This window comes from Kitasatospora cinereorecta, assembly GCF_024172095.1.
GTDB lineage: Bacteria > Actinomycetota > Actinomycetes > Streptomycetales > Streptomycetaceae > Kitasatospora > Kitasatospora cinereorecta.
The window spans coordinates 508,103-554,371 of sequence record NZ_JAMZDX010000007.1; the positions used below are offsets into that span (position 1 = coordinate 508,103).

The window sequence follows — 46,269 nt, forward strand, 5'->3', positions numbered from 1 at the left end:
CGGTCTCCGGGTCCCAGGGCTCGGCCGGATCAGGTCGGCGGGTCTGCCACTCGAAGTCGTCGGCGGGCCCGGTGCCGTTGTGGAGCAGGTAGAACGCGCGCAGGTCGGGCGGCAGTCGGAGCCCGAACGCGCGCTCGGTGGCGAGGAGTTCCTGCTCGGTGGCCGGTGCCGGCAGCCGCCGGTGGCTGCGCGGGGCGTGCCGGGCGAGCCACTGCTCGATCCGTCCCCACGCGGCCACCGTCTGCTCGATCCGGAGCTGGTCGTCGGTCATGCCGGTCACCCTACGGCCGGGCGCCGACAGGCCGGGACGGGTCAGCCCGCGGGCACGGCCGCGGGGTCCGTGATGTGCAGGACCGCGTCGACCGCGGTGAGGGTGGCGGGTTCGAGCGGGAAGTAGCCCTGGCGAGGGATGGTGTCGGTGCGGGTCCGGCCGGGCGGGACGGCGGCGGCCAAGGTGAGGTGCCAGGGGGCGGACCGGTCCTGGAGCAGGAACTCGTGGGTGCCGGGCGCGGGTTCGCCGAGGCCGAGGGCCGGGCTGCTGCCGAGGCTTCCGGCGATGACGGTGCAGTGCTCGCCGAGCAGCGGTCCGAGGATGGCGCCGGCACAGGACCAGTCGGCGGTCAGCTCCGCGGAGCTCCAGTTGCTGGCGGACCGCTGGAGGTGGAGGTTGTGGGCGAAGACCAGGGTCGGGCCGCGGCGGGCCTCGATCTCCCGGATCTCCAGGAGGTTGCGGGCCATCAGGGTGTCCCGGACGGCGAGCAGGCCGGTGATCCGCGCGCTCGGTTCGAGCGGCTGGGACGCCTGGCGGTGGTAGCGCAGCAGGCCGAGGCCGGCGGTGAGGTGGGTCCTGGTCCGGTACCAGGCGTCGCGGGAGGTGGCGGCGATCCGTTCCGGCGCCCGCTGGTGGAGCAGGTTGAGCAGGTCATCGGCGATCACGCGCAGCCGGTCGGCCTCCGCGGTGTCGCCGATCGAGGCGGCCGCGTCGAGGATGGCCTCGGGCTGGTCCCAGCGCTCGTCCGCCCCGGCGAGGGCCGCGATGTCCAGGTCGAGGCCGAGGTAGTCGCGGGCGTGTTCGAGGTAGCGGCGCGGGCTCGGGGCGGTGGTGTTCTCGGTCGGGGCGTCGAAGCCGTGGAAGGCCAGGCGTTCGGCCGGCGGGCGGGTGCGGTTGTACGCGCGCATCCACGCGACCAGCCGCCGGTTGTGGTCGAGGTCGCCGAAGTCGTGGGTGAAGCCCTCGCGCAGCACGGTGTCGAGGGAGCCGGCGCCGCCGCGGACGTAGTCGTCCACGGCGAGTGCGGCGATCCGGTCGGTCTCCAGGGCGATCGACCGGAAGCCGAGCTCGGCCAGCCGGGGGAGGAGTGCGTTGCGGACGTAGCCGAAGGCCGGTTCCTGGTGGGTGGGTTCGCCGAGGGCGAGAAGTTCGCACGACGGGGTCACGAAGTCGCGAATGTCCTGAGTCATGAGCCTCAAGCGTATCCGTGATGACTCGGTTGAGACTTTGGAGCACTGCGGGCGCGTGGAAGCGCGGTAAAGTCTCAAACCCGTGAAACCCCTTCGACCGGCCGACCTCGCGCGCGAGCACGGCATCTCGACCCAGGCGGTCCGCAACTACGAGCGGGACGGGTTCCTTCCGCCCGCTGGCCGGACCGCCAGTGGCTACCGGATCTACACCGAGCGGCACGCGGCGGCGCTGCGCGCGTACCTGGCGCTGGTCCCGGCGTACGGGTACCCGGCCGCGGGACGGATCATGGCCGCGGTCAACCGCGGCGAGGCCGACGAGGCGCTGGCGGAGATCGACCGCGGGCACGCCCGGCTGCTGCGCGACCGCGACACCCTGGCATCGGTCCGGAGCGCCGTCGAGCACCTCACCGACGGCGATCCGGCGATCGATCCGGCGATCGATCCGGCGATCGATCCGGCGATCGAGTCGGCGATCGAGTCGGCGATCGAACGGGCCGGGGCCGCCGGGCGGTGGACGGTCGGGGAGGTGGCGCACCGGCTCGGGGTCACCCCGGCGACGCTGCGCGCCTGGGAGGCGGCGGGCATCCTCGGGCCCGAGCGCGACCCGGCGACCGGGTACCGGGTCTACCGGGCGGCCGACCTGCGCGACGCCGAACTCGCCCATCTGCTGCGGCGCGGCGGCTACCCGTTGGAGCAGATCGCGAGCGTGGTGCGGCAGATCCGTGCGGCCGGCGGCACCGAGCGGCTGTCGAGCGCGCTGGCGCAGTGGCGGCAGCGGCTGACGGCGCAGGGCCTGGCCATGCTGGACGCGGCGGCCCGGCTGGGTGAGCTGCTGAGCCTGCCGGGCGCTGCCGAGGGCTGAACGGCCGCCAGTCGTACGGTGACCGGAGCGACCGGGCCCGCCCGGAGGTCGGGGGCGGCGGGCCCGGACGGGCGGGTCAGGCCGGGACGGTGGTGCGGACCCGGCGGTAGAGGAAGACGCCGGAGGTGGTGGCGGACAGCAGCGACACGCCGACCAGGCCGAGCAGCGCGGCCGAGGTGTCCGTCCCGCCGGACGGCGTGGTGTACGCGGCCGGGCTGAGCGCCAGCGGCTCGGCGGCACCGGCACCGGCGGCGGCGCCGTGGTCGTGGTAGCTGACGGTGGACTTGGAGGCGTCGGCGGCCAGTTGCTGCTCGCTGGGGGTGCCCGGCGCGGAGAGCGGGGCGGCGGCCGCGGCGCCGCCGAAGTCCACGTCGGAGCAGCCGTAGAACGCCTCGGGGCTGTCGGTGCGCTGCCACAGCAGGTAGATCAGCTGGCGGCCGGTGCGCTGGGGCAGGGTGCCGGTGAAGGTGTAGTAGCCGTTGGTGGCGGTGCGGCCGGTGGCGTACTGGGCGACCGGGTGGGAGAGGTCGAGGTCGGACCACTTGAGCGGCTGGGTGGGGTTGTAGCCGCTGTTGGTGATGTAGAGGGTCATGACGCCCTGGTGGGGCGCGGTGACCCGGAAGTTGAAGGTGTTGCTGCCCGCGGTGACGCCGGTGGCCGGCCAGTCGGTGCGGGCCATGTCGAGCGCCTTGTACTTGTCGCGGTTGGCCGAGCAGAGCTTCCCGTCGGGGATGATCTGCCGGCTCTGGCCGTTGGCGTTGGCCTGGTTGACCTCGTTCCAGTCGTACAGCGGCTGGGTGCCGCTCATCGCGACCAGGTCCTTGCAGACCTGGGACTGGGGGTGCTCGGGGCCCTCGGCGTAGCAGGCCGCGATGCGGCTGGTCGGGCCGTACAGGGCGCCGTGGGCGCCGGCGGTGCCGGTGCTCGCGACCAGGGCGGCGGCGGTGACGGCGCCGGCGGCGAGCAGTCTGCGCTTCCAGGGCATGGGGGTTTCCTCCTGAGGAAGGTCGGGCCCGGGGTGTGGGGGTGGCCGAGGGCATGCCGCAGGGCGGGCACGCGTCCCGGACGGCCCGGCGCCGGCCCGGCGCGCCGTGGACCGCGGAGAGCGTACGATTGGCCTATACCAATTGACAAGAGGCCGCGTACCGGAGGAAGTTGACGGAGCGTCGGCCACCCGGGCCCGGAAAGCCGCGAGGCCCGCGGACGAGGTGTCCGCGGGCCCCGGGGGTCGGTGGAACGGTCAGCCGATCGCCCAGTGCTGGAGGGCGGAGCCGGTGTCCGCCTGCTGGGTGACCAGGGCGCCGTCGGTGGTGGACGCGGTGGTCAGCAGCAGGCCGCTCTTCTGCGAGGCGACGGTGTAACCGCCGGAGACGGCGCTGACGATCCAGTGCTGGTTGGTGCCGCCGGTGCAGGTCCACTGGATGATCTGGGCGCCGGCGGCGGTGGAGCCCCCGCTGACGTCCATGCACAGGCCGGACTCGCCGTTGACGATCTGGTAGCTGCCGTCGCTCTGCTGGGTGAAGACCCAGCTCTGGTTGGCGCCGCCGTTCGGGCTCCAGGTGACCAACTGGGTGCCGGCGCTGGTGGAGTGGCCCGGGTCGTCCAGCGCCTTACCGGAGGCGATCAGGGTGTGGCTGCCGTTCAGCGCCGGGTTGACCGCCCAGCTGAAGGTGGTGGAGCCGGTGGCCGTGCCGGAGGCGGCGGTGACGGTGACCGTCGAGGAACCGGCGGCGGTCGGGGTGCCGGTGATCAGACCGGTGGAGCCGATCGACAGGCCGGCCGGCAGACCGGTCGCCGACCAGGTCAGCGGCTTGCCCGCCGAGTCGCCCGCGCTGAGCTGCAGCGAGACGGCGGTGTTGACCTTGGTGGCCTGGTTGCCGGGGTTGGTGACGGTGACGGTCTCCGGCGCGGCGCCGGTCGAGGTCAGGGTCAGGGTCTGCTCGGCCGCGGTGCGGCCCCCGCCGACGGTGCTGCCGCTGGTGTCGGTCCAGGCCCGGCCCGGCGTGGTCTCGGCGAGCCGCCCGGCGGTGGAGGAGAGGCCGAGGACCAGCCCGCTGTAGCGGTTGACCAGCTTGAACGCGCCGGTGGTCGCGCCCGCGGAGGTGGTGACGGGCAGCACGAACCACTGCTGGCCGACGGTGGGTCCGCCCGCCGGTGTGGTGGTGGCGGTCGGAAGGGCGCCCCAGGCGCGGCCGGAGACGGCGCCGGAGTCGACCCCGAGCAGCTGCCCGGTCGAGGAGTTGGCGATCCGGTAGGAGCCGTCGCCGTTGGCGGCGAAGTTCCAGGACTCGAGGGCCGAGCCGGTGGCGGAGGCCGCCGAGGTGGTCGCGGAGCCGCCGGAGACCTGGGCCAGCACGCGGCCGTTCCCGGCGGCGATCCGGTACGACCTGGTCAGGTCGACCGGCGGCGCGGCCGGCGCGGAGGAGCCGATGGTGACGTTGACGTACTCGCCGGAGGCGTTGTTCGAGCAGCCGAAGGCGCAGTAGGTCCGGAAGGACTTGCCGACGATCTGGGAGCTGGTCCGGTTGGCGCCGTCCAGGAACCAGCGGTACCAGGAGGCGGTGTGGTAGCTGCCGGTGTCACCGATCGGGTACCACTTCTGGGTCGCCAGGTTGTCGGTGGCGTAGTACTGCTGCGGGGCGTTGCCGCTCTGGTCGACGGCCTGCGGCTCGCCGATCCACAGGCCCAGGTAGGCGTTCCAGGTGACGTCCATGACGAACAGCGGCGAGGTGGCCGGCATCGTCCCGGCCGCGATCTGCTGGGCGGAGGTGCCGGTGTTGGCCGGGCTGTACTCCTTGGCCGCCGGGGTGTAGCCGGTGGTGTTGGTGGAGTCGACCGGGACCATGTTGGACTCGCGGCCGCCGACGCCGGCCTCGGTCCAGGCGCCGTCGTACCACTTCTGCCAGGAGCCGGGCGCCATCTTGGACGCGATCGGGGCACGGGCGGCGTGCTCGTAGAACGCCGTCCAGCCGCCGGTCTTGTCGATCACCCGGGAGCCGTAGAAGACGTAGAAGTAGCCGGAGGCGGTGTCCACCAGCAGGCGCTGGTCGCCGTCGCCGTAGTAGTACGTCTGGTTGGGGAAGGCCGCGGTGTCGCCCCGGGTGGTGGAGTACGGCGAGGTGATGACGTGGTCCTTGACGGCCCAGGTCTTCCCCTGGTCGGTGGAGACCGCGTAGTCGATGGCGTCGAAGTGCAGGCCGTCGTTGAAGGGCTGCGGGGTGAACTCGTTGTGCACCAGCCCGTACCAGTTGCCGGTGTCCGGGTCGACCCAGACGCCGGACAGGTCGCAGTAGTTCTTCTGCGCGTAGCTGGTGCTGCCGGTGGCGAAGCTGGCGCTCTTGCCGGTCGGGCTGTTGTTGCAGCGCCAGGTGGTGTCGTTGTTCTTGTCGCTCGCGTTGGCCGGGTTGACGGAGTCGCTGACGGCGGCGGACCGGGCGGCGGTGTCGAAGTCGGTGCCGGTGAAGAAGTCCCAGTAGCGAGGGTCGTTCTTGCCGTAGAGCGCGGCGGACTGCTGGAACCAGAAGCTGCCGTCCTTGTCCAGGTACGGGACGGCCGGGGTGTCGGTCGGGTGGGCGTAGCCGACCGGCGCGGAGACGCCGACCGTGTAGGTCGCACCGGACGGTCCGGCGGCGTCGACCGCCGAGGCGGGCGAGGCGGGGGCGGCGACCAGCAGCAGGGCCGCCGCCGTGAGGGCGGTGGCGAGCTTGCGGGGTGGCGGCAGGGACACGGGTACTCCTTCTGCGGCGAACGCACCGGGGTGCGCGTGGGGGAGGCGTCGGCAGTGGCCGGTCGCGGCAGCGGGGGAGACCGAGGGGGTCGCGGTCGGCGGCGCGCGGGCGGCCCGCGGCTGACGCGCCGACGGGGCGGATGGCGGCCGGGCGTGCGGACCCGGAGCCGGCGGCCGGACGGGGCCGCCGTACAGGAGCCGCCCGCGCAGTCGGCGGGCGGAGCGTTGCGCGGTGCCGTCGGGTGCCCGAGCGAGCACCTTCGAAGCAGGTTCCGTGCAACTTCGAGCACACCGTGGCAGGGTGCGGGGGCGAAGTCAAGGGGGCGGAGCCCGGCGGATCCCGCATCCGCAGGGTCGGGCCCGGCAGGCCGGGGACACGCGACAAAAGTCCAAACCGCGGCGGCGAGTGTCCGTTGACCGGCCGTGATGCCGCTCAACAGACTGGCTGCGCGGGGCGGAAACGTCCCGCCGGTCGCGGATCCCGCCCGCCGGCCCGGGGTGCGAGCCCGGACCGACGGAGGCCCGCGACCGCCCACCACCCACCAGCCACCACCCATCGTCCATCGTCCGCGGGCGGGCGGACCGACCACGAGAGGCAGCCCCCGATGCCCCCACCCCACCTCCCCCCACGAGCCGCCCGACGACCGGGCCGCACGCAACCCGGGTGAGCCGGAGGGCGGACCGTCCTGCTCCGTCCGGGTGCGCCCGCCCCGTGTCGCGGAACGGCGCCCGCCCCCTGATGATGGCCTGACCCGGAAGGTGGGCCGCCGTGCGCGCTGCGGCCCGGACCGAACCCGGGGAAAGGCGGTCGCGCGGATGGCGAACGACACTGAGCGGTCGGGTACGCCGGGAGCGGCCCGCCGGGTGCTCGCCCCGCTGGCCCTGGCGCAGTTCATCTGCAGCTTCGCCGGTTCCAACATGAACGTGATGATCACCGACATCAGCACGGACCTCGACACCACGGTGCAGGGCGTCCAGGTGGCCATCACCGTCTTCCTGCTGGTGATGGCCGCCCTGATGATCCCGGGCGGCAAACTGACGGACCGCTACGGCCGCAAGCGCTGCTTCGTCGCCGGTCTCGCCGTGTACGGGGTCGGCGCCGTACTCAGCGCGGTCTCACCGGGCCTCGGGGTGCTGATCCTCGGCAACTCCATCCTGGAGGGCGTCGGGACGGCGCTGCTCATCCCGCCCGTCTACATCCTGGTGACCCTGCTGTTCACCGAGATGACCAGCCGGGCCCGGGCGTTCGGCGTGGTGATGGCGCTCGGCGGGGTCGGTGCCGCGGCCGGACCGCTGATCGGCGGCCTGATCACCTCGGCGATCAGCTGGCGGGCGGCCTTCGTGTTCCAGGCCCTGGTGATCCTGGTGATCATCGTGCTGGCCCGCCGCCTCGAGGACCCGCTCCCGGCCGACCCCACCCGGCACTTCGACACCGTCGGCGCCGTGCTCTCCTCCGCCGGCCTGGTCCTGGTGGTGATGGGCATTCTGGCGGCCGACAACAACCTGTGGCTGATGCTCGGCCTGATGGTGGCCGGGGCGGCCCTGCTGGCCTGGTTCTTCGGCTGGGTGCGCAAGGAGGAGCGGGAGGGCCGCGAACCCCTGCTGTCCACCAGCCTGTTCCGGGTCCGCACCTCCAACCTCGGCCTGGTCACCCAGAACGTGCAGTGGCTGCTGCTGATGGGCACCTCCTTCACGGTGGCCACCTATCTGCAGGTGGTCCGCGGCTACGACGCGATCGACACCGGCGTCATCTTCACCGCCGCCACCGTCGGGCTGCTGGCCTCCTCGCTGGCCGCCGAGCGGCTGGCGAAGCGCCGCTCGCAGCGCACCCTGGTGATGGCCGGCTTCGTGCTCTCCGTCGCCGGCGTCTGGGTGCTGATCGGGCTGGCCGGCGGCAACGACAGCGCCTGGGCGTTCGCCCCCGGCCTGCTGCTGATCGGTCTCGGACTCGGGGTGATGCTCACCCCCTCGGTCAACATCGTCCAGTCCAGCTTCCCGGAGGACCGGCAGGGCGAGATCTCCGGCCTCTCCCGCAGCGTCTCCAACCTCGGTTCGTCCTTCGGCACCGCCATCGCCGGCACCATCCTGGTCGCCGGGCTGACCGCCAACGCGTACGCGGCCGCGATGATCGCGCTGGCCATGCTCGCGCTGCTCGGCCTCGGCGCCGCGCTGATGCTGCCGCGCACCCCGGCGCCCGAGCCGGAACCGGTGCCGTGACGCACTGCGGGGACGCCGGACAGCCGGCGTCCCCGCAGCGGGTGGTGGCGGGGTCAGCCCGCCGTACGCGCGCGGCGGCGGCGCACCAGCGCGAACGCCGCGCCGACCGCGGCCAGGCCGACCGCACCGACGACGGCCGCGGGCCCGACCCGCTCCGCCGGAGCCGCGGCGGCCACCGCGGCGGCGGCCGGCCCGGCGGCGTCCTGGGCGGCGGCGTCCTGGGCGGGCCCGCCGTCCGCACCCGGGTCGGCGAGGCCGAACCCGCCGGCCAGACCCTTGCGGTCGTACGACGAGCCGGGCTGCTTGTCGCCGTACCGGGCCGCCACCAGCTTCTGGTACTCGGCCAGCGTGACGCTGCTGCGCCCGCCGAGCCCGGTGGTGGCCTCCTTGGTGAGCGCCTCCACCGTGCCGCTCTGGGTGAGCCGGTACCAGGCGTGGATCTGCGGCTCGCCGAAGGTGCGGGCGGCCGCCGTGCCGCCCTCGGCGAGCCCGACCTCGGTGTCGCCGTCGCGGATGCCCGCGAGCTGCCAGGACTGCCCGTCCGCCTGGGGCGCGAGCAGCACGGCCGCCTGGTGGCCGTCCCCGGCCGCGACCCGGGAGGTGAGGTACGACAGCCGGAGCGCGTTCTCGGGCGTCGCCTTGGCCTTGCCGGTCACGAAGTCCGGGTTGAGCTCGTACAGCGGCACCGGGTCCTTCAGTTCGAAGGCCGGGGGCGCGGCGGCCGCGTTCGGGGCGCTGCGCGGCGCACCGGACACCCCGCCGTCGGCCGCCGCCGCGGGCGCGGCGGACTGCTGGCGGGCGGCGACCAGGAAGCGCGAGACGGTGTCGTGCACCTGGCCGGAGCGCAGCACCTGCTGGGCGTTGCCGTAACCGGCCACCGGCTGGCCGTCCGCCGCCGCCGCACCGGCCGCGGCGAGGACGGTCAGCGCCGCCGCGGCGAGCACCGCGGCCGCCCGGGCAGCGGCGCGCTGGGGGTTCTTCGGGTTCTGCACGGTCGGTGGCCTCCTCAGCCGTGGATCCCGATGCGGGAGTGGGTCCACTGGAACGAGTTGTTGCTGGTGTAGGTCGAGTAGTTCCACCAGGTGTACGTCTGGGTGCTGGGCCACGGGTCGCCCACGGCGATCATGTTGCTGCTGCTGTCGTAGCCGTAGATGACGTTCATGTGGCCGCCGCCGCTGCGCCAGCCGATCCGGACCGCGAACGGGCGGCCGGCCGCTATCTCGGTGGTGGTCTCGGCGAACGAGGCGTTGCGGTTGAGGCTGGTGCCGCTGGTGCGGAAGCCCATCCTGGCCAGGCCGTTGGCCATGTCGTCCAGGGTGGCGGGCTTGTCGTTGCAGTCGACCCAGGTGCCCTGCGCGGCGAGCCGGCAGAAGTCGTACTGGGTGTAGCCGGTGCGGCCCCAGTAGGTGGCGATGGTCAGGCCCGAGGCGTCCCAGCACCACTGGTCCTGGACCTGCTTCTGCATGCTGATGTTGAGCGTGGTCCAGCCGGTCGGACGGACCGCGCCGCACACCGGCAGTGCGTTGGTGTTCTCCTGGATGAAGGCGTCGGCGATGTAGTACGCCCCGGACCAGATCCAGCGGTTGTCGCCCTCGACCTGGTCGCCGGTGGTCCGGCAGGCGGTCGGGATCCGGTCGCCGACCTGCGAGGTGCCGGACACCCGGGAGGACAGCGAGGGCAGGGACCGCTGGTTGATCGTGCTGTACCCGCCCTGGCCGGCGACGACCGTACCGGTCACCGTTCCGGCCATGGCGAGCGCCCCGATGCCGAAGAGCAGTGCGCCGGAGAGCGCCGCGGCGATCGCGGCCATCAGCGCCTTCCTCCGGCGGGACATGCGGAGTCTGTGCATGGTGCTCCAAGTTCTGCGGTGGTGTGGGGGGACGGGAGGCTCAGCTCCCGGCCGAGCGGCGCAGGACCACGACGCCGGCGGCCACGGCCGACACGCCGAGCGCGGTCACCGCGAGGACGCCGACCAGCAGCGGCCAGCCGTGCGAGCGCGGCCGTGCGGCGACGGGCACCGGGGTGGGCGCCGAACTCGCCGTCGTTGCCGTCGGCGCGGCGGTCGCCGCAGTGGTGGCGGTGACGGTCGACGTGGGGACGGTCGTGGGCACGGCCGGCCCTGCGGTGGCCGCCGGAGGGTCGGTCACCGGGACGTCGAGCACGCCCTCGTACCGGCCGAGGCCGGGGAAGGCGGTCTCGGCGGTGACCTGCCAGTGACCGGGCGTCAGCGCCCGGGCGGTGGTGACCGTCCCGGGTCGGCCCGGAACGGCCACCAGCGGCAGCGGGCCGAGAGCGGTGCCGTCGGCGGCGGTGGCGCTGAGGGTGCCGCCGATCGGGTCGGTCACCGGGTCGCGGTCGTTCTCCCAGACCGCGGTGAGGACCGGGTGACCCGCCTCGGTGCCGGTCACGGTGAGCGCGATGGTGTCGCCGTGGGCGCCGGCCGGTGCGGCCGCCCCCAGGGTGATCACCGCGGTGAGCAGGCCGGTCACCAGCCCGCCGGCCAGCCGGCGGAGGTGCGTCGAACGGTGGTGCATGGATGGCTCCGGTTTCGCGTGGGCGGTGGTGACCGCCCGGACGGTGGGCGCGGGGCCCGCTGGTGCCGGTCCGCCGCCGGCAGCAGCGGGCCCCGCGCCGTCCCGGGGTCGAGTCGGCCTCAGGAGGCCTTCTGGACGCTCCAGGTGTGGTAGCCGGCCGCCGCCGGATCCTCCAGGTCCAGCAGCCACGCGCCGTAGTACGGGCGGTTGCTGACCCCGAGGACCAGCGAGGAGCCCCGCGCGGTGACGCTCAGCCCGCCGCCCGCCGAGGCCAGCCGCCACTGCTGCGCGGCGTTCGAGGTGTCACAGGCCTGCTGCGCCACCCACTGGCCGGCCACCGGCGCGCCGCCGAGCTGGAGGCACTTGCCGGAGACCGCCGAACGGATCCGGGAGTAGCCGCCGCCCGCGTCGTCGAAGTACCAGCGCTGGCTGAGGTAGCCGGTGGGCGGGGAGCCGACCAGCACCGTGTTGTCGGCCGACTTGCCGCCCCAGATCTCGGCGGCCACCCCGGCGGCGCCGTTGGCCAGCGTGTACGCGGTCTGCGGGGTCGGCGTGGTGCTCCCGGAGCCCGGGGTGTGGAAGCGCGCGGTGCGGCCCGGCGCCGAGTCGCGGCCCGAGCGGTCGCGCACCGCCACGGCCACCGTGTAGTCGGTGTCGGGGCGCAGGTTGTAGATCCGCACCGAGGTCTGCCCCACCCAGGTGAGGAACGTGCCGTTCAGCTGCACCTGGTACCACTGCGCCGAGGCGACCGACGGCCAGCTGACCACCACCGAGTCGGCGGCGAGCTGCCCGACCGTCACGTCCGGCCCGGTGGACGGACCGCCGGTCGGCGTCGGGGTGGGCGTGGTCGGCCGGGTCGGGCTCGGCGTCGGGGTCGGCGTGGGCGTCGGCTGCGGGTCGGGCCCGGTGCCGTTGCCGGTCATCAGGAAGCGGTTGTTCGCCACGTTCCAGTGGGTGGCGAGGTAACTACCGGCCTTCGGACTGGTGTTGTAGTAGTCGTCGTGGTTGCAGTCGAGCCGCTCGTCGTGCCCGCGGTCCGGACAGATCGTCCGCATCGCCGGGTAGTACGGGGCGTCCGAGTAGCACATGATGTCCCACTCGTCCGTGCAGTGCGCCGCCTTGCTGCTGTTGGGCGCGCTGTTGTTCACCGCCCCGAGGTTGTGGCCCAGTTCGTGCGCCGCGGTCGCGCCGCTCCAGCAGCCCGAGTCGGTCCGGCCGTACGAGGGGCCGAAGTTGCTCAGGTTGTCCTGGCCCGGACGCTCGTCGCCGGCGAAGGTGCCGATGCCGCAGTACACGTTGGCATCCGCGAACATCATGTACTTGCGGTCGCGCCGGTCCAGGCCCTTGGCGGCCAGCGCCGAGTTCATCGCGCCGAACTCGGCCAGCGCCGAGTCCGGCACCTCCAGGTTGAGCACCACGGGCGTGCAGTCCGCGCCGGTGACGAACCGGATGTGCCGCACGCCGCCGGTCTCCTGCGCCGAGGCGAAGTAGATGGCGTCGGCGGCCGCGGCCCAGGTCCGGAAGGAGGACGCGTACTGCGCGTACCGGTCCTTGCCGGGCCCGTGGACGTACACCACCTGGACCCGGTTGCCGGTGCTGCCGTCACCGTCGCACGGGACGGTCTGGTCCGCCGGACCGGCGGCAGCGCGCTGCGTGGGCGCGGTCGAGGCGGCGGCGCTCGGCGGGGCAGCGGCGGCGGAGCCGGTCGGCGCCGCCTGGGCGTCCACGGCGGCGGGTCCGGACCCGGACGGCCCGGTGGCCGCCTGCCCAGCGGCCGGTGCCGCGGCGGTGCCGCTCACCGGTGCGGTCACCGCGGCGGGCGTCGCGCCGTCGGGCGCGTCGGTCTCCGGCTTCGCCACCGGGGCGGTGTCCTTGGCGATGTCGACGCCCTTCGGCGGGGCGTCCGGGCCGTGCGTGCAGGCGCCGGCGCCGGTGCGCAGCACGCCCGCGCAGCGGTCGCCCTTGGGCGCCGCCTGCAGGCCGGTGTAGACCAGCCCGCGCTTGCTGTCGTCGGCGGGTATCGCGGCCACCGGCTGCGGTGCCGCGTCATGGGCCGGCCCGGAGGCCGGCGCCGTGGGCGCGGCCACCTCCGCGGCCACCGGCCGCCCGTCCTCCAGGGCACCACCCAGGTAAGCGGTACCGGCGAAGACCCCCGTTGCGGCCAGCACGGCCGCGACCAGCACCACCCGGGTGCTGCGCCGCCGCTTGGCCACTCTTCTACGGCCAGGCAAAACACACCTCATTTCGAACAGAGGGTTGAGTGCCGGGAATCCTGCCAGAGCGGTGGGGGGCGATGGAGACCTGTGTTTCTACGCGCGAAGAAGTACGGCGTTCAACGAACCGTCATGTCAGACTGATGCAACGTCAAGAGGCCGGTTTGATAGCCGAGTTGCTCGAACGATCCGTCAATGGTCCACACCACTGCCGATATTGGTACGTGCACGAGTTCATCGAAACGTTATGGTTCGAGATCGGCTCTTAGACGGCCTGTGCAATAAGTGCAATTGCACAGCGTAGGTGCAATATTACTCTCCATCATTATCGAGAACCCTCGCTTGGGGGCAGTCGTAGGAGCCCTTATCGGTTGTCAACCCGGCGTCGCCGAACCGGACATCGAACCGGTGAACCTTGCGTGGCGGGCCGGCGGCACCCCCGCGCGTGCGCCGGGCGCGGGCCCCCGCACCACCAGCGGGAACGCCCCTCGGCGCCACGCCCCCGGCGCACGCTCAGGCCGTACGGGGCGATTCGCGCGCCGTTGCGGGCGGGCGCGGACGCTTCCTACCGTCCCCGGCATGACGATCCCCACCGAACCCATCGGCAGCATCCCCCGGTCGCCCGCCCTGCTCGCCGCCCTGGCCGACCACGCCGCAGGACGGCTCAGCGACGCGGACCTGAGGAAGCTCCAGGACGAGGCCACCGCCGAGACCCTGGCCCGGCTCGAGGCGCTGGGCTGCGCGGTGCTGGTCGACGGCGAGCAGGCCAAGCCCAGCTTCGCCACCTACCCCCTCGCCGGGATGACCGCCCTCGCCCCGGACGGCGCGGTGATCCCGTTCGCCGACGGCCACACCCGACAGCTGCCCCGGCTGACCGCCGGACCGTTCCGCTACGGCGTCCGCGCCGAGAACTACCTGCGCGACGCAATCCAGCGCACCGCCAAGCCGGTGAAGCAAGCGGTCATCGCCCCGTCCGCGCTCAGCCTGCTCTACCCCGCCGACGGGATCGACGGCTACTCCCGCGAGGCGTTCCTCGCCGATCTGGCCGACGAGGCCGAGGCCGACATCCGCGGCTGCCTGGACGCCGGCGCCCACCGCGTCCAACTGGACTTCACCGAAGGCCGGCTGGCCCTCAAGCTGGACCCGTCCGGCGGCCTGCTCGACGACTTCGTCGCCCTCAACAACCGGGTGCTGGAGCGTTTCACCGAGCAGGAGCGGGCCCGCCTCGGCGTCCACACCTGCCCCGGCGGCGACCAGGACTCCACCCACAGCCTGGACGTCGACTACGCCGGGCTGCTCCCCAAGCTGTTCCAGCTGAAGGTCGGCAACTTCTACGTCCAGCTGGCCAGCGAGCCCGACCAGGACCGGATCCTGCAGATCATCGCCGATCACCTGCCCGCGGGCGCCCGGGTGTTCGTCGGCGTGACCGACCCGATCGACCCGGTGGTGGAGACCGCCGAGCAGGTCCGCGACCGGGTGCTGGCGGCGGCCCGCCACATCCCCGTCGAGCGGCTGGGCACCTGCGACGACTGCGGCTTCGCGCCGTTCGCCGACGACACCTCCACCTCCCGGGAGACCGCCTTCGCGAAGATCGACGCCCGGGTCCGGGGCACCGCGATGGCGGCGGCCGAGCTCGGGCTCTGAGCGGGTCGGTCCGCGGGTCGGTCGGCGGGGTCGGTCGGCGAGGGCGATTCGGTGGGCTCGGTTCGGCGGGTTCGGCGGGGGAGTCTGTTCATCCGGGCATCACCCGGGACATGACAGCCGGTCGAGGAGCGTTCGGGCGGTGCTGTGAGGGTGCGTCAGCCCCCGCCGCACCCGCCCGGCGGGCCCGACCGTCCGGAGGAACCCCCGTGAAGCCCACCGCTCCCCTCGCCGCCGTCCTGGCCGCGACCGTGGCCGTCACCGTCCTGTCCGCCACGGGCACCGCCTCCGCGCAGGAGGCGGCCCGGGGCGGGCGGCACTTCTACGGCACCAAGACGCCGTACGCGCCGCAGGAGCGGCTGAAGGACTATCAGCCCGCGCCCCGCGGCTTCGTCCCGGTCTTCACCGAGAACGTCGCCCGGCACGGCTCGCGCGCCATGACCGACGGCGCGGACGGCGACACCGTCCTCGCCGTCCTGCGCCGCGCCGAGGAGCAGGACGCGCTCACCGGTCTCGGCCGGCGGCTCGGCCCCCAGGTGCAGAGCCTGCTCGACGCCGCCACCGCCCTCGGCTGGGGCAACCTCTCCGCCCGCGGCGCCCAGGAGCACCGGGACACCGCCCGGCGGCTGGAGCAGCGCCTGCCCGGCCTCTTCGACGCGATCGCCGCCGACCACCGGCCGATCGTGGTGGAGACCTCCGGCCAGGCCCGGGCGGTGGCCAGCGCCAACGCCTTCACCGGCGCCCTCGTCGCCGGGGACCCGGCACTGGCCGGCCTGGTCGGGGCCCCGGTCACCGACAAGGACCTGCTGTACTTCCACAAGCAGCCGCAGAACGCCGACTACCGCGCCTACCTCGCCGGCGACCCCGACCTGGCAGCCGTCCTCGCCTCGATCGACGCCGAGCCGCGCGCCGCCGAGGCTGCCCGGCACACCGTCGCGCGCCTGTTCCGCGCCGACTTCGCGGCCGGGCTGACCGGTGACGAGCAGGTCTCCTTCGCCCGCGCCCTGTACCAGCTCTACAGCGCGGCCCCCGACCTGCGGGCCGAGGCCCCCGGCGTCGACCTCGACCCCTTCCTCGCCCCGCCGGACGCCCAGTGGTTCGCCTACCTCGACGACGCCGAGGAGTTCTACCAGAAGGGCCCCGGCTTCAGCGGCCGCACCATCACCTACGCGATGGCGCAGGTCCTGCTGGACGACCTGTTCGCCCGCGCCGAGGCCGCGGCCGCCGGCACCACCGCCGACGGCGCCGTGCTGCGCTTCACCCACGCCGAGGAAGTCGAGCCGCTCGCCGTGCTGCTCGGCCTGCCCGGCAGCACCGAGCCCGCGCCGGCCGGCGACCCGTACGCGTACCGGAACAACCCCTGGCGCGGCGAGCGGGTCGCGCCGATGGCCGCCAATGTGCAGTGGGACGTGTTCGCCGGACCGTCCGGCCGCCCCGGCGAGCCGGTCGGCCACCTGGTGCGGATGCTCTACAACGAGCGGGAGACCGCCTTCCCGAGCACCTGCGTGCCGGTCTCGGCCGGCAGCCACTACTACGAGCTCAAGGAACTGGAGCGCTGTTTCGGACGGGGCCCGGCGGCGTAGCATCGACGGCATGGGGACCGAGGATCGGAGGGCCTCATGAAGCGCGAACCCGCGACGGAACGGGCCGCTTTCGGCGGCGAGCAGGACGGCCTCCCCGCCGAGGGCGCCGAACCGCGTCGGCCACGCCTGCGGCACGGCCGGGACGAGGCACCGTACAGCGGAAACGACGACCTGGTCGGGCGGGCTGCGGCGATCCACCCGGACGTGCTTGACGACGACGACTACCTGGACTGAGTTCCGGACCCGGCTCGCGTGACCGGGTGCGCGGCTGACGGGTGTGCGGCGCTCGCGGTCCCGGCGGCCGGGCCGTCACGCGCCGGGTGAACCTGCGTCCGGCAGGTGTCGTACGGCCTCGCGCAGGGTGACGCCGGACATCCGCTCCCGGTGCTCGGCCACCCACGCCGCCACGTACGACGGATCGCGGGTGGACAGCTCGCGCAGCATCCAGCCGAGCGCCTTGCGGACGAAGAACTCGCGCTCCTCGAGGGTGGCCGCGCCGTAGCGGTCGACCCGGTCGAGGTCCGGGGTACCCCGGCGGATGCCGGCGATCAGTGCCAGCAGCGCGCTGCGGCGGACCCAGAAGTCGCCGTCGGCCACCCACCGGTCGACCACCGGGTCCGCCGCCGCCGGGTCGGCGAGCTTCAGCACCCCGGCCACGTGCACGGCCAGCGTGTCCACCAGCGCCCACGTACCGGCTTCGCGGACCATCCGCTCGACCACGGCCAGGTCCCGCGCCTCCAGCCGGTCGGACGCCGTCCGCAGCAGTTCGACGGCCGCCCAGCGGTGCTCGTGGACGGGATCGCCCCAGAGCCGGGCGGCCAGCGCCAGGACCCGCTCCCGGTCGACCGGGCCGAGACCGCGGTACCAGGTGAGCAGGGCCTGCCGGAGCGCCGGGACGGGGACGCCCAGGTGGTCCAGCTCGCTGCGCAGGTACGCCCGCTCGCGCTCCGCCCGCTCCGGGCTGCCCAGGGCGGGCAGCGCCGCGAGCAGTGGAGCTGCGTCGGCGTCGGCATCGGGGGAGGGGCGGGTCATGCGCCGGTCTCCAGCACCGACTTGAGGGTGGCCAGCTCGGTGTCCACCAGGTCGGTCTGCCGGACGAAGAACTCCTCGTCGAAGCTGGGCGGGCGGAAGAACGTGATCATGAACTCGGCGCCGTCGCCGTTCGGCACCACCCGGGCCGGGACCGTCCACGCCGCGGTGTCGTCCACGAAGTCGTGGTCGAGGATGCCGTGCTCGGCATCGGCCCGCAGTCGCAGCCGGGCCTCGCCCACCGGCGTCGCCATCACCCACCACTGCGGATCGGCGGTCGGCGCGATCGACCGGACGTTGACCACCGCCCAGCGCGGCCAGTTCGCCGGATCGGCCAGGAAGGCGAACACCTCGGCGGGCGGACGGTCGATGCTGACGGTCTTGGTGACGGAACTGACGATCACGGCGGTACCTCAGTCGTTCTGCTCGGGGGCCTGCCGGGCACTCCGACCGGCGGCCTCGGGCCGGTCGTCGTCCGGATGGGGCTCGTCGACGAGCCGGCGGATCCACGTCTCCAGTTGCCGGCGCTGCCCGGTCTCCAGCGAGCCGAAGAAGTGCGCGTCGTTTCGGTCGGCGACCTCGGCCAGGACCGGGACCAGCTCCCGGCCGGCCTCGGTGAGGACCAGCAGCACGCTGCGCCGGCTCGCCGGATCGGGCTCGCGCCGCACCAGGTCCTTCGCCACCAGCCGGTCCACCAGCCGGGAGACCGCACCCGGATCGATGTCCAACTGCCGGGCCACCGCGCCGGTGGTGCGGTGGCCGTGCGCGACGCTCACCATCACGCCCCACTGCGAGGCGGTCACGCCGTGCGCGCCGAGCTCGGCCTCGAAGCGGCTGTGCACCTCGTCGGAGAGGCGGCGCAGCCAGTAGCCGAGATGGTCGTGGAGTCCGCTGGTGGGGGTCACGCCCTCCAGCCTTGTTGCCCCGGCAACCGTTGTCAAGGCAACGGTTGGATTCAGAGGAGCAGGCCGGTGGTCTCGTGGTAGGTGTACGGCGGATAGTCGCAGGTGGCACCCGGCGGGGGAGCGAAGACCGTCGGCGTCCGGGCGGCGATGCCCGCGCCGACGTGGTCGAGGGCGTCGGCGCCGGCGACCGCGAGCACCGCGATCGCCAGGTACACCAGCGGCGCGGTGGGCCGGGCCGGCGGGTCGGCGAGCAGGTGGACCACGCCGACCGCGGATCCCAGGCCGACCACCACGAACAGCGCGACGACGGCCCAGAAGACCACCCCGAGCGAGGCCGGCTCCTGGCAGAGGACGTGGACGTGGCGAGTCGTGCCCCGCGCGTGGAGCGCCGCGGCCCCCACCAGGAGCCCGCCGGTCGGCAGCAGGGCCCACAGCCGGGAGATCGTCCGGGTCGGGTCGGGGGCAGTGCGCAAGCGGGCTCCTCGGGTCGGGCGGCCCTGGCCGGCGCCGCCGCGATGCTCCGGGCGAGCGTAGCCGAGCCGTCCGGTGACGGATCGGGCGGCTGTCGCGCCGGTGTTCGGGGCGCCGATGGGGAGTTCACCCTGCCGCTGGGCTGACCGGGGTCACTCCGGGGGTCGGGTGACGAAGAGGCCGGCGCGGGCCGCGAGGGCGGCCGCGGCGGCGGCGCGGTCGGCGTCGGCGGGGGTGACGGGTTCGCCGGTGACGTACATGCGGAGGTAGAGCGGGGCGACGGTGGCCCGGATGACCTCGTGGGGGTCGGTGCCGGGTGGGACCTCGCCGCGGGTGACGGCGTGCCGGACGGCGACCGAGGTGAGGTCGCGGCGGTGGGCGAGCACGGAGGAGAGGGCTTCGCGCGCCTTGGGGGAGCGGACCGCGGCGGAGACCATGACCTGGAGCCAGGCCCGGTGGGCGGGGTCTTCGTTGAGGGTGAGCACGGCGCGGGCGACGGTGCGCAGGTTGTCCTCGAGGGTGTGGCTGTCGGGGAGTTCGATGCTGACGGCCAGGTCGTCGGCGAGGTCGACGACGATGTTCTCGAGGCTGCCCCAGCGCCGGTAGACGGTGGTGGCGGCGACGCCCGCGCGGGCGGCGATGCGGTCGATCCGGGCGTCGGCGTAGCCGGTCTCGACGAGTTCGGCGAGGGTCGCCTCGAGGACGGCGGCCCGGGTGCGGGCGGTGCGCCCACCGGGCCGCACGCTGCCGGGCGCGGGGGTGGACTGAGGGCCCTCGGGGGGCTCGGTGCGGTCCAAATGCCAATCCTCTTGCGTTTAGTGGGGCGGCTTTGCCAGGATCAAGGCTAATGCAGATCGACATGCATTAGCTCCCCACTCGGCCGACGAGCTGTCACCGGCCAGGAAAGGCAGCACCATGGACATGCCCCGCGTGAGCCACCGGTACGTCGAGGTGGACGGCGTCCGCGTCTTCTACCGCGAGGCCGGACCCCGGGACGCCCCCACCCTTCTGCTCCTGCACGGCTTCCCGACCGCCTCGCACCAGTTCCGCCGGCTCATTGACGCGCTCGGCACCCGCTACCACCTGCTCGCCCCGGACTATCCCGGCTTCGGGCACACCGAGGCCCCGGACGGCTTCCGGTACGACTTCGAGGCGCTCGCCGACATCGCGGAGGGCTTCGTCCGGGCGGTCGGGGCGACCCGGTTCGCCGTCTACGCCTTCGACTTCGGCGGCCCGGTGGGCTTCCGGCTGGCCGTCCGGCACCCGGAGTGGATCACCGGCCTGATCGTGCAGAACGCCAACGCGTACGAGGAGGGCCTGTCCGCGATGGCGCGGGCCGCGATCGCCCACCGCACGGGCGAGCCGGGCGCCGCCGAGGCCGTCCGGGAGCTCTTCACCCTGCCGGTCACCCGCGGCCAGTACGAGCAGGGCGCGGCGGACACGACCCTGATCGACCCCGACGCGTGGACCCTCGACCAGCACCACCTCGACCGTCCCGGCCGCATCGCGGCGCAGACCGCGCTGGCGCTGGACTACCACAGCAACGTCGCCCAGTACCCCGTGTGGCAGCGGTGGCTGCGCGAGCAGCGGCCGCCGACGCTGGTGCTGTGGGGACGCAACGACGGCTTCTTCCCGGAGGAGGGCGCCCGTGCCTACCTGCGCGACGTGCCGGACGCCGAACTGCACGTGTTCGACAGCGGCCACTTCGCCCTGGCGGAGCGGCTGCCCGAGATCGCGCCGCTCGTCGCCGGCTTCCTCGACCGCCTTGCTGGTCAGGGCCGCCCGGGCGGGCAACGGCGGTTGCGGATCGCCGTGCTCGGGGCGAGCGGCCACCTGGGCGGCGCGGTGGCGCGGGAGGCCGAGGCCCGCGGACACGCGGTGACCCCGCTCGGGCGCGCGGACGCGGACGCCGCCGACCCGGCGGCGCTCGCGGCGGTGCTGGGCGGCCACGACGCGGTGGTGGCCTCGCTGAAGGGCGGCGACCGGCTGGTGCCGCGGGCGGCGGCGGCCCTGCTGGAGGCGCTGCCGAAGGCGGGCGTGGAACGGCTGGTGTTCGTCGGCGGGGGCGGCAGCCTGGAGTACGCGCCGGGCCGGCGCTTCGTCGACTCACCCGACTTCCCGCCGCAGTACCTGGAGACCGCCCGCGACCAGGCGCAGGCCCTCGACCTCCTGCGCGCCGCCACCGACACACCGGTGGCCTGGTCGTACGCCAGCCCGCCGCCGATGCACCTGATGCCGGGCGAGCGGACCGGGAACCACCGGGCGGAGGCCCGGGACACCCCGCTCGTCGACGACGAGGGGGTCAGCCGGATCACGGTCGGCGACTTCGCGGCCGCGGTGGTCGACGCGATCGAGCGGGGCAGCTTCGTCCGCCGCCGCTTCACCGCCGCCTACTGACGCCCGCACGGCGCGGACGGACGGGCCGTGGGGAAACCCCGGCGGCCCGTCCGTCCGACGACTGCTGCGGCTACTCGGTCTTGATGTGCGGGAGGATGCGGTCCAGCCAGCGAGGGGTCCACCAGGCGGCGGGGCCGAGCAGGGTCATCACGGCGGGGACCATCAACAGCCGGACGACGCTGGCATCGATCAGGACGCTGACGGCCAGTCCGAGGCCCATCATCTTGATGACGATGTTGTCGCTGACGATGAAGGCGGCGAACACGCTGACCATGATGAGGGCGGCGCAGGTGATGACCCGGGCGGTGATCTCCAGCGCGTGCGCCACCGAGCCCTTGCTGTCGCCGGTCTTCAGCCAGGCCTCGTGGACGCGGGAGAGCAGGAAGATCTCGTAGTCCATGCTGAGGCCGAAGACGATGGCGAACATCATCATCGGCACGTAACTCTCGATCGGCACCTTGCCGTTGACGCCCAGTGCCTCACCGCCCCAGCCCCACTGGAAGACCGCCACCAGGACGCCGTACGAGGCGGCGATGGAGACCAGGTTGAGGATGGCGGCCTTCAGGGCGATCAGCGGGGCCCGGAAGACGATCAGGATGATGATGAAGGCCAGACCGACCACCACCGCGATGATGGGGATCAGCCGACTGGAGACGATGTCGAGGAAGTCGACCTGGGCGGCGGTGGTGCCGGTGACGTAGGTCGTGGCGCCGGTGCCGGCGACCGCGTTCGGCAGGACGGTGTCCGAGAGGTGGCCGACCAGGTCGGTGGTGGACTTGTCCTGCGGCTGCTGGTCGGGGGTGACGGTGGTGAACAGCACCGCGCCGTCGCTGCTGGTCTGCAGCGGGCCGACGCTCGCGGTGTCGGGCACGCCGGTGAGGGCCTGCTGCACATTGGCCTTGAGCGCGGCCTGGTTGGCCGCGGGCACGTTGCTCTGGTCCACCACGACGGTCAGCGGCCCGTTGGAGCCGGGGCCGAACGCCTGGGACATCAGGTCGAAGGCGCGGCGATCGGTGAACGAGGTCGGGTCGGCGCCGTCGCCGATGTGGCCGAGCTGGATGGAGAACAGCGGAATGGCCAGGATGACCACGATCGCCAGGCCGGCCGACAGGAACCACCACGGCCGCCGCTCCACCCGCTGGGCGTAGCGGTGCCACATGCCGGTGACCTCCTCGTTCTCCGAGAGGGTCTGCTCGGCGACGGGCTTGCGCACCGTGAAGCGGTCCATGTTGCGGCCGATCAGGCCCATCATGGCGGGCAGCAGGGTGAGCGCGCCGCAGACCGCGGTGACCACGGTGACGGCGGCGGCCAGGCCCAGCTTGGAGATGAAGCTGACGCCGGACACGCTGAGGCCGGCCAGCGCGATGATCACGGTGCAGCCCGAGATCAGGACGGCGCGGCCGCTGGTGGCGGCGGCGTGCCCGGCGGCGTCGGCCGGGTCCTTGCCGTCCATCAGGCTCTGTCGGTGACGGGTCAGCAGGAAGAGCGAGTAGTCGATGCCCACCCCGAGGCCGATCATCGTGGCCAGGGTGGGGGCGACGGTGGCGAAGGTGGACAGCGCCGCCAGCAGGCCGAGCAGGCCGAGGCCGACCACCACCGCGATCAGCGCGGTGACCAGCGGCAGGCCGGCGGCGATCACGCTGCCGAAGCCGACCAGCAGGACGACGATCGCCACTGCGAAGCCGATCAGCTCACTGGTCCGGTCGTCGGCGGCGGGCCGGGCCAGTTCGCCGAGCGGGCCGCCGTACTCGACCTCGACGCCGGCCTCGCGCAGCGGGGCGACCGCGGTGTCCACCTGGTTGAGGTAGGTGTCGCCGAGCGTGGTCGGGTTGGTGTCGAAGCGGACCGTGATGTACGCGGTGGTGCCGTCGCTGGACAACGGCCCGCCGGGCTGCGGGGGCTGACCGGCCGGCGGGAGCGGGTTCTGCGCGGACAGCACGTGCGGGAGCTGCCCCAGCGAGGAGACGGCCTGGTTGACCTGGCTCTGGAAGTCGGTCAGCGAGGAGGTGTCGTGCAGCACCACCTGCGCACTGGTGCCGCCGACGGCCGGCTCGTGCGCCTGAAGCACCTCCTTGCCGTCCTGGGACTGCGTCCCGGGCAGCGAGAAGTTGTCCGAGTACTCGCCGCCCGCCGCGCGGTTGGCGAGCTGGACGCCGAGCAGCGCGAGCAGCCAGATGACGATCACGAGGGTGAAGTGCCGGGCGCACCACCGTCCGATCCGCCAGAGCGTGCCCGGACGGGGCGGGCTCTCGGTGTGAGCGATGCTGTTCTGCCGAGGCACAGGCATGGGATCTCCCGGAGCCGGGCCGGCACCGGGCCGCGCCCGAGGGGCGGTTGCGTCCGCCACCGTACGGTGACTGATTGATCACCATATGTGCGCAATGCCCGGTTCCCGTCGCCGACACGGCGGCCGGCGCCCGGCTGCGCCCGCCGGCAGCAGCCGGCGGGCGCCCGGTTTCGTCCGAAAGGCTCAGCCGCCGACGTACGCCGCGAGGTGCTTGCCGGTCAGGGTGGACCCGGCGGCGACCAGGTCGGCCGGGGTGCCCTCGAAGACCACCCGGCCGCCGTCGTGGCCGGCGCCGGGGCCGAGGTCGACGATCCAGTCGGCGTGCGCCATGACCGCCTGGTGGTGCTCGATGACGACCACCGACTTGCCGGAGTCGACCAGCCGGTCCAGCAGGCCGAGCAGTTGCTCGACGTCGGCGAGGTGGAGGCCGGTGGTCGGCTCGTCCAGGACGTACACGCTGCCCTGCTCGGCCATCCGGGCGGCCAGCTTGAGCCGCTGCCGCTCGCCGCCGGAGAGCGTGGTCAGCGGCTGGCCGAGGCTGACGTAGCCGAGCCCGACGTCGGCGAGCCGCGCAAGGATGCGGTGCGCGGCCGGAATGCGGGCCTCACCGGTGTCGAAGAAGGCGAGCGCCTCGGCCACCGGCATCGCAAGCACCTCGCTGATGTTCAGGCCGCCGAGCCGGTACTCCAGCACCGAGGCCTGGAAGCGCCTGCCCTCGCACTCCTCGCAGACGCCGGCCACCGAGGCCATCATCGCCAGGTCGGTCCAGACGACACCGGCGCCGTTGCAGGTCGGGCAGGCACCCTCGGAGTTGGCGCTGAACAGGGCCGGCTTCACCCCGTTGGCCTTGGCGAAGGCCTTGCGGATCGGCTCCAGCAGCCCGGTGTAGGTCGCCGGGTTGCTGCGCCGGGAGCCGCGGATCGGGCTCTGGTCGACGGTGACCACGCCCTCGCCGTCCCCGCCGCCGTCCCCGCCGCCGCTCCCGCTCCCGACCAGCGAACCGTGGATCAGCGAGCTCTTGCCGGAGCCGGCGACCCCGGTCACCACGGCGAGCACCCCGAGGGGGATGTCCACGTCCACGTCACGCAGGTTGTTGGTGCTCGCCCCGCGGATCTCCAGCGCGCCGGTGGGCGTGCGGACGGCCTGCTTGAGCGCGGCCCGGTCGTCGAAGTGACGGCCGGTCACGGTGCCCGCCGAGCGCAGCTCCCCGACCGTGCCCTCGAAGCAGATCGTGCCGCCGGCCGTGCCGGCGCCCGGACCGAGGTCGACGACGTGGTCGGCGATCGCGATGGTCTCCGGCTTGTGCTCCACCACCAGCACCGTGTTGCCCTTGTCCCGCAGGCGCAGCAGCAGCTCGTTCATCCGCTGGATGTCGTGCGGGTGCAGGCCGACGGTCGGCTCGTCGAACACATAGGTGATGTCGGTCAGCGCGGAGCCGAGGTGACGGATCATCTTCACCCGCTGCGCCTCGCCGCCGGACAGGGTGCCGGCCGGCCGGTCGAGCGAGAGGTAGCCGAGGCCGATCTCCACGAAGGAGTCGAGGGTCTGACGCAGCGACTCCAGCAGCGGGGCCACCGACGGCTCGGCCAGGCCGCGGACCCACTCGGCCAGGTCGCTGATCTGCATCGCGCAGGCGTCGGCGATGCTGGTCCCGCCGATCTTCGAGGCACGGGCGCCCTCGGCGAGGCGGGTGCCGTCGCACTCGGGGCAGGTGGTGAAGGTGACCGCGCGGTCCACGAACTCCCGGATGTGCGGCTGCATCCCCTCCCGGTCCTTGGCCAGCATCGACTTCTGGATCCGCGGGACGAGCCCCTCGTAGGTCATGTTGATGCCGGCGATCTTCATCCGGACCGGCTCGTGGTGGAGGAAGTCGTGCAGTTCCCGCTTGGTGAACCTGCGGATCGGCTTCTCGGGGTCGTAGAAGCCCGACTCGCTGTAGAGCCGGTGGTTCCAGCCGCCCGGCTTGTAGCCGGGCACGGTCAGCGCGCCCTCGGCCAGCGACTTGGAGTCGTCGTACAGCTGGGTGAGGTCGATGTCGGAGACCGAGCCGCGGCCCTCGCAGCGCGGGCACATGCCGCCGGTGCGGTTGAAGGTGGCCTTCACCGCCTTGCGCTCGCCGCGCTCCACGGTGATCGCCCCGGTCGCCCGGACCGAGGGCACGTTGAAGGCGTACGCGCTCGGCGGGCCGATGTGCGGGGTGCCCAGCCGGCTGAACAGGATGCGCAGCATCGCGTTGGCGTCGGTGGCGGTGCCGACCGTCGAGCGCGGGTCGGCACCCATCCGCTGCTGGTCGACGGTGATCACGGTGGTCAGACCCTCGAGGACGTCCACCTCGGGGCGGGCCAGGGTCGGCATGAAGCCCTGCACGAAGGCGCTGTACGTCTCGTTGATCAGCCGCTGCGACTCGGCCGCGATGGTGTCGAAGACCAGCGAGCTCTTGCCCGAGCCGGACACCCCGGTGAACACCGTCAGCCGCCGCTTGGGGAGTTCGATGCTGACGTCCTTGAGATTGTTCTCGCGCGCACCGTGCACGCGGATCAGATCGTGGCTGTCGGCACCGTGCGGCGCACCCGATCGCGGGTTCGTCCGGGGGGCCCTGCTCATGGTCTCTCCCACTGTTGTGCGGCTCAGGCGGATTCGGCGACGGCGAGCTCGTTGATCCGGATCAGGTTGCCGGCCGGGTCGCGGAACGCGCAGTCCCGGACACCGTACTGCTGCTCGGTGGGCTCCTGGACGAGCTCGGCGCCGGTCGCCCGGATCCGCTCGAAGACGCCGTCGAGGTCGGTGGTGGCCAGGGTGAGCCGGGCGTACGTGCCCTTGGCCATCATCTCGGTGACGGTGCGGCGCTCCTCGTCGGTGATGCCGGGGCCGACGGCCGGCGGCTCCAGGACGACCGAGGTCTCCGGGCGGCCGGCCGGGCCGACGGTGATCCAGCGCATCGCGCCGGAGCCGACGTCCTGACGCACCTCGAAACCGAGGGCGTCGCGGTAGAAGGCCAGCGAGGCCTGAGGGTCGTCGTGCGGAAGAAAGGTCCAGTGAATGCTGATGTCCATGGCCCCCACGCTAGGTGCGGGCCATGGACACCGGCTTCTTCGATCCTGATCGGTTCCCCGGCGCGGCCGGGGCCGGGCGTCAGCCCTGCTCGGCCTCGGCGGCCAGGCGGTCGCTCAGCCCGGCCAGCACCCGCGCCGCCTCCGGCAGGCCCGCCCGCTCGCAGCGCTCGACCCCCGCCGCCAGCCGGGCCCGGGCGGCCGCGGTGCGGCCGAGGCTGCGCGCCTCGATCAGCGCGGCCATCCGCAGCGCCTCGGCGCGCGGCTCCTCGCCGTCCTTGCCGCCCGCCTCGTGAGCGGCGACGGCGGCCTCTGCGGCGGCCAGCGCCTCCTCCGCCCGGTCGGCGACGGCCAGCGCACGGCACCGCTCGTACTGCGCCACGCCGCGCTGGAACCAGCCGGTCACCTCCTGGCCGGCCTCCTCGGCCCGGGCGCAGACCGCGTCCGACTCGGCCAGGTGGGCGAGCGCCGCGTCCAGGCCGTCCGCGCCGCGGGCCTGCATGGTGAGCCGGGCCAGCTGCTGCAGCGTGCTGCAGAGCTGGTCCGCGCGGGCCGCCAGTCCGTGCGCGGTGATCGCCCGCTGCAGCGCGGCCTGGGCGGCCTCCCAGCGGCCGGCCTCGGCCAGGGCGACGGTGGCCTCGCAGGCGACCATGGTGTGGATGTCCTGGCCGTCCTCCCAGGCCGCGACCTGGTCGGCCAGGCGCAGGTACTCCTCCGCCGCCTCCCGGTGCTCCTCCAGCGCCAGCAGGCAGCGGGCCAGGTCGAGCCGGACCTGGGCGGTCTGCCGGTCGTCGAAACCGGCCCCGTCCGCCTCCAGCAGCACCGACTCCAGCACCGCGGCCGCGTCCGCGACCCGGCCGCTCTCGCGCAGCACCGAGGCGAGTGAGATCCGCACCCCGGCCGCGTCGTCGGCCTGGCCCGCCCGGTCGAACCGGGCCGCGGCCTCGGTGAACGCGCGGGCCGCGCCGGCCGGGTCGCCGGCGTGCTCGCTGGCGTGGCCGAGCATCGCGTACGTCGGGCCGAACGGGAACGAGTCGTCGTGCCAGCGCACCGCCCCGGTCAGCGCCCGGTGCAGCACCTCGACGGCGGCGCCGTACTCGCCGCGCATCAGCTCGACCTGGCCCAGCAGGCCGAGGCTGCGCGGGGTGCGCCAGGGCAGCTCGTCGCGCTCCAGCTGGGCCACCACGGCGGTCAGTCCGGTGCGCGCCTCTTCCAGCCGGCCGCGGCGGGCCGCCATGTCGGCGGCGTACTGGGCGGCGGTGGCGATGCGGTGCGCGCTGCCCAGCGCCTCGCTCCCCTCGCGGTACGCGGCGAGCGACCGCTCGAAGCGCTCGACCAGCTCCTCGGACGGCTCCGGGAGGGCGTCGCCGAGCTCGTGGTACGCCGCGTAGGTGACGCTGTGCAGCACCGACACCCGGTCCTCGTCGGGCACCTCCGCAGCCAGGCGGCGCAGCTCGTCCAGGTGTGCCCAGTCGGGGCGGACGCCGTCGTCCTCGCCGAGGTGCGCGACCGCGGCCCGGGCCCGGACCACCAGCGCCCGGCCCGGCAGCTCCGCCTGCTCGTACAGCTCGGCGGCGGCCAGCAGTTCGGCGCGGGCGGCCGTGCGGTCCTTGCGCTCGAAGGCCTGCTGGGCCCGGTGGGAGGCCAGCTCGGCGCGCAGCCGCTCCAGCGGGCCGAGCTCCTCGTCCCCGCTGTGGTGGTAGTCCTCGGCGGCGACCGCGGCGGCGATCCGGTCCCACAGGGCGTCGCCGTCCGGGTGGTCCACCCGGTCCAGCTCGCGGGCGCGCAGCACCAGCGCGGTGAAGTCCTCCGGCACCGGCTCGACCGGCGGCCGGACCACCGGGGCGGCGGCGGGTGCCACCGCGGCGGCGCGCACACCGAGGGCCAGCGGCCGGTCGAGCAGCGGCGCCCGGCCGAGCCGGGCCCGGTGGCGGTCGCCCACCGCCGAGGTGCCGTTGCGGGCGTCGAAGCGCCCGGCCAGCTCCTCGCCCTCGGCGGCGACGTGGGCGCGCAGCTCCGCCACCGTCCAGCCCTGCCCGGTCGGGCCGGCCGCCGGCAGCGCGCCGTGGCCCTGCTCGGCCAGCCGGGCGGTGAGCACCTCCACACCCGTCAGGAACTCGAGCCGGGCCAGCAGATCCCCCTGGCCCTCGAACAGGCCCCGGTTCTCGGCGAGGATCTCCAGGCCGCGCGGCTCGTTGCCGGACAGCGCGCAGAACTCCAGGTGCAGACCGATCTGGGTCGCCGTGCTCGACTTGCCGCGGGCACCCCGGTAGCCGACCAGGTGGCCGGAGCGGGCCTCGTCCAGCCGGCCCTCGCGCAGCAGCGGCAGCAGCGCGTACGCGTGGCTGGTCCACGGCTCCTCCGAGCAGCCGCTCTCGCCGGTCAGCACCGGCTTCCACACCTCCAGCGCCCGGGCGTCCTCGCCGCGCCGGACATGGTGCCGGGCCCGGGAACGGACCTCGCACGCCGTGCAGTCGCTCATCCGCGACCGGGGCCGGGTCGCCCACAGGTCGAAGGCGTCCTCGGCGGCGGTCCCGGTGTGCGCGGCCAGGTGGAAGCGCTGCGCGTAGTACGGCTGCAGCTCGTGGCCGGCCCCGGCGTAGCGGGTGCGCAGCTCCTCGTGCCAGCGCTCCACCGCCTGCAGCGGCACGTCGGGGGTGCTCCGCAGCGCCGAGGCGACCCACTTGAAGCGCCAGAACAGCTGGGTGCGCGACCAGTCGTCGAAGTCGTCCGGGTGTTCGTCCCACAGCTTCAGCAGCCGGGCGAAGACCACCGGCGCCTTGCGCGGCTCGCCGTCGTACTCGTACGCCTCCATCAGCTCCATCAGCGCCAGCACCTGGAGGTCGCGGTGGTCGACCAGCTGCTCGGCGGCCTCGACCAGCTCCTCGGCCGTCACCGTGCGCTGCCGGCCGTACGGGCGCGAGTCGTTGGCGCGCAGCGCCGCGACGAGCGCCTCGGGGGTGTCCGTCATCAGGACTCCTTCTGCGGGTCGGCCGAGTCGAGGCCGAGCATGGCGTGGTCGAGCAGGCCGAGGAACGAGCGGTTGAGCAGCCCGCTCTCACCGGAGGTCAGCGGACGGCGGGTCATCAGTACGGCCTGCCCGTACAGGGCCTCGGCGGCGATCACCGCGAGTTCCCGGCCCGGGATCGAGGACGCCCGCCGTACCAGCGGGTTGAGGTGGTTGAGCACCAGCTGGGCGCGCGGCACCTCGGACCGCAACGAGCCGAGGATGTCGGCCCACAGCCCGTCGGCCTCGTCGGCCAGCCGGGACCGGGTCCGCTCGTGCCGGGCCTCGCGGTTGTCCAGCAGCAGGGCCGGTGCGTTGGCCGGGTGGAAGCTGCGCAGCGCCACGTCGCAGTCGAAGCGCCCGACCACCTCGCGGGCCACGGCCAGGAAGGCCGCCGCGGCGAGCTCCGCCGCCGGGTCGACGCTGTCCAGGTGCGCGGTGACCGTCCCCGGATCCAGGTCCGCGACCGACGTGCCGGGACGGATCTCCGGCAGCCGGTGCACCAGGTCCCCGTCGTAGGTGTAGCCGCCGTTGACCACGCCCAGACCGGCCGCCCCCGCGATCGGGGCGACCTGGCGGAACTCCTCCACCGTGCGGGCGACCAGGATCACCGGGTGCGCCCGGGCGAACTCCTCCAGCGTCACATTGCCGTCGGTGGTCTCGAACGGCAGCCAGGGCAGCAGCATCCGCAGCAGCTCGTCGTCGTAGCGCGCCAGCGCCTTCACCGCCAGGTGGTGCACGCCGATGAAGCGGTGCAGCAGCGCCGGGTCGCTGGCCGACAGCCCGGTCAGCCAGTCGCGGATCCGCGCCCCGCACGCCTCGCGCACCGCGGCGAGCGTCTCGTCCGCGTACAGGCCCTCGCGGGACGCGGTCGGCCGCAGCCCGTCCGCGTCGACCACACAGCGGACGAAGAACGCCCAGTCCGGCAGCAGCTCGTCCGCCTGGTCGGAGACCAGCATGCCCTTGAGGTGGACCCGGTGCCCGGCCCGGCGGGACGGCGGCGCCGCGTCCGGCAGCACGTACGCCGCGCCGCGCAGGCCCACCAGCGGCAGGTCCAGCTCGATGGTGTCCAGCGGGGTGAAGTCGAAGGTCTCGCGGCAGTACGCGGCCAGCGCCTCGCGGCGGGCCAGCGGCGAGCCGTGCCGCACCGCCCACGGCGCCGGCGCGTCGATCCGGGTGACCGCGCCCCGGGCGTCCTCGACGGTCACCTCGTGGCGCAGCATGCTGCCGTAGTGCCGGGCGAGTTCGACCACCTGGTCGTGCCGGGTCCACTGGGCGGCGTCCGGCCGCGGGGTGAGGCGCACCGTGGTGCCCGGCTCCGGCTTGGCCGAGGCGGGCAGGGTGGTGATGGTGTAGCGGCCGTCGGAGTGGCCGCGCCACTCCACCACCGGCGCGTCCGGGTGCTTCGCCGAGCGGCTGACCACGGTGATCTCGTCGGCGACCACGAAGCACGCCAGCAGGCCGATGCCGAACTGGCCGATGAAGTCGCTGCGCGCCGCCGCCAGGCCGGTGTTGTCCAGCGACCCGTCCGCGGTCCGCTTGGAGCTGCGGCCGATGGTGGCGAGGAAGGTGTGCACGTCGGCCTCGCTGAGGCCGACGCCGCTGTCGGTGACGGTCAGGTCGCCGTCCGCGCGGACGGTGATCCGGGCCGGCGCGTCCGGGTCGAGGGCGCGCCGGGCCGATATCGCGTCGACCGCGTTCTGCAGCAGTTCGCGCAGGTAGACACGGGGGCTGGAGTAGAGGTGGTGGGAGAGCAGGTCCACCAGGCCGCGCAGGTCGACCTGGAAGGTGTGTGCGGTGGGTGCGGTGGGTGCGGCGGACGCCGCGGGGTCGGTCGAGGACACCGGGTCGGGCTCTTTCGCTTCGGTGACGGGCGGAGGACTGGGGCCGGAACCCCGTGGAACGGGCGGATCAGGCGCGGGCCGCGGCCTCGCGGCACTGCCGGAACGCCTCGCCCGGCGAGGAGTTGAGGTACGCCCACGGGAAGCGGGTCACCGTGGAGTCGAGTTCGCGGAACAGCAGCTCGGCCGTGGCCGGCTGCCCGGCGATCGAGAACGCCATCGCGAAGGTGTTGAACGCCGACTGCCAGCCCCGCCCGCGGCGGTACGCCGGGTGCAGCACCGAGCGCTCGGCCGCCTCGTGCAGCTGCTCCCGGACGTCCTTGCGACCGATGTACGCCCGGTCGTCGCCCTGGTCCAGCTCCAGCCAGTGTTCGATGTGGGCCAGCGCCACCAGCTCGCCCAGCGGGCTGCCCTCCGGGGCGGCCAGCATCGCGCCGCGGGCGAACTCGTGCATCTCCTCGCGCGAGCCGCCCCACTTGGGGCACAGCTGCTGCAGCCGCTGGCGGTGCGAACCCAGGTGGTCCGGGCGGCGGCGCAGCGCTGCCTCGAAGCGGTACCGGGCGACGTCCGGCCCAAGCGACGCGCCACGGCCGCTGATCTGCAGGAAGTACCACGGCGCCAGCCAGGACGGCTCGCGCTCGGCGGCCGCGTACAGCTGCTCCTCGGCCGCCTCCAGGCGCTCGCCGAACACCTGCCACTGCTCGCGGCTGACGTGCTGCGCCCGGGCACGGGTACGGGCCTCCCAGGCCCAGGAGACCTGGCGGGCGCCGGAGAGCAGCAGCGCCGACGCGTCCTCGGGCTGCGCGGCGACCGTCTCCGCCAGCCACACCTCGCTGCCCGGCGTCTCGGCGACCTCGGCGACCAGCCAGGTCAGGTCGGCCTCGTCGGTCACCGCGGACAGCCCCGCGCGCAGCGCCGCCCAGTCACCGGCCGCGGCCTGCGCCTGCATCAGGCGCAGCTCCGCGTCACCGCAGGCCGGGTCGACCTCGGGCGCCGGGGCGGCGGCCGCCGCAGCGGGCCCGCGGCCGAACAGGCGTCTGAGAAGCGGCATGGCGCAACCCCCTCCGTGCCGCCGGTCGGTTTCGGCCGCGGCACACGTTCGTCTCCACCGGTGCCCGCCGTACGGAGACGACGGACACCACACGAACGGAGTACATATCACGAGGTGACGACATGTGTGGAGCCCAATATCGACGGGCGGGGACCGGCGACCGTCCTCAGGCGAGGACCACCGACTGCGGGAAGGCGAACACCCCGTCCGGGTCGTAGCAGCGCGCCACCTCCTGGAGCCGGCCCAGGTTCGCCCCGTAGTAGGCCCTGCCCCAGTCGGGCAGCGAGGCGTCGATGTAGTTCACGTACGCGCCGTGCGCCCCCAACCGCGCCAGCCCGTCCCGGATCCCGTCCACCACCTCGGTGGTCTCCTCCTGCCCGGCCTGCGTGGTGCCCGCGTACACCTGGGCGCTGGCCAGCGAGGAGCGGTGCGGGAAGGCCGTCGCGTCCGGGGCCAGCTCGGCCACCGCGCCGCCCAGCGAGTCCAGCAGCAGCGACACCCCGGTCCGGCCGGCCATCAGCTCCACCACCCCGGCGGAGTCCACCGGCGTCGGACCCAGCATTCGCGAGACCGCCACGAACGCCGCGCGCGGCAGGATCCCGCCCTCGAAGATCGGATGGCACTGCGCGATCGTGTCGGTCGAGCAGCCCGCCATGAACTTCATCGCGTCCAGGTAGTCCTTCTCCAGCACCCGCGACGCCGTCGGCTCGGTGCCCACCGCCGCCACGAACCGGGCCAGCAGCGGACGCAGCGAGTCCTCGCCGCCCACCCAGCAGCCGACGATGTGACAGGTCGGCGGCGTACCGCCGGCGACCTGGCAGCTCGCCCACAGCTCGAACGGCGCCGTGGCCACCCACGGCTGCCACGCCCCGATCACCGCCTCCGACGACCCCGCCGGGAAGTTCATCGTGAAGACCGTCAGCCCCGGCGCCGGCGCCGTCTCGAACGAAAACTGCGTCACCACCCCGAAGTTGCCGCCGCCACCGCCGCGCAGCGCCCAGTACAGGTCCGGCTCCGACTCCGCCGACGCCTCCCGCAGACTGGAGTCCGCCGTCACCACCTCGGCACCCACCAGCCGGTCGCAGGTCAGGCCGTACTTGCGGGTCAGCACGCCGATGCCGCCACCGAGGGTCAGGCCGCCCACGCCCACCGTCGGACACGACCCGGCCGGCAGCAGCCGACCCGCCGCCGCCAGCGCCGCGTACACCTCGATCAGCCGCGCCCCCGCCCCGACCAGGGCCGTCCCGTCCGGCCGCACCTCGACACCGGCCATCAGCCGGACGTCGATCACCAGCCCGGCGTTCGGGATGCTGTAGCCGAGATAGCTGTGGCCGCCGCTGCGCGCCGCGATCGGCACCCCGTGCCCGCGCGCCACCTCCAGGCACGCCTGCACGTCCCCGGGCGACACGCACCGCGCCACCGCCGCCGGAAGCTGACCGTCGTTCAACTCGTTGAAGCCCAGGCGCGCCACCGGATAGTCCGGGTCGCCGGGCAGCACCAGCCGCTCACCCAGCCGCGCCCGCAGCGCCTGCCAGTCCGGCGGCAGCGCCGCGGCCCCGCGGGCCCGGCCCGGCCAGGCGTCGAGCGGCCTGCGCGGCGCCGCCACCGCGCTCCGCGCACCCGCCACCGTCATCGCGCCACCGGCGCCGAGCGCCGTCAGGAACCGCCGTCGATCGATCGTCATAGCCGCTGCCCACTCCCGAGGTGACCACCCGTGGCCACGCCCGCCGCGTGGCCGACTCCGCGGTCATCCTCACCCGGCCCGCGCCGCCGCCGGCGGGACGCGCCGTTGGTAAACCAACCTTTTGGGCCGGGAGAGTGACAGTCCGTCAAGCCGCGAGGGCGTCCAGGACGCTCCTGAGCTGCTCCAGCGGTTCCTCGCCGACGATCCGCAGGACGACCGTCCCCGCTCCGGCCGCCGCCAGCTCGCGCACCCGTCCGGCGGCGTCCGCGGGGCGGCCCGAGACGGTGAACACCTGCTCCGGCGGGCGGCCGAGCCAGCCGCCGTGGCCCTCGACGCTGGGCCGCAGGGTCCGCGTCACCTGCTCGGCGTCCTCGCCGACGGAGCAGAAGGCGAGCACGATCAGATCGTGGTCGGCCGTCGCTCCGCCCTTGGCGATCAACTCCCGTGCGTGTGCCAGATCCTGGGGTCCGTGGCCCTCCGCGATCAGCGTGCCGTCGGCGACCCGGCCGGACAGTTCCAGCGAGCGGGGCCGGACCACGCCGGCGACCACCGGCGGCGGCTCGACCGGCGGGTGCACCAGCTGGATGCCGTCCAGGCGCACCTCGCGACCCGCCAGCTCGACCCGCTCGCCACGCAGCAGCGCACGGACCGAACCGATGGTCTCCTCCAGCAGGGCGAGCGGCGACCGCGGCGCGACGCCGACCGAGGCCATCCACTCCGCCACGCCGTGGCCGATCCCGGCGACCAGCCGCCCGGGGAACACTCGCGCCAGCGTGGCCAGTTCCATCGCGAGCAGCGCCGGGCTGCGCAGCGGCGCGGGCGTGATCCCGATGCCCACCCGCAGCCGCTCCGTCACCGCCAGCGCCACGGCGGCAGCCGACACACCGCCGCTCCACCCGAGATCCTCGACCACCCACAGGTCGTCCACGCCGAGCGCCTCGACCTCCCGAGCGAAGGCCGGCAACCCTTCCGGCGCCCAGTCGCGGTCGTACATCACACCGATCCGAACAGTTGTCATACGTCGTACCGTATGTCCGGCCCGGTCGGATGATCAGCGGCCGGCGACGGGCGCCTCGAGGTGGGTGTCGAGGGCGGCGCGGAGCCAGTCGTGGGCGGCGCCGAGGGTGGGGTGGGGGACGAGTTCGCCGGCGAGGCGCCAGTAGCGGTCCATCACCGGGTGCGCTGAGTCGGCGAGTTGGCGGCGCAGCCGGCGCCGGAAGGCGGGGGAGTCGGTGGTGCCGTGGGCGCCGGCGTGGGCGGCGACGAAGCAGTCCAGGGCCTCGCCCGGCTGGGGGCTCCGTCCGGCGCCGACAGCGGGTGCGGTCAGCTCGTACGCCTCGGCCAGGCCGTCGTAGAGCACGGCGGGGCGGAACCCGGGCGCCTGCTCCGCCGCGCTGGGCGGGCGGCCGCCGTCGCTGCCGCCGGGGCAGGGGGCGGTGACGGTGGCGTGCAGGCGGGCGAAGGCCAGCACCTGGGCCGGTGCGGGATCGGTGGGCAGGTCGGGAACGGCCGCGTCGACGATCCGGGCCACCTGGCAGGCGGGCAGCCGGACGGGCAGGATCCGCCGCCAGTAGCGGGCGAGGACGGTGGTGTCCGGGGGGACGGAGACCGCGCCGATCAGGCGGAGCCGGTCGGCGCGCTCCTCGGGCGGGCAGTCGTGCAGCAGCCGAAGCGCGGCCTCGCGCCAGCGCAGGGCGGCGAGTTGGGTCCCGAGCTCGCGCAGCTGCCGTGCGATGGCGTCCTCCAGGGCGTCCCCGAGGGCGTCCTCGCGATCGAGCAGCGGGTCGATCGCGGGCACCGGCAGGTCGAGGGTGCGCAGGGAGCGGATGAGCCGCAGCCGCTCCAGCGCTTCGGGCCCGTACCTGCGGTGGCCCCCGGCGCTGCGGGTGGTCTCCGGGAGCAGCCCGCGGTCGGAGTAGAACCGGACCGTCTTCACCGTCACGCCGGCCTGCGCGGCGAGTTCTCCGATGCTCCAGGTGCCGTCCGGGCCCACGACTTGAACCTCCTGCAGGGGGAGTTCCTAGCGTACGCGGCATGAGCAGGCGCGGACGGCCTTCGGGGTCGGACCGCGGAGCGACGGCGCGCGAGGAGGCGGGCATGACGACATTCGTGCTGGTACCGGGGTGGTTCACCGGCGGCGGGATCTGGCAGGAGGTGGCGGGTCGGCTGCGGGCGGCCGGGGCGCAGGTGCACCCGGTGACCCTCACCGGCCTCGGCGGCCCCGACCCCGAGGGCGGCCCCGGGCCGGACCTGGAGACGCACATCGCGGACGTGGTCCGCCTGCTCGACGAGCCGGCGGCGCCCGAGGTGGTGATCGTCGGTCACGGCTACGGCATCCACCCGGTGCTCGGGGCGGCCGACCGCCGTCCGGAGCGGGTCGCCCGCGTCGTCTACCTGGACGCCCCGTTGGCCGGAGACGGCGACGAGGCGGCCCGAACCGTGCCGGACCGCCGCGCGCTGGACCTGCTCGGGCGGGGCGTGGCAGCGATCCCCGTGCCCGCGGTCGGGGAGTGGGAGCGCTGGGGCAGTACGGCGGGGCTCGACGGGCCCGCGCTGGCCCGGCTGACCGCCCTCGCCGTCCCGCACCCGGCGGCCACCCTCACCCAGCCGCTCCGGCTGACGGGGGAGGCCGCGGCGCTGCCCACCACCGGAGTGCTGTGCACCGCCGGCGGGGCCACCATCGCGATGGTCGAGAACCTGGTCGCGGGCGGCCCGCCGCAGTTCCGGGCCCTCGCCGACCCGAAGGTCACCTTCTTCGAACTCCCCGCCGGGCACTGGCCGATGCTCTCGCACGCCGAGGAGCTGGCCGAGGTCCTGCTCGCCGCCGCGGCGGGCCAAGGGCACCGGATCGGCGTGCCCGGCGAGCCGCCCGCGTACCTGCGGCCGTTCGTGCTGGACGTGCCGGACGCGCCCCGCGAGCGGGTCGGGCGATTCGACCTCCACCTCCCCGACGGCGTCGCCGACGGGAGCGGCCCGCGCCCGGCGGTGGTGTTCGTCCACGGTGGGCCGCTCCCCGCCGGGATGCGGCCCACCCCGCGCGATTGGACCACCTTCCGCGGCTACGGCCGCCTCGCCGCCGCCCACGGGGCGATCGGCGTGACGCTCGACCACCGGCTGCACGGCTTCGGCGACTTCGGGCGCGCCGCGGACGACCTCGCGGACACCGTCGACCGACTGCGGGCCGACCCGCGGATCGACCCCGACCGGATCGCCCTGTGGCACTTCTCCGGCGCCGGACTGCTGCTCGCCCCGCTGCTCGCCGCACCGCCGCCCTGGCTGCGCTGCGTCGCGGCGAGCTACCCCGTCCTGGCGCCGCTGCCCGGCTGGGCCCCGGTCGATCCGCGCTTCCGTCCCGTCGGGGCGGTGTCCGGCGCGGGCCGACTGCCGGTCGTGCTCACCCGGGTCGGCAGGGAGAACCCGGCGTTCGCCGCCACGGTCGCGGAGTTCCTGGCCGCGGCCCAGGCGTACGACGCGCAGATCGAGGTGATCGACGTACCGGACGGCCGGCACGCCTTCGACACCCTCGACCCCGGCCCGCAGTCGCGGGAGGCGGTGGAGCGCGCCATGCGGAGCGTCCTCACCCACCTGCGCGCCTGAGCGGGCCGGGCCGACCGCCCGTCAGGGCCGCTGCCTGCCCTCCGAACGAGTGGACTCACCGGCCCGGGCGGGGCAGCGGAGCGGCCCGGGCGGGGTACCGATGGTGATCTGGCGGTCCTGGCCCGTGACCGGAAGAGGCACCCCGACGTGCGACGTACCCCCTACCGACGGCTGTTCGCCGCCGCGCTGCTCGCGGCGTCCGTACTGGCCCCGATGACGGTGACCCCGGCCTCGGCGACGGCCGTCCGGGCCGCCGGCCTCGCCCGGCCCGCGCCGGACGACGACTGCCCGCTCGGCCCCGAGCTGACCGCCCGGCTGGACCGGGCGATCGAGGACGTCCGGCAGCAGGCCGGTATCCCCGGCGTCGTGGTCGGACTGTGGCTGCCGGGCCGGGGGAACTATGTCCGGGCGACCGGGGTGGCCGACACCGCCACCGGCCGGCCGATGCGCACCGACGACCGCTTCCGGATCGGCAGCGAGACCAAGACGTTCACCGTCACCGCGCTGCTGCAGCTCGTCGACGAGCACCGGGTCGGCCTCGACGACCCGATCTCCGCCTACGTCGACGGCGTCCCGAACGGCGAGCGGATCACGCTGCGCCAGCTCGCCGAGATGCGCAGCGGGCTGTTCCCGTACACCTTCGACGAGGACTTCCAGCACGACCTGCTGAGCGACCCCACCCGGTCCTTCACCCCGCAGGAGGTGCTGGCGTACGGCTCCCGGCACGACAACACCTTCGACCCGGGCACGCAGTTCCAGTACTCCAACTCCAACCTGGTCCTGCTCGGCCTGGTGGTCGAGAAGGTCACCGGGCGGCCGCTCGCCGAGGTCATCCGGCACCGGGTGCTCCGCCCGTCCCGCCTCGGGCACACCCTGTTCCCGCAGGGCGCGGAGTTCCCCGAGCCGCACCCGCACGGCTACACCGACCAGACGCTGACCGGCGCGACCGCGGACGCCACCGACTGGAACCCCAGCTGGGCGTGGGCGGCCGGGGCGATGATCTCCGACCTGCGGGACCTGCGCCGCTGGGCGGAGATCGTCGCCACCGGACGCCTGCTCAGCCCCGAGACCCAGGCGCAGCGCCTCACCATGCTCCCGACCGGCTTCCCCGGGACCGGCTACGGCCTCGGAATCTTCGACGCCAACGGCTGGATCGGGCACAACGGCTCCATCCCCGGCTACGAGACGGTGACCGTGTACCTGCCGTCGCAGCGGGCGACCCTGGTCATCGAGATCAACACCGACTCCAGCAGCCAGGGCCAGGAGCCGTCGACCCTCCTCGCCCGCGCGATCACCGCGATCGTCACCCCGGACCACGTCTACGACGGCACGGTCCCGCCGCGGTAACCGGGCTGCGCCGGCCCGCCGGGCGGCGCAGCCCGGCAGGACGGCGGACACCGGATGTGGAAGCGTGGGGCGCAGGAGCGCACCGGTTGTGAGAGGAGTGGCCATGTCGTCGAAGCGGCGTCGGAAGAAGAAGGCACGGGCGCGGCGCGGGGCGAACCACGGTCGTCGTCCCCAGTGCTGAGCAGAGCGTGAACGATCGCCGGCGGCTCCCTCGGGAGCCGCCGGCGATCGCGTTGTGCCGGCCCGCGCGGGTCGGGCCGTCAGCCGGGGCGGACGGCCTCGCGGTGCGCCTCGGTCGCGACGGCGACCCGGACGGCGGCGTCCGCCCAGCCGCGGACCGCGGCCTCGGGGTCACCGCCGCGCAGCGCGTGGGCGAGGGCCCGCAGCAGTTCGGCGGTGGTGGCCAGGCCGTCGCGGCCCAGCCGGTCGGCGGTGCGCTCCAGGCGGGTGAGGGCGGGGCCGTCCGGGTGGCGCAGTCCGCGGTGGGCGATGTCGGCCAGGGCGGCGAGCGCCTCGGCGAGGCAGGCGGCGACCGGGTCGGTCGACGGCGCCGCGGCGGGGGCGAGGGCGCCGGAGCCGCCGCCCGGCGCGAGGTCGGGGACGATCACGGTGCCACCCGCGAGCAGTGCGACGGGTTCCAGCACGGTCCGGCCGGCGCGGCGCTCGACGGTGGCGCCGACGTGGGTGACGGTGTCCGAGGCCAGCGCCGCGGCGAGCGCGTCGAGGGCGCCGGGACAGGCCGGGTCGTAGGTGGCGGCGAGGGTGGCCGGGTTGCCGGCGGCATCCCGGACGGCGGCCTCCAGGCGCTGCTCGGCCGCGTCGTAGCGGACGTCCTCGACCGCGGACAGCGCCACCACGTGCACGGACTCGGCGGCGATCCGCGGCCGGATGAGCCTCGGCGGGCGGCCCTCCAGGCTGCGCAGCCGGGCGTCCAGGTCGGTGAGCAGCAGCGGGGCGGGCAGGTCGGTCCAGGAGGTGCCGACCGGGGTGACGGTGGTGGCGGCGATCCGGCCCCGGCCGAGGCCGAGTTCGCGGGCGGCGCTGCGCACCGCGCTCTCGCTGACCACGTTCCCGGCGGCGAGGGTGTCGAGGCGGTGGCCGGCGACCCGGCGGGCGCCCAGCGCGTGACCGGTCGGCGGACGGCCGTCGGCGGGCACGTCCCAGCTGCGGCGCAGCACCAGGACGGTCCCGGCGGCGGGGTGGGCGAGGTACACCTCGGCGGACCGGGTGCTCGCGGTGGAGCGCACCCGGCAGCCCAGCGCGGTGAGGCGGACCCGGCGCAGCGGCGTCTCGGCGGCCTCCCGGACACCCAGCACCTCGGACGGCGACGCCCCGGGGTGCGCGGCGGCGCGGTGGCGGGCGTGCAGCTCGGCCAGGAGCAGGGCCGCCTCCTCGGGCCGGTGGTCGGCGGCCCGGGCGGCGTACGCGTCGAGCTGGCCGATCAGGTCGGCGACCAGGCCGGCCGGCCAGTGCAGCGACCGGGCGGCGAGCTCGTCGCGGACCCGGTGGAAGGCGGCGGTGAGGACCGGCCCGGCGTGCACGGCGCCGTCGAGCAGCAGCTCGCGGGCGAGGCCGAGCGCGGTGTCCAGGGCGGCGCGCTGCGGGGCGTCCAGGACCGGCGGGATGTCCGGGTCGGGCTCGGCGCGGCCGCCGAGGGTGACGGTCGGCCTGCCGTCGGCGGCCCGGAAGGCCCAGACGGCGAGGGCGATCACTTCGCCGCGGCGGTCCTGCGCGGCGTCGGTGACCGCGAAGCCCAGCTCGCCGGGGACCGGGAACCGGACCGTGCAGGCGGCGAGTTCGGCGACCGGCTGCGGGTCGTCCGGGGTCGCGTGGTGCAGCCGGGCGGTGCAGCCGCGCTCCAGCGTCCGGCGGGCGGCGGCCACGGCGCGGGCGCCGACGGCGGCGGTCAGCGCCTCGTCGTCGAGCGCACCCGGGGACCAGAGGGGAGCTTCGGGCCCGGGGGAGGTGCCGGGGGCATCGGCGGCGGCGCGCTGGTGGGCGAGGACCAGGGCGATCCGGTGGCGGCAGACGCCCGGTGCGCCGCAGGTGCAGCTGCCGCCGTCCAGCCCGGTGCCCGGGGGCAGGGCGACGGCGCTGCCGTCGGCGCAGGTGCCGCGCAGCGTGCCGTCCGGGTCGAGCGCGGGCACCGGCCCGTCCCCGGCGTCGACCTCCCGGGCGGCGCGCTTGACCAGGCCGCGGTTGGCGAGGGCGGCCAGCGTCTCCGCGTCCAGGGCCAGCAGGTCGGCGCGCATCCCGGCACTCGTCGTGGCACTCGTCCCGGCGCTCATCGGCCGAGCCGCTCGGCGACGAACCCGGCCAGCATGCCCGGCGTCATCGCCCCCATGTGCGCGCCGGCGTCGGCGAGCAGCCCGGCGAGTTCGCGGTCGTACGCCGGGGCCGCCTCCTCGTCCAGCGCGGCCAGGCCCAGCACGGTGGCGCCCTGCCCGGTCAGCGAGCGGACGGTGCGCAGCAGCCGGTACCGGTCGCCGCCCTCGTAGAAGTCGCTGATCACCGCGAGGATCGTGCGCCGCGGGTTCTCCACCAGGCCGGCCGCGTAGTCGACCGCGCGGGCGATGTCGGTGCCGCCGCCGAGCTGGACCCGCATCAGCAGCTCCACCGGATCGGTGACGTCGGAGGTGAGGTCCACCACCTGGGTGTCGAAGGCGACCAGATGGGTCTTCAGCCCCGGCAGGCTCCACAGGCAGGCCGCGGTCACCGCGGAGTGGATCACCGAACCCACCATCGAGCCGGACTGGTCGACCAGCAGGATCAGCTGCCACTGCTCCAGGTGCCGGCGGGTGCGGGAGTGGAAGTGCGGACGCTCGATCAGGATCCGCCGCTCGGCGGGGCGGTAGCGCCCGAGATTGGCCCGGACGGTCCGGCGGAAGTCGAAGTCGCGGGCCAGCGGGCGCTGGCTCGGGCGGGAGGACCGGGCGCCGGTGAACGCCTGGCGCAGCTCCGGGGTGAGCCGCTCCATCAGCTGCCGCACCACGGCGGCCACGATCCGGCGGGCCTGGCCGAGCAGTTGCTCGTTCATCAGGTGCTTGGTGCGGAGCACCGCGCGCAGCAGTGCGGGGCTCGGCTCGACCCGCTCCAGCACGGTCGGGTCGGTGACGATCTCGTCGATGCCGTACTGCTCGACCGCGTCGCGCTCCAGCCGCTCGATCGTCTCGCGGGGGAAGAGGCGGTGGATGTCGTCCAGCCAGTCGACCGCGGTCACCCGGGACGGCTCCAGTCCGGCGCTCCGCACACCGCGGCGGTCGAGGTCCTGGTCGCGGCCGTACAGCCACTCGAGGGCGGCGTCGCGGGCGGCGGCGTCGGCGCTCGGGCGGCCGGTCCACGGCTCGGCGGGGGAGCCGAGGACCAGGCGCCAGCGTTCCAACGCGGGGTCGGGGGTGGTCTCCGGCGGGGTCACCGGGCGCTCCGCAGGCCGTGGCGGTCGAGCAGGGCGGTCACGTTCTCCTCCAGGGCGCGGGCGGCGGCCAGGTGCAGGGGGTCGGCGGTGGTGCGGAGCAGGCCGCGGCCGGAGCCGCGCAGTCCGCGGCGCTCGATCAGGCGGCGGGCGATCCGCTCGCGCTCGCGCGGTGGGAACCAGGCGAACGCCTGGCGCAGCGCCGGGAGGGCGATCAGGAACTCGGCGTCGGTGAGGTCGGCGAGGACGGCGTCCAGAACGGCCAGCAGCGAGCCGTCGCCGGAGTCGGCGGTGACCTCCTCGCGGGCGAGGGCGAACAGGCCGGCGAGCCAGTCGCCGAGCGAGTCCAGGTTGCCGGCGGCGTCGAGGGCAGCGACGTCAAGGGCGGCGGCGTCGAGTGCGGCGACGTCGAGGGTGAGGTGGAGGCCGTGGGCGGCGCCGCGCAGGTCGGCGGGGGCGTACGGGTCGCGGGCGATGCGCAGGGCGAGGGCGGCGGTGTCCGCGCGGGTGGCGGTGAGCTGCTCGGGGGCGTGGCGGAGCGCGTCGCGGACGGCGGCGAGGGCGGTGAGCCGGGCCGGGTCGGCCCCCGACCGGCCGTGGGCGCCCTCGACCAGCCACAGGATCCGGCTGACGGCGCCGTCCAGGACGGCCGCGAGCAGCGGGCTGCGGGCGGTGCCGTACACGCGGTCGTGCCGCCACAGGCCGAGCGCGGTGGCGAGGACGGCGCCGAGCGCGCCCGGGTCGGGATGGCGGGCGACGGTGGCGGTGAGCGTGGTCAGCAGACGGTCGGTCAGGGCGGTGGCGCCGCACAGGACGGTGTCGAAGAGCAGGTCGGCGAGGCCGGCGTCGGCCGAGCCGGTGGTACGGGCGCGTTCGGCGAGGACGGTGGCGGCGGCCTCGTCCAGGGTGGCGCCGTACGCGCCCGCCTCGATCAGGGCGGCGTCGCGCCCGCTCTCCGATTCGGCCTCCCAGCGCTCGCCGGTGACCGGGTCGGCGCCGTGGGCGGGGCCGGCGGTGCGGTGGCGGCCGGGCACGCCGAGGACGCGCAGCCGGTGCAGGGTGCGGCTCGCCGCCAGGCCGTCCGCGATGGTGAGGTCGCAGGTCAGCGGGCGGGTGCCGGTGGCGCCGATCGCGGCGAGCCGGGCGCCGGCGTCGTGGACCAGCGGCGGGGCGGGCGTGTCGGGATGCAGGCGCCCGGTGCGGCCGCCGCTGGCGGCGGCGACCATCTCGACCACCACCGGGTGGCTGCCCGGCGCCAGCGGGGCGCGTTCGGACCAGGGCAGCGGCTGGGTCAGGTCGTCCTTGACGAGGGCGCCGGCCAGGCCGTCGAGCACGTCGGTGCGGGACGGCACGGCGTGGCCGCGCAGGGCGGCGAGGCCGCCGGTGAGCGCGGCGGCGGCGACCAGGTCGGCGGTGGAGACGGGGTGGCGGCGCCGGCGCAGCCGGGCGACCACGGACCTGCGCAGGCGGTCGGCGGCGGCCTCGGGACCGCCCTCCCACAGCCGCTGGTAGTAGGCGGGCGAGGGCATGCCGGACTGGTAGCCGGCGAACGCGTCGAGCTGCCGGAACGAGTACGGCACCAGGTAGCTGCCGGAGACCGCGCCGGGCGGCGGCGCGGGCAGCGCGGGCCGGCCGGGCACCTCGGCGGGCCGCCCGGCCAGGGTGCGCAGGGCGGGCGTGTGGAAGCCGCCGGTGACCACCAGCACGGTCGCCGTCCCCGCCTCGGCGAGGACGGCGCGGACCCAGTCCGCCATGTACGCCTCGCGGGCCCGGTCGCCCTCGTCCGCCTCGGCGTCGCCGCGGACCAGGTCGAAGTAGGCGTCCAGGCGCTCGGCCAGCCCGTCCGCCGGGGCCACCTCGAACAGGCCGTCCCACAGGGCGTCCACCGAGCCGGTGCCGAACCGCTCGCACAGCCGGGCGGTGGCCTCGGCGTACCGGGCCTCCGCGTCGGCGTACCGGTTGGCGCGCAGCTCGAACGCCGGGTGCCAGGACGGCAGGTCGACGAACAGCACCTCCGCGCCGACCGCCCGGCCCTCGCGCAGCGCCACCCACTCGGGCGAGTAGTCGCAGAGCGGCGCCCACGTGGTGGCGGTGCGTTCGGCGTCGCGGTAGTGGCTGAACACGGCGATCGGCAGGTCGTGGCCGAGGGCCAGCTCGTCCAGCCGGCCGTTGAGGTCCGCCGGGCCCTCGACCAGCACGTACGCGGGCCGCAGCCGTCGGACGGTGTCCGCCACCAGCCGGGCGCAGGCGGGGGAGTGGTGGCGGACCCCGAGGAAGACCGCGGGCATCAGCCGGCCAGCAGGTGGCGGGCGTCGTGCACGGCCTGCCAGTGCGCGCCGCGCCGCCGCGGCACGCGCTGCTCCAGGTAGCGGCGCAGTCTGGCCAGGTCCTCCGGGCTGTCCTTGGCGGCGGTGCCGGCCAGGCTGGAGACCAGGTCGGCGGCGTTGCCCGGCTCGCCGCGCAGGTACCAGCCGCGCAGCCCGACCGCGTGCGCGACCGAGACCGCCTCGGCGGTGCTCATCACCGCCGACGGGCGGTCGCCGCCCTCGGCAGCCCGCAGCTCGCGGAAGGCGGTGACCAGGACCTCCAGCAAGTCCCGGTCGGGCGCCGCGGTCACCCCCGAGCGGCGCAGCAGGTGCCCGGACTCGGCCTCGACCAGGGCGAGTTCGGTGTCCAGGTCGGGGATCGGGAAGACCGTCTCGAAGTTGAACCGGCGCTTGAGCGCCGAACTCATCTCGTTCACGCCGCGGTCGCGGGTGTTGGCGGTGGCGATCACGTTGAAGCCCTGCTTGGCGAAGACCATGCCCTCGGGCCCGTCCAGCTCGGGGATGGCCACCACCCGCTCGGAGAGCAGGGACAGCAGCGAGTCCTGCACCTCCAACGGGCAGCGGGTGATCTCCTCGAACCGGACCACCCGGCCCTCGGCCATCCCCCTCAGCATCGGCGCGGGCACCAGCGAGCGCGTGGACGGGCCCTCGGAGACCAGCAGGGCGTAGTTCCACGAGTACTTGATCTGGTCCTCGGTGGTCGCCGCGCCACCCTGCACGGTCAGCCGGGAGGTGCCGCTGACCGCCGCCGCGATCAGCTCCGACAGCAGCGACTTGGCGGTGCCCGGCTCGCCGACCAGCAGCAGGCCGCGGTTGGTGGCCAGGGTCACCAGGGCGCGCTCGACCAGCGCCGGGTCGCCGACGAACTTGCGGGCGATGCCGGCCGCCTCGTCCCCGACGATGAACCGCCGGGCCGCGCGCAGGCTCAGCTCCCAGCCCGGCGGACGGTGGTCGCGGTCGTCGGCGCGCAGCGCCGCCAGCTCCTCGGCGTACCGGACCTCGGCGGGCGGCCGCTGGAGCTGCTCCTCGGCGGTGGTGGTCATGGCGGCCCTCCCGGGGTGGTCGGTGCGGTGGTCCGTGCGGCGGCCGGCGCGGTGGCCGGTGGGGTGGTCGGTGCGGCGGTCGGGGTCGGTGGGCGGGTTCACGGCGTGGTCAGCTCGGTCAGGTCGGCGATCACCTCGGAGGCGGTCACCGGGTCGAGCTCGGCGAACGTCGGGAAGGTGCGGTTGTGCGTCCAGTAGTCGCCCGGGCGGACGTCGAGCCACACCGTCTCGACCCGCTGCTCGGGGAAGACGTCGTGCATGCCGACCGTGATGCCGTGCTCCGGGGAGAGCACCACATAGCGGTCGGGGCCGACCCGGCGGGACAGCCAGCGCTCCACGCCCGCGTCCTGCGGCTCGCCGCGCTGCCAGCCGCGCCGCTCCATGCCGACCAGCCGGGCGGTCGGCAGCAGCGGACCGTTCTCGAAGCGGGTCAGACGGTGCCCGGCCCGCTCCTCGTCGGTCAGCGCGTACACCTGACGGCCGAGCTGACGGAACGGCTGCAGGATCTCGTAGTCGGCGAACACCTCCGACCAGGCGGCCAGGTCGTCGCCCAGCAGCAGCGGGTGGGCCAGCCGGACGGTCG

The 46,269-nt window shown here is 74.7% G+C and carries 35 protein-coding genes (1 of these 35 running past the window's edge); 8 read left to right on the forward strand and 27 right to left on the reverse strand.

Annotated features, from left to right (window positions below):
* Positions 1–271, reverse strand: the 5' portion of a protein-coding gene (locus FHR36_RS35105; protein WP_253804050.1) for an SMI1/KNR4 family protein. The gene continues 356 nt to the left of window position 1, outside the view; 271 of the gene's 627 nt are visible here — the first part of the coding sequence; the start codon lies at positions 269–271; its stop codon lies beyond the left edge, outside the window.
* 41 nt (positions 272–312) lie between these two features.
* Entirely contained in the window at positions 313–1,461 is a 1,149-nt protein-coding gene (locus FHR36_RS35110; protein ID WP_253804051.1) for an erythromycin esterase family protein, read from the reverse strand.
* Between the two features lie 82 nt (positions 1,462–1,543).
* On the opposite strand from FHR36_RS35110, the gene FHR36_RS35115 reads away from it, so the two are divergent.
* Entirely contained in the window at positions 1,544–2,323 is a 780-nt protein-coding gene (locus FHR36_RS35115) for a TioE family transcriptional regulator (protein ID WP_253804053.1), read from the forward strand.
* Between the two features lie 76 nt (positions 2,324–2,399).
* Here FHR36_RS35115 and FHR36_RS35120 read toward each other — a convergent pair whose 3' ends face one another.
* Positions 2,400–3,308 carry a lytic polysaccharide monooxygenase auxiliary activity family 9 protein gene (locus FHR36_RS35120; protein ID WP_253804055.1) on the reverse strand — a complete coding sequence of 303 codons (909 nt, stop codon included), beginning with the start codon at positions 3,306–3,308 and terminating at the stop codon, positions 2,400–2,402.
* 255 nt (positions 3,309–3,563) lie between these two features.
* A complete protein-coding gene (locus tag FHR36_RS35125) occupies positions 3,564–6,050 on the reverse strand; it encodes an RICIN domain-containing protein (RefSeq protein ID WP_253804057.1) in 2,487 nt (828 codons plus the stop codon).
* Positions 6,051–6,866: 816 nt separating this feature from the next.
* On the opposite strand from FHR36_RS35125, the gene FHR36_RS35130 reads away from it, so the two are divergent.
* Positions 6,867–8,267, forward strand: coding sequence for an MFS transporter (locus tag FHR36_RS35130; RefSeq protein WP_253804059.1), 1,401 nt, complete (start codon positions 6,867–6,869; stop codon positions 8,265–8,267).
* 53 nt (positions 8,268–8,320) lie between these two features.
* On the opposite strand, the gene FHR36_RS35135 is transcribed toward FHR36_RS35130, so the two are convergent.
* From FHR36_RS35135 to FHR36_RS35150, 4 genes are all read right to left on the reverse strand, one after another.
* Positions 8,321–9,259, reverse strand: a complete 939-nt coding sequence (locus tag FHR36_RS35135) for a hypothetical protein (RefSeq protein WP_253804061.1) — start codon at positions 9,257–9,259, stop codon at positions 8,321–8,323.
* A 14-nt stretch (positions 9,260–9,273) separates the two neighbouring features.
* Positions 9,274–10,101: a papain-like cysteine protease family protein gene (locus FHR36_RS35140; protein WP_253804064.1), complete on the reverse strand. Its 828-nt coding sequence runs from the start codon at positions 10,099–10,101 to the stop codon at positions 9,274–9,276.
* A 55-nt stretch (positions 10,102–10,156) separates the two neighbouring features.
* Entirely contained in the window at positions 10,157–10,801 is a 645-nt protein-coding gene (locus tag FHR36_RS35145) for a hypothetical protein (protein WP_253804066.1), read from the reverse strand.
* Positions 10,802–10,920: 119 nt separating this feature from the next.
* Positions 10,921–13,014: an RICIN domain-containing protein gene (locus tag FHR36_RS35150; protein ID WP_253804068.1), complete on the reverse strand. Its 2,094-nt coding sequence runs from the start codon at positions 13,012–13,014 to the stop codon at positions 10,921–10,923.
* A gap of 579 nt (positions 13,015–13,593) precedes the next feature.
* Here FHR36_RS35150 and FHR36_RS35155 point away from each other — a divergent pair.
* From FHR36_RS35155 to FHR36_RS35165, 3 genes are all read left to right on the forward strand, one after another.
* Entirely contained in the window at positions 13,594–14,658 is a 1,065-nt protein-coding gene (locus FHR36_RS35155) for a cobalamin-independent methionine synthase II family protein (RefSeq protein ID WP_253804069.1), read from the forward strand.
* A gap of 206 nt (positions 14,659–14,864) precedes the next feature.
* Positions 14,865–16,238, forward strand: coding sequence for a histidine-type phosphatase (locus tag FHR36_RS35160; RefSeq protein ID WP_253804071.1), 1,374 nt, complete (start codon positions 14,865–14,867; stop codon positions 16,236–16,238).
* Between the two features lie 36 nt (positions 16,239–16,274).
* Positions 16,275–16,472, forward strand: a complete 198-nt coding sequence (locus FHR36_RS35165; protein WP_253804074.1) for a hypothetical protein — start codon at positions 16,275–16,277, stop codon at positions 16,470–16,472.
* A 75-nt stretch (positions 16,473–16,547) separates the two neighbouring features.
* Here the strand turns inward: FHR36_RS35165 and FHR36_RS35170 are convergent, their stop codons facing one another.
* The 5 genes from FHR36_RS35170 to FHR36_RS35190 form a co-directional block, all read right to left on the reverse strand.
* Positions 16,548–17,270, reverse strand: a complete 723-nt coding sequence (locus FHR36_RS35170) for a DNA alkylation repair protein (protein ID WP_253804076.1) — start codon at positions 17,268–17,270, stop codon at positions 16,548–16,550.
* A complete protein-coding gene (locus tag FHR36_RS35175) occupies positions 17,267–17,671 on the reverse strand; it encodes an SRPBCC family protein (protein WP_253804078.1) in 405 nt (134 codons plus the stop codon). Before FHR36_RS35175 ends, FHR36_RS35170 begins: the two co-directional genes overlap by 4 nt.
* Positions 17,672–17,680: 9 nt before the next feature.
* Entirely contained in the window at positions 17,681–18,172 is a 492-nt protein-coding gene (locus FHR36_RS35180; RefSeq protein WP_253804079.1) for a MarR family winged helix-turn-helix transcriptional regulator, read from the reverse strand.
* Positions 18,173–18,222: 50 nt separating this feature from the next.
* The gene (locus tag FHR36_RS35185; RefSeq protein ID WP_253804081.1) at positions 18,223–18,645 is read right to left on the reverse strand and encodes a hypothetical protein; all 423 of its coding nucleotides are present in this window, start codon (positions 18,643–18,645) and stop codon (positions 18,223–18,225) included.
* A gap of 150 nt (positions 18,646–18,795) precedes the next feature.
* Positions 18,796–19,440 carry a TetR/AcrR family transcriptional regulator gene (locus tag FHR36_RS35190; protein WP_253804083.1) on the reverse strand — a complete coding sequence of 215 codons (645 nt, stop codon included), beginning with the start codon at positions 19,438–19,440 and terminating at the stop codon, positions 18,796–18,798.
* Between the two features lie 118 nt (positions 19,441–19,558).
* Here FHR36_RS35190 and FHR36_RS35195 point away from each other — a divergent pair, with 118 nt between their 5' ends.
* On the forward strand, positions 19,559–21,040 hold the full coding sequence (locus FHR36_RS35195) for an alpha/beta fold hydrolase (RefSeq protein WP_253804085.1): 1,482 nt from the start codon (positions 19,559–19,561) through the stop codon (positions 21,038–21,040).
* Between the two features lie 70 nt (positions 21,041–21,110).
* On the opposite strand, the gene FHR36_RS35200 is transcribed toward FHR36_RS35195, so the two are convergent.
* The 9 genes from FHR36_RS35200 to FHR36_RS35240 all read right to left on the reverse strand — a co-directional run bounded on the left by FHR36_RS35200 (position 21,111) and on the right by FHR36_RS35240 (position 35,953).
* Positions 21,111–23,327, reverse strand: coding sequence for an MMPL family transporter (locus tag FHR36_RS35200; protein WP_253804087.1), 2,217 nt, complete (start codon positions 23,325–23,327; stop codon positions 21,111–21,113).
* A 183-nt stretch (positions 23,328–23,510) separates the two neighbouring features.
* Positions 23,511–25,931, reverse strand: a complete 2,421-nt coding sequence (locus FHR36_RS35205; protein ID WP_253804089.1) for an ATP-binding cassette domain-containing protein — start codon at positions 25,929–25,931, stop codon at positions 23,511–23,513.
* Positions 25,932–25,954: 23 nt separating this feature from the next.
* The gene (locus FHR36_RS35210; protein ID WP_253804091.1) at positions 25,955–26,380 is read right to left on the reverse strand and encodes a VOC family protein; all 426 of its coding nucleotides are present in this window, start codon (positions 26,378–26,380) and stop codon (positions 25,955–25,957) included.
* A 79-nt stretch (positions 26,381–26,459) separates the two neighbouring features.
* Entirely contained in the window at positions 26,460–29,348 is a 2,889-nt protein-coding gene (locus FHR36_RS35215) for a hypothetical protein (RefSeq protein ID WP_253804092.1), read from the reverse strand.
* Positions 29,348–31,228: an HSP90 family protein gene (locus FHR36_RS35220; RefSeq protein WP_253804093.1), complete on the reverse strand. Its 1,881-nt coding sequence runs from the start codon at positions 31,226–31,228 to the stop codon at positions 29,348–29,350. The genes FHR36_RS35215 and FHR36_RS35220 overlap by 1 nt, the downstream gene beginning before the upstream one ends.
* A 67-nt stretch (positions 31,229–31,295) precedes the next feature.
* Positions 31,296–32,276 (reverse strand): hypothetical protein, encoded by a 981-nt coding sequence (locus FHR36_RS35225; protein WP_253804094.1) that lies wholly within the window; start codon positions 32,274–32,276, stop codon positions 31,296–31,298.
* A 166-nt stretch (positions 32,277–32,442) separates the two neighbouring features.
* Positions 32,443–33,960, reverse strand: coding sequence for an FAD-binding oxidoreductase (locus FHR36_RS35230; protein ID WP_253804095.1), 1,518 nt, complete (start codon positions 33,958–33,960; stop codon positions 32,443–32,445).
* Between the two features lie 145 nt (positions 33,961–34,105).
* Positions 34,106–34,978, reverse strand: coding sequence for an LLM class flavin-dependent oxidoreductase (locus tag FHR36_RS35235; RefSeq protein ID WP_253804096.1), 873 nt, complete (start codon positions 34,976–34,978; stop codon positions 34,106–34,108).
* Between the two features lie 33 nt (positions 34,979–35,011).
* Entirely contained in the window at positions 35,012–35,953 is a 942-nt protein-coding gene (locus FHR36_RS35240; RefSeq protein ID WP_253804097.1) for a helix-turn-helix domain-containing protein, read from the reverse strand.
* 104 nt (positions 35,954–36,057) lie between these two features.
* On the opposite strand from FHR36_RS35240, the gene FHR36_RS35245 reads away from it, so the two are divergent.
* Both FHR36_RS35245 and FHR36_RS35250 read left to right on the forward strand, forming a co-directional pair.
* A complete protein-coding gene (locus tag FHR36_RS35245) occupies positions 36,058–37,557 on the forward strand; it encodes an alpha/beta fold hydrolase (protein WP_253804098.1) in 1,500 nt (499 codons plus the stop codon).
* A 147-nt stretch (positions 37,558–37,704) separates the two neighbouring features.
* A complete protein-coding gene (locus tag FHR36_RS35250) occupies positions 37,705–38,904 on the forward strand; it encodes a serine hydrolase domain-containing protein (RefSeq protein WP_253804100.1) in 1,200 nt (399 codons plus the stop codon).
* Between the two features lie 260 nt (positions 38,905–39,164).
* On the opposite strand, the gene FHR36_RS35255 is transcribed toward FHR36_RS35250, so the two are convergent.
* From FHR36_RS35255 to FHR36_RS35275, 5 genes are all read right to left on the reverse strand, one after another.
* Positions 39,165–41,156, reverse strand: coding sequence for a YehQ family protein (locus FHR36_RS35255; protein WP_253804102.1), 1,992 nt, complete (start codon positions 41,154–41,156; stop codon positions 39,165–39,167).
* 32 nt (positions 41,157–41,188) lie between these two features.
* Entirely contained in the window at positions 41,189–42,319 is a 1,131-nt protein-coding gene (locus FHR36_RS35260) for a VWA domain-containing protein (protein ID WP_253804104.1), read from the reverse strand.
* The gene (locus FHR36_RS35265) at positions 42,316–44,604 is read right to left on the reverse strand and encodes a DUF5682 family protein (RefSeq protein ID WP_253804106.1); all 2,289 of its coding nucleotides are present in this window, start codon (positions 44,602–44,604) and stop codon (positions 42,316–42,318) included. The genes FHR36_RS35260 and FHR36_RS35265 overlap by 4 nt, the downstream gene beginning before the upstream one ends.
* Positions 44,604–45,686 (reverse strand): ATP-binding protein, encoded by a 1,083-nt coding sequence (locus FHR36_RS35270; RefSeq protein WP_253804158.1) that lies wholly within the window; start codon positions 45,684–45,686, stop codon positions 44,604–44,606. Before FHR36_RS35270 ends, FHR36_RS35265 begins: the two co-directional genes overlap by 1 nt.
* 98 nt (positions 45,687–45,784) lie before the next feature.
* Positions 45,785–46,269, reverse strand: a 485-nt coding sequence (locus tag FHR36_RS35275) for a DUF4132 domain-containing protein (protein WP_253804108.1), incomplete at its 5' end; no start/stop codon positions are given.

What these genes read in the sequence shown, in the direction of transcription:
- FHR36_RS35110 (WP_253804051.1), bottom strand. Translation starts at nt 1,461, where the DNA reads ATGACTCAGGACATTCGCGACTTCGTGACCCCGTCGTGCGAACTTCTC.
- FHR36_RS35120 (WP_253804055.1), bottom strand. Translation starts at nt 3,308, where the DNA reads ATGCCCTGGAAGCGCAGACTGCTCGCCGCCGGCGCCGTCACCGCCGCC.
- FHR36_RS35130 (WP_253804059.1), top strand. Translation starts at nt 6,867, where the DNA reads ATGGCGAACGACACTGAGCGGTCGGGTACGCCGGGAGCGGCCCGCCGG.
- FHR36_RS35140 (WP_253804064.1), bottom strand. Translation starts at nt 10,101, where the DNA reads ATGTCCCGCCGGAGGAAGGCGCTGATGGCCGCGATCGCCGCGGCGCTC.
- FHR36_RS35145 (WP_253804066.1), bottom strand. Translation starts at nt 10,801, where the DNA reads ATGCACCACCGTTCGACGCACCTCCGCCGGCTGGCCGGCGGGCTGGTG.
- FHR36_RS35155 (WP_253804069.1), top strand. Translation starts at nt 13,594, where the DNA reads ATGACGATCCCCACCGAACCCATCGGCAGCATCCCCCGGTCGCCCGCC.
- FHR36_RS35165 (WP_253804074.1), top strand. Translation starts at nt 16,275, where the DNA reads ATGAAGCGCGAACCCGCGACGGAACGGGCCGCTTTCGGCGGCGAGCAG.
- FHR36_RS35170 (WP_253804076.1), bottom strand. Translation starts at nt 17,270, where the DNA reads ATGACCCGCCCCTCCCCCGATGCCGACGCCGACGCAGCTCCACTGCTC.
- FHR36_RS35195 (WP_253804085.1), top strand. Translation starts at nt 19,559, where the DNA reads ATGGACATGCCCCGCGTGAGCCACCGGTACGTCGAGGTGGACGGCGTC.
- FHR36_RS35200 (WP_253804087.1), bottom strand. Translation starts at nt 23,327, where the DNA reads ATGCCTGTGCCTCGGCAGAACAGCATCGCTCACACCGAGAGCCCGCCC.
- FHR36_RS35205 (WP_253804089.1), bottom strand. Translation starts at nt 25,931, where the DNA reads ATGAGCAGGGCCCCCCGGACGAACCCGCGATCGGGTGCGCCGCACGGT.
- FHR36_RS35210 (WP_253804091.1), bottom strand. Translation starts at nt 26,380, where the DNA reads ATGGACATCAGCATTCACTGGACCTTTCTTCCGCACGACGACCCTCAG.
- FHR36_RS35215 (WP_253804092.1), bottom strand. Translation starts at nt 29,348, where the DNA reads ATGACGGACACCCCCGAGGCGCTCGTCGCGGCGCTGCGCGCCAACGAC.
- FHR36_RS35225 (WP_253804094.1), bottom strand. Translation starts at nt 32,276, where the DNA reads ATGCCGCTTCTCAGACGCCTGTTCGGCCGCGGGCCCGCTGCGGCGGCC.
- FHR36_RS35230 (WP_253804095.1), bottom strand. Translation starts at nt 33,960, where the DNA reads ATGACGATCGATCGACGGCGGTTCCTGACGGCGCTCGGCGCCGGTGGC.
- FHR36_RS35235 (WP_253804096.1), bottom strand. Translation starts at nt 34,978, where the DNA reads ATGACAACTGTTCGGATCGGTGTGATGTACGACCGCGACTGGGCGCCG.
- FHR36_RS35245 (WP_253804098.1), top strand. Translation starts at nt 36,058, where the DNA reads ATGACGACATTCGTGCTGGTACCGGGGTGGTTCACCGGCGGCGGGATC.
- FHR36_RS35255 (WP_253804102.1), bottom strand. Translation starts at nt 41,156, where the DNA reads ATGCGCGCCGACCTGCTGGCCCTGGACGCGGAGACGCTGGCCGCCCTC.
- FHR36_RS35265 (WP_253804106.1), bottom strand. Translation starts at nt 44,604, where the DNA reads ATGCCCGCGGTCTTCCTCGGGGTCCGCCACCACTCCCCCGCCTGCGCC.
- FHR36_RS35270 (WP_253804158.1), bottom strand. Translation starts at nt 45,686, where the DNA reads ATGACCACCACCGCCGAGGAGCAGCTCCAGCGGCCGCCCGCCGAGGTC.